General features: G+C 42.2%; 48 protein-coding genes, 2 pseudogenes and 1 riboswitch (1 of these 51 running past the window's edge). Of the genes and pseudogenes, 26 read left to right on the top strand and 24 right to left on the bottom strand.

The features are described 5' to 3' along the window. Nucleotides 1–508, bottom strand: partial view of an ABC transporter ATP-binding protein gene (locus H6G48_RS09700; RefSeq protein ID WP_190721342.1) — the 5' portion only. 221 nt of this gene lie to the left of the window's left edge; the window shows 508 of its 729 coding nt (coding positions 1–508); its start codon is at nt 506–508; the stop codon falls past the left edge of the window. Between the two features lie 75 nt (nt 509–583). Here H6G48_RS09700 and H6G48_RS09695 point away from each other — a divergent pair, with 75 nt between their 5' ends. Then, nucleotides 584–1,294, top strand: a complete 711-nt coding sequence (locus H6G48_RS09695; RefSeq protein ID WP_190721340.1) for a Uma2 family endonuclease — start codon at nt 584–586, stop codon at nt 1,292–1,294. Between the two features lie 322 nt (nt 1,295–1,616). Here H6G48_RS09695 and psaC read toward each other — a convergent pair whose 3' ends face one another. Further along, on the bottom strand, nt 1,617–1,862 hold the full coding sequence (psaC, locus tag H6G48_RS09690) for a photosystem I iron-sulfur center protein PsaC (RefSeq protein ID WP_002734319.1): 246 nt from the start codon (nt 1,860–1,862) through the stop codon (nt 1,617–1,619). A gap of 251 nt (nt 1,863–2,113) precedes the next feature. Here psaC and acs point away from each other — a divergent pair, with 251 nt between their 5' ends. The 4 genes from acs to H6G48_RS26270 all read left to right on the top strand — a co-directional run bounded on the left by acs (nt 2,114) and on the right by H6G48_RS26270 (nt 5,605). Next, on the top strand, nt 2,114–4,084 hold the full coding sequence (gene acs, locus H6G48_RS09685; protein WP_190721338.1) for an acetate--CoA ligase: 1,971 nt from the start codon (nt 2,114–2,116) through the stop codon (nt 4,082–4,084). A 361-nt stretch (nt 4,085–4,445) separates the two neighbouring features. Next, on the top strand, nt 4,446–5,042 hold the full coding sequence (locus tag H6G48_RS09680) for a hypothetical protein (RefSeq protein ID WP_190721335.1): 597 nt from the start codon (nt 4,446–4,448) through the stop codon (nt 5,040–5,042). 39 nt (nt 5,043–5,081) lie between these two features. After that, the gene (locus H6G48_RS09675; protein ID WP_072319559.1) at nt 5,082–5,447 is read left to right on the top strand and encodes a GNAT family N-acetyltransferase; all 366 of its coding nucleotides are present in this window, start codon (nt 5,082–5,084) and stop codon (nt 5,445–5,447) included. Nucleotides 5,448–5,467: 20 nt separating this feature from the next. After that, nucleotides 5,468–5,605, top strand: coding sequence for a hypothetical protein (locus H6G48_RS26270; RefSeq protein ID WP_008203558.1), 138 nt, complete (start codon nt 5,468–5,470; stop codon nt 5,603–5,605). A 127-nt stretch (nt 5,606–5,732) separates the two neighbouring features. Here the strand turns inward: H6G48_RS26270 and H6G48_RS09670 are convergent, their stop codons facing one another. The 5 genes from H6G48_RS09670 to H6G48_RS27445 all read right to left on the bottom strand — a co-directional run bounded on the left by H6G48_RS09670 (nt 5,733) and on the right by H6G48_RS27445 (nt 9,102). Then, nucleotides 5,733–6,239, bottom strand: a complete 507-nt coding sequence (locus H6G48_RS09670) for a DUF1269 domain-containing protein (RefSeq protein ID WP_061430426.1) — start codon at nt 6,237–6,239, stop codon at nt 5,733–5,735. A 97-nt stretch (nt 6,240–6,336) separates the two neighbouring features. Beyond that, a complete protein-coding gene (locus tag H6G48_RS09665) occupies nt 6,337–6,954 on the bottom strand; it encodes a CP12 domain-containing protein (RefSeq protein ID WP_190721333.1) in 618 nt (205 codons plus the stop codon). Nucleotides 6,955–7,044: 90 nt separating this feature from the next. Beyond that, nucleotides 7,045–8,235: a glycosyltransferase family 4 protein gene (locus tag H6G48_RS09660; RefSeq protein WP_190721330.1), complete on the bottom strand. Its 1,191-nt coding sequence runs from the start codon at nt 8,233–8,235 to the stop codon at nt 7,045–7,047. A 38-nt stretch (nt 8,236–8,273) separates the two neighbouring features. After that, nucleotides 8,274–8,852, bottom strand: coding sequence for a ribosomal protein S18-alanine N-acetyltransferase (gene rimI / locus H6G48_RS09655; protein ID WP_190721328.1), 579 nt, complete (start codon nt 8,850–8,852; stop codon nt 8,274–8,276). Continuing rightward, on the bottom strand, nt 8,833–9,102 hold the full coding sequence (locus H6G48_RS27445) for a hypothetical protein (protein WP_423202539.1): 270 nt from the start codon (nt 9,100–9,102) through the stop codon (nt 8,833–8,835). Before H6G48_RS27445 ends, rimI begins: the two co-directional genes overlap by 20 nt. Before the next feature lie 481 nt (nt 9,103–9,583). On the opposite strand from H6G48_RS27445, the gene H6G48_RS09650 reads away from it, so the two are divergent. Both H6G48_RS09650 and H6G48_RS09645 read left to right on the top strand, forming a co-directional pair. Next, a complete protein-coding gene (locus H6G48_RS09650; protein ID WP_002756655.1) occupies nt 9,584–10,564 on the top strand; it encodes a sodium-dependent bicarbonate transport family permease in 981 nt (326 codons plus the stop codon). 73 nt (nt 10,565–10,637) lie between these two features. Then, nucleotides 10,638–10,955: a P-II family nitrogen regulator gene (locus tag H6G48_RS09645; protein ID WP_190721326.1), complete on the top strand. Its 318-nt coding sequence runs from the start codon at nt 10,638–10,640 to the stop codon at nt 10,953–10,955. A 325-nt stretch (nt 10,956–11,280) separates the two neighbouring features. Here the strand turns inward: H6G48_RS09645 and H6G48_RS09640 are convergent, their stop codons facing one another. Further along, nucleotides 11,281–11,859, bottom strand: coding sequence for a DUF3172 domain-containing protein (locus H6G48_RS09640; protein ID WP_002733879.1), 579 nt, complete (start codon nt 11,857–11,859; stop codon nt 11,281–11,283). A gap of 188 nt (nt 11,860–12,047) precedes the next feature. Continuing rightward, nucleotides 12,048–12,178, top strand: a riboswitch (cyclic di-AMP (ydaO/yuaA leader). Nucleotides 12,179–12,408: 230 nt separating this feature from the next. On the opposite strand from H6G48_RS09640, the gene H6G48_RS09635 reads away from it, so the two are divergent. From H6G48_RS09635 to H6G48_RS09625, 3 genes are all read left to right on the top strand, one after another. Further along, a complete protein-coding gene (locus H6G48_RS09635; protein ID WP_190721324.1) occupies nt 12,409–13,746 on the top strand; it encodes an ArsB/NhaD family transporter in 1,338 nt (445 codons plus the stop codon). Nucleotides 13,747–13,852: 106 nt separating this feature from the next. After that, nucleotides 13,853–15,025: a glycosyltransferase gene (locus H6G48_RS27165; RefSeq protein WP_190721322.1), complete on the top strand. Its 1,173-nt coding sequence runs from the start codon at nt 13,853–13,855 to the stop codon at nt 15,023–15,025. Nucleotides 15,026–15,079: 54 nt separating this feature from the next. Next, nucleotides 15,080–17,095 (top strand): ABC transporter ATP-binding protein, encoded by a 2,016-nt coding sequence (locus H6G48_RS09625; RefSeq protein ID WP_190721320.1) that lies wholly within the window; start codon nt 15,080–15,082, stop codon nt 17,093–17,095. Nucleotides 17,096–17,217: 122 nt separating this feature from the next. On the opposite strand, the gene crtO is transcribed toward H6G48_RS09625, so the two are convergent. Further along, nucleotides 17,218–18,864, bottom strand: coding sequence for a beta-carotene ketolase CrtO (gene crtO / locus H6G48_RS09620; RefSeq protein ID WP_190721318.1), 1,647 nt, complete (start codon nt 18,862–18,864; stop codon nt 17,218–17,220). Between the two features lie 145 nt (nt 18,865–19,009). Between crtO and H6G48_RS09615 the strand changes: the two genes are divergently transcribed. Next, nucleotides 19,010–19,333, top strand: coding sequence for an STAS domain-containing protein (locus H6G48_RS09615; protein ID WP_004162031.1), 324 nt, complete (start codon nt 19,010–19,012; stop codon nt 19,331–19,333). Nucleotides 19,334–19,657: 324 nt separating this feature from the next. On the opposite strand, the gene H6G48_RS09610 is transcribed toward H6G48_RS09615, so the two are convergent. Next, nucleotides 19,658–20,794 (bottom strand): PP2C family protein-serine/threonine phosphatase, encoded by a 1,137-nt coding sequence (locus tag H6G48_RS09610; protein WP_190721317.1) that lies wholly within the window; start codon nt 20,792–20,794, stop codon nt 19,658–19,660. A gap of 172 nt (nt 20,795–20,966) precedes the next feature. Here H6G48_RS09610 and H6G48_RS09605 point away from each other — a divergent pair, with 172 nt between their 5' ends. The 3 genes from H6G48_RS09605 to H6G48_RS09595 all read left to right on the top strand — a co-directional run bounded on the left by H6G48_RS09605 (nt 20,967) and on the right by H6G48_RS09595 (nt 23,136). Next, complete coding sequence (locus H6G48_RS09605) at nt 20,967–21,410, top strand: ATP-binding protein (RefSeq protein ID WP_190721315.1); 444 nt, start codon at nt 20,967–20,969, stop codon at nt 21,408–21,410. Further along, nucleotides 21,379–22,203, top strand: a complete 825-nt coding sequence (locus H6G48_RS09600) for a sulfurtransferase (RefSeq protein WP_190721313.1) — start codon at nt 21,379–21,381, stop codon at nt 22,201–22,203. Before H6G48_RS09605 ends, H6G48_RS09600 begins: the two co-directional genes overlap by 32 nt. 381 nt (nt 22,204–22,584) lie before the next feature. Then, nucleotides 22,585–23,136: a LabA-like NYN domain-containing protein gene (locus tag H6G48_RS09595; RefSeq protein ID WP_002764933.1), complete on the top strand. Its 552-nt coding sequence runs from the start codon at nt 22,585–22,587 to the stop codon at nt 23,134–23,136. A gap of 111 nt (nt 23,137–23,247) precedes the next feature. Here H6G48_RS09595 and H6G48_RS09590 read toward each other — a convergent pair whose 3' ends face one another. Beyond that, nucleotides 23,248–24,423 carry an esterase-like activity of phytase family protein gene (locus H6G48_RS09590; protein ID WP_190721311.1) on the bottom strand — a complete coding sequence of 392 codons (1,176 nt, stop codon included), beginning with the start codon at nt 24,421–24,423 and terminating at the stop codon, nt 23,248–23,250. Between the two features lie 37 nt (nt 24,424–24,460). On the opposite strand from H6G48_RS09590, the gene H6G48_RS09585 reads away from it, so the two are divergent. Continuing rightward, the gene (locus tag H6G48_RS09585) at nt 24,461–25,648 is read left to right on the top strand and encodes a tetratricopeptide repeat protein (protein ID WP_190721308.1); all 1,188 of its coding nucleotides are present in this window, start codon (nt 24,461–24,463) and stop codon (nt 25,646–25,648) included. 265 nt (nt 25,649–25,913) lie between these two features. Continuing rightward, nucleotides 25,914–26,966: an LOG family protein gene (locus tag H6G48_RS09580; RefSeq protein ID WP_002796540.1), complete on the top strand. Its 1,053-nt coding sequence runs from the start codon at nt 25,914–25,916 to the stop codon at nt 26,964–26,966. A 3-nt stretch (nt 26,967–26,969) separates the two neighbouring features. Here H6G48_RS09580 and H6G48_RS09575 read toward each other — a convergent pair whose 3' ends face one another. Next, nucleotides 26,970–27,359 carry a hypothetical protein gene (locus H6G48_RS09575; RefSeq protein ID WP_002796539.1) on the bottom strand — a complete coding sequence of 130 codons (390 nt, stop codon included), beginning with the start codon at nt 27,357–27,359 and terminating at the stop codon, nt 26,970–26,972. A gap of 161 nt (nt 27,360–27,520) precedes the next feature. Between H6G48_RS09575 and queA the strand changes: the two genes are divergently transcribed. From queA to H6G48_RS09550, 5 genes are all read left to right on the top strand, one after another. Further along, nucleotides 27,521–28,618 carry a tRNA preQ1(34) S-adenosylmethionine ribosyltransferase-isomerase QueA gene (gene queA / locus H6G48_RS09570; protein ID WP_190721381.1) on the top strand — a complete coding sequence of 366 codons (1,098 nt, stop codon included), beginning with the start codon at nt 27,521–27,523 and terminating at the stop codon, nt 28,616–28,618. Between the two features lie 584 nt (nt 28,619–29,202). Continuing rightward, entirely contained in the window at nt 29,203–30,891 is a 1,689-nt protein-coding gene (locus H6G48_RS09565; RefSeq protein ID WP_190721307.1) for a serine protease, read from the top strand. A 139-nt stretch (nt 30,892–31,030) separates the two neighbouring features. Further along, nucleotides 31,031–32,137 (top strand): glycine cleavage system aminomethyltransferase GcvT, encoded by a 1,107-nt coding sequence (gcvT, locus tag H6G48_RS09560; RefSeq protein ID WP_190721306.1) that lies wholly within the window; start codon nt 31,031–31,033, stop codon nt 32,135–32,137. Nucleotides 32,138–32,394: 257 nt separating this feature from the next. After that, nucleotides 32,395–34,125, top strand: a complete 1,731-nt coding sequence (locus tag H6G48_RS09555) for an Rqc2 family fibronectin-binding protein (RefSeq protein WP_190721305.1) — start codon at nt 32,395–32,397, stop codon at nt 34,123–34,125. 407 nt (nt 34,126–34,532) lie between these two features. Further along, complete coding sequence (locus H6G48_RS09550) at nt 34,533–36,068, top strand: TIGR04222 domain-containing membrane protein (protein WP_190721304.1); 1,536 nt, start codon at nt 34,533–34,535, stop codon at nt 36,066–36,068. Nucleotides 36,069–36,330: 262 nt separating this feature from the next. Here the strand turns inward: H6G48_RS09550 and H6G48_RS09545 are convergent, their stop codons facing one another. From H6G48_RS09545 to H6G48_RS09530, 4 genes are all read right to left on the bottom strand, one after another. Next, nucleotides 36,331–37,215 (bottom strand): hypothetical protein, encoded by an 885-nt coding sequence (locus tag H6G48_RS09545; protein ID WP_190721303.1) that lies wholly within the window; start codon nt 37,213–37,215, stop codon nt 36,331–36,333. Nucleotides 37,216–37,658: 443 nt separating this feature from the next. Then, nucleotides 37,659–39,023 carry a DUF3370 domain-containing protein gene (locus H6G48_RS09540; protein WP_190721302.1) on the bottom strand — a complete coding sequence of 455 codons (1,365 nt, stop codon included), beginning with the start codon at nt 39,021–39,023 and terminating at the stop codon, nt 37,659–37,661. A 247-nt stretch (nt 39,024–39,270) separates the two neighbouring features. Beyond that, nucleotides 39,271–39,720, bottom strand: a complete 450-nt coding sequence (locus H6G48_RS09535; protein WP_002756613.1) for a YlqD family protein — start codon at nt 39,718–39,720, stop codon at nt 39,271–39,273. A 61-nt stretch (nt 39,721–39,781) separates the two neighbouring features. Beyond that, complete coding sequence (locus H6G48_RS09530) at nt 39,782–41,701, bottom strand: long-chain fatty acid--CoA ligase (protein ID WP_190721300.1); 1,920 nt, start codon at nt 41,699–41,701, stop codon at nt 39,782–39,784. A gap of 220 nt (nt 41,702–41,921) precedes the next feature. Between H6G48_RS09530 and H6G48_RS09525 the strand changes: the two genes are divergently transcribed. Further along, complete coding sequence (locus H6G48_RS09525) at nt 41,922–42,521, top strand: Uma2 family endonuclease (RefSeq protein WP_190721298.1); 600 nt, start codon at nt 41,922–41,924, stop codon at nt 42,519–42,521. After that, the gene (locus H6G48_RS09520) at nt 42,518–43,111 is read left to right on the top strand and encodes a Uma2 family endonuclease (protein WP_190721295.1); all 594 of its coding nucleotides are present in this window, start codon (nt 42,518–42,520) and stop codon (nt 43,109–43,111) included. Before H6G48_RS09525 ends, H6G48_RS09520 begins: the two co-directional genes overlap by 4 nt. A 1-nt stretch (nt 43,112) precedes the next feature. Here the strand turns inward: H6G48_RS09520 and H6G48_RS27160 are convergent, their stop codons facing one another. Further along, the gene (locus tag H6G48_RS27160) at nt 43,113–43,334 is read right to left on the bottom strand and encodes a hypothetical protein (protein WP_002793352.1); all 222 of its coding nucleotides are present in this window, start codon (nt 43,332–43,334) and stop codon (nt 43,113–43,115) included. A gap of 712 nt (nt 43,335–44,046) precedes the next feature. Further along, entirely contained in the window at nt 44,047–45,303 is a 1,257-nt protein-coding gene (locus tag H6G48_RS09510; RefSeq protein ID WP_242034608.1) for a hypothetical protein, read from the bottom strand. A 176-nt stretch (nt 45,304–45,479) separates the two neighbouring features. On the opposite strand from H6G48_RS09510, the gene H6G48_RS09505 reads away from it, so the two are divergent. From H6G48_RS09505 to H6G48_RS09495, 3 genes are read left to right on the top strand one after another with little or no spacing between them, the layout of a single operon-like run. Continuing rightward, nucleotides 45,480–45,866, top strand: coding sequence for a hypothetical protein (locus tag H6G48_RS09505; protein WP_061430453.1), 387 nt, complete (start codon nt 45,480–45,482; stop codon nt 45,864–45,866). Nucleotides 45,867–45,869: 3 nt separating this feature from the next. After that, complete coding sequence (locus H6G48_RS09500; protein ID WP_190721293.1) at nt 45,870–49,733, top strand: caspase family protein; 3,864 nt, start codon at nt 45,870–45,872, stop codon at nt 49,731–49,733. A 13-nt stretch (nt 49,734–49,746) separates the two neighbouring features. After that, nucleotides 49,747–51,828: an AAA family ATPase gene (locus H6G48_RS09495; RefSeq protein WP_190721291.1), complete on the top strand. Its 2,082-nt coding sequence runs from the start codon at nt 49,747–49,749 to the stop codon at nt 51,826–51,828. A gap of 97 nt (nt 51,829–51,925) precedes the next feature. Here H6G48_RS09495 and H6G48_RS09490 read toward each other — a convergent pair. From H6G48_RS09490 to H6G48_RS09460, 6 genes and pseudogenes are all read right to left on the bottom strand, one after another. After that, nucleotides 51,926–52,366 (bottom strand): annotated as a pseudogene (locus H6G48_RS09490) (vWA domain-containing protein); the annotation flags it as partial. A 323-nt stretch (nt 52,367–52,689) separates the two neighbouring features. Then, nucleotides 52,690–53,673, bottom strand: a complete 984-nt coding sequence (locus tag H6G48_RS09485) for a GntR family transcriptional regulator (RefSeq protein ID WP_190721290.1) — start codon at nt 53,671–53,673, stop codon at nt 52,690–52,692. Nucleotides 53,674–54,067: 394 nt separating this feature from the next. Further along, entirely contained in the window at nt 54,068–54,778 is a 711-nt protein-coding gene (locus H6G48_RS09480; RefSeq protein ID WP_190721287.1) for a lysophospholipid acyltransferase family protein, read from the bottom strand. 113 nt (nt 54,779–54,891) lie between these two features. Next, on the bottom strand, nt 54,892–56,526 hold the full coding sequence (gene prfC, locus H6G48_RS09475) for a peptide chain release factor 3 (protein WP_079206484.1): 1,635 nt from the start codon (nt 56,524–56,526) through the stop codon (nt 54,892–54,894). A gap of 59 nt (nt 56,527–56,585) precedes the next feature. Beyond that, nucleotides 56,586–57,192 (bottom strand): annotated as a pseudogene (locus tag H6G48_RS27155) (restriction endonuclease); the annotation flags it as partial. 26 nt (nt 57,193–57,218) lie between these two features. Continuing rightward, the coding region (locus tag H6G48_RS09460; protein WP_190721283.1) for an ISAzo13-like element transposase-related protein at nt 57,219–57,671 on the bottom strand (453 nt) is incomplete at its 5' end.

Here is a 57,671-nt window from a genome sequence, read left to right as displayed (position 1 = left end):
CTGTATCTAGAGCAGAGGTGGGTTCATCTAATAACAGTATGCTCGGTTCTAACAACAAAGCTCTGGTAATTGCCACTAATTGTCTTTGTCCTAAAGATAATTCTAACTCCCCGCGTTCAAACCACTGTTCGGGAATTTTTAATAGGGATGTCCAACGGTCAATTCTCTGATTAATTTCCGCAGGAGTAAGTTTTTTCAATTGCAAAGGATAAGCGAGAGCATCTCGAACGTTCATTCCTAATAACTTCGACTCTTGTAGCAATAAAACTATCTGTTGTCGCAGGGAAATAACCGGTATTTCCTTAATCGATTTACCGTGAAAATAAATATTTCCCGTGCTTGGTTCTTGCAAACGATTTAACAGTCGTAAAAGAGTCGTTTTTCCTGCCCCAGATGCTCCGACAATAGCTAACTTTTCTCCTTGCTTGATGCTAAAAGTAATATCTTCTAACAGATAAGCACTGCCTCGTCGGATAGCTAAATTTACTTGCTGTAGTTCTAAAATCAAGATCGGTCTTTTCCTTACTTAGTTCAAATTTATTATATAATAAAAATAGCCCAATGAGTTCGGCAGGTATTCCCCATGGTTAGTCAAGTTAACAAAAACGAGATTATCTATCCTGAGAGCGACGGTAAACCGATGGCAGATAATACTAAACAATTTAACTGGATAGTAACGATTAAGCAGAATATCGACTGGTTATATATCGATGATCCCCAGGTATTTGTAGCGGGGGATCTGTTGTGGTATCCCGTGCAAGGCCAGCCGAAAATTGCTGCCGCTCCTGATACGATGGTAGTATTTGGCAGACCGAAAGGCGATCGAGGTTCCTACAAACAATGGCAAGAAGATAATCTTGCTCCTCAAGTCGTCTTTGAGATTCTTTCTCCCAGTAACACCTCCATCGAAATGGCCAAAAAATTGCTATTTTATGATCGCTATGGAGTCCAAGAATACTACGTCTATGATCCCGATGATAATAGTCTAGAAGCTTGGCAGCGAATTGGTGACAGTTTAGACAGTGTTAGTGAGGTTAATAATTGGGTGAGTCCCCGTTTAGGCATTCGGTTTGACTTAACCGACGAGTTAAAAATTTATCGTCCTGATGGTACTCAATTTTTGTCCTACAGCGAAATTAATCAACTACTGGAGCAGGAAAAGCAACGGGCTGAAAATGAACGCCAACGGGCTGAAAATGAACGCCAACGGGCTGAACAGGCTAATCAGCAGTTAGTAGAAATGGAGGCAAAACTGCAAAAATATCGTCAACTTTTTGGGGAATTACCTAACTAGGGTCTGCTGAATAAATGTGAAATATAGACGAGGTAAGGGGTTTGGGGCCTGTTTGGCGAGGCAGGTGCAAGATTTTAAAGCTAGTGGCTCAAAAACCTTGCATCTTGATCGGCGATTGCGTCCTGTAGGGGCGAAGCATTCGGGCAATAACTTATCGGTGAAACCGTAGATTTTCTATCCGAATGCTTCGCCCGTACTTTTTGCCGCAAACCCTAACTAAAATCTTCACTAGCGAAGGGAGTATAACAAAAAAAGAGGACTGGTTAGTCCTCTTAACAAGATTAGTTTTCGCTAAATGTTAAACACAGAATGATTGCCAGGCCTAGTAGGCTAGACCCATACTGCGGGTGGTTTCTGCTCCGAGATAAACCCGAATGCTCAAGAAATCCGTCGGACAAGCGGTTTCGCAACGTTTGCAACCAATACAGTCTTCCGTGCGGGGGGAGGAGGCAATCTGGGCAGCTTTACAGCCATCCCAGGGAACCATTTCCAGCACGTCGAGGGGACAAGCCCGAACGCATTGGGTGCAACCGATACAGGTATCGTAAATTTTAACGCTATGAGACATCGAATTATGACTCCTTACCGAGTGTTCTCCATGTTAAATTTCGGGTTTATCGGTTAGTTTACCTTACAGCGATCTGTTCATCGCTCGATCGGTGACATAACTTTAAACTCTGTAACACTTGGGGCCAAATGGCGATCGCTAGTCAGGGATCGGGCAATTCTAAAATAGCCTTAAAGAATTGCTTGCCGGGGTTACGGGGGGAACCGAAAAAGGTAATCTGGATCGCAAGATAATTTATTTCGTTTGCCAGTATGACAGAAATAGCGATCGAATCGATCCTACAGGAAAATCGGCTGTTTCCTCCCAGTGCCGAATTTGCTCAGAATGCCACCATTAAAAGCTTTGAAGAATACCAGCAACTCTACGCCAAAGCCAAGGCCGATCCCTCGGCTTTTTGGGCCCAATTAGCCGAAAAAGAATTACATTGGTTTGAAAAATGGTCAGAGATTCTTGACTGGCAGCCCCCCTTTGCTAAATGGTTCGTCAACGGCAAGATTAATATTTGTTACAACTGTATTGACAGACATCTCACCACCTGGAGACGCAATAAAGCCGCCATCATCTGGGAAGGAGAACCGGGAGACAGCCGCACCATTACCTACGAACAGCTACACCGAGAAGTGTGCCAATTTGCCAACGCTTTAAAGGAATTAGGCGTGAAAAAAGGCGATGTGGTCGGAATTTATCTGCCGATGATTCCCGAAGCGGCCATCGCCATGTTAGCCTGTGCCAGAATTGGCGCGCCCCACAGTGTAGTTTTTGGGGGATTTAGTGCCGATGCTTTGCGCGATCGTCTTAATGATGCGGCCGCTAAGGTGGTAATCACTGCCGATGGTGGTTTCCGCAAGGATAAAGTCGTTGCCCTCAAGGAACAGGTAGATCTGGCTCTAGCCGATAATAGCGCCCCCAGTGTGGAAAAAGTTCTCGTTGTCCAGCGCAGCAAGGAACCCATCAATATGGTTGCCGATCGCGATTACTGGTGGCATGATCTACAAAAACAGGTATCTGCTAACTGTCCGGCCGAACCCATGGATAGCGAAGATATGTTATTTATCCTCTATACCAGTGGTTCCACCGGCAAACCGAAAGGAGTCGTCCACACCACCGGCGGTTATAATCTCTACACCCATGTCACCAGCAAATGGATTTTTGACCTGAAAGACACCGATGTTTACTGGTGTACTGCCGATGTGGGTTGGATTACCGGCCATAGTTATATCGTTTACGGACCGCTTTCCAATGGTGCAACCACGGTAATGTATGAAGGGGTTCCCCGTCCCTCTAATTTAGGCTGTTTTTGGGATGTCATCGAGAAATATCGGGTTAATATCTTTTATACTGCCCCCACTGCTATCCGCGCTTTTATCAAAATGGGTGAAGATATCCCCAATAGCCGGGATTTATCCTCTTTGCGCTTACTGGGAACTGTGGGAGAACCGATTAACCCAGAAGCGTGGATGTGGTATCACCGGGTTATCGGTAAGGAAAAATGTCCGATTGTCGATACTTGGTGGCAAACGGAAACCGGGGGGATTATGATTACTCCCTTACCCGGGGCAATTGCCACCAAACCGGGGTCAGCAACCCTACCTTTCCCCGGTATTATGGCCGAAGTGGTGGACTTAGACGGTAATCCCACCCAAGCGAATGAGGGGGGTTATCTGGTGGTCAAATATCCCTGGCCCGGTATGCTACGAACAGTCTATAAAAATCCCGATCGCTTCCGCAATACCTACTGGGAACAGATCGCCCCCAAAGATGGCCAATATCTCTATTTTGCTGGGGATGGTAGTCGTCAGGACGAGGACGGTTATTTCTGGGTAATGGGGCGCGTTGATGACGTGATGAGCGTTTCTGGCCACCGTTTAGGGACAATGGAGATCGAATCAGCTTTAGTATCTCATCCCGCGGTAGCAGAGGCGGCTGTGGTGGGACGACCGGATGAAATTAAAGGGGAAGAAGTCTATGCTTTTGTCACTCTGGAGGGGCATTATGAAGCGAGTCCGGAGTTAGCGCAAGCATTAAAGGATCACGTTGTCAAGGAAATTGGCATTATTGCTCGACCGGGAGAAATCCGTTTTACCGATGTACTGCCCAAAACGCGATCGGGTAAAATTATGCGTCGTCTCTTGCGAACTTTAGCATCAGGTCAAGAGATTTCTGGTGATACTTCTACTCTAGAAGATCGATCGGTTTTGGATAAATTACGGCAAGGTGCCTAATTTAATTGCTGGTTTTTCCTAGTAGTTAGGGTGAGGAATGAGAGCTAATCTTATCTCACTCTAACGGGAGTGATGCTCGGTGAACATATTTGCTCAAGCAGCAAAGCTAAGTAGTTGGACAAAAGTAAAATTAACTGTGGGGTAAGGATTCAGGAGTCAGTAAGAATTGCGGCAATTTACATTTCTTAAGATAGACAACAGAATTTATGTCCGTAGCTAATAATAAATCCTGTTTCAAGGGTATAGGAGAATGGGAAGTGGGAAAAAACAATCCATAACTTGGGAGTTAATCACACGATTAAAAACGGATTTGGTATAATGATAAAGATAAGAGCAAATTGAAATTATAGGAGTTTAATCAATGACCACCACCACTGCTATGGATAATGATTTAAAAAGACTAGAAGATTTAATCCTCAATGGACAGAAGATAATCGAACATCGATTCAACGAAATCGACAATCGACTCACTACCATGGACAATCGACTCACTACCGTGGACAATCGACTCACCACCATGGAAACTCGACTCACTACCATGGACAATCGACTCACCACCATGGAAACTCGACTCACTACCATGGAAACTCGACTCATTGAGGTGGACAATCGACTCACTACCGTGGACAATCGACTCACTACCGTGGAAACTCGACTCACTACCACGGAAACTCGACTGATTGAGGTGGACAATCGATTGAAGGTGATTGAGAATGGACAAGCGGAAATAAAAGCTGATGTCAAAAATGTTCAAAAAGATACTACCGATTTAAAGATTGAACTCACGGAAGTTAAAGGTGATATTAAAACTCTTGATAGTAAATTTGATGACATGAATAAACGCTTAGAGAAAGTCGAAGGAACCCAAAAAAATCAAATTTGGACATTGATAACTGTCTTAAGTGGTTCCTTACTAGCTGTGGGATTTAGAAGTTTTTTTATCAACAATAATCCCTAATCTCAGCAAGAGAATTGCTATAATTTGCTCAATAAAACAATGAAAAGTGATCGCCTAATTCTCCGTCCTTGGCAACTACCCGCAGACAAAGAGTCTTTTTTTCAGATCTATCAAAATTACGAAGTCACTTATTTTTTACCGAGAATTCGTCAGTTAGCCACGGATATTGAGAGTTTAAATGCCCATTTTTCCGAAAGATTAGCAACTATTCGTAATCAGGGTAATGGCAGCGATTGGTGGGCAATGATCGATCGAAAAAATAATCAGATTATCGGTTCGATAATTTTACAGAATTTACCCGATAACTACGGTTATCCTACCCCAGATAGCGAAATTGGTTGGCATTTACGACGCGATTATTGGGGACAAGGATACATAACCGAAGCGGCTAAAGTTATTCTATAATACGGCTTAATCACCTTACAATGCCGATTATCTACGCAGTGGTTAATCCCGATAATTATCGCTCAATTCGTGTCACCGAAAGATTAGGAATGCAATCAATGGGATTAACGAATAAATACTACGACACTGAAGCACTTTTATTCTCGATCGAAGCTTAAAGTTCATTAATAATTATTGATTGTTTCTTATTTTATAGCTGCTGTGGTGGTCATGCTAAACCCATTCTTGTTCAAAAAGCAAAAAGGGAAATATATTCCCTTTTTCTAGCTTTTATGGACCCAGATCCTAAACGGTTTCGGGTTTAACACCTCTTTGGTCGAGAACTTTCTGTAATTCTGCTTCGTCGGTTTTGGTCAAAGAAGTGCGTAACACTTTACCTCCGTAGGGGGCCACTTCATCGAGGACCTTATCGGGGGTAACTTTTTGGACGAGAACAAAGAGAGCAGAGGTACTGGGCTGCAGGGTTTCTCCCAATTCGCGCATAAAATTGTCATCCACACCGATATCACTTAAAGCACCTCCCAAAGCGCCACCAGCAGCACCGAGGACGGCCCCTAATAAAGGGGATAAAAAGAACATTCCGATTAATAATCCCCAGAAACTGCCACTAGCGGCTCCCGCTGCCGTTAAATTGACCGCTTGCTTGAGTTTAATCTGGCCATCTTTGTTTTTAACCACTACGGCAGCATCTTCTAGCTCGATGAGATGTTCCTGTTGCAGTTTAGCCAAAGTTAAACGAACTTCTTCTGCTTTAAATTCGTCCTCATAGGCGATGACAAATAGATCAGCCATAGTTTTTCCTCGATTATTAGTAAATAAAACCTTTATACACTACTTTTGCCGGATTAAAAAGTTTGAGGTATCGGAGAATACCTCAAAGCCATGGGGATTAGGTGTCATAAATACGAGCTTCAAAAGCATCGGGATTTTCTTGACAGTATTCCTCAAAATAGGTTTTTTCTGGTTTTTTAGCGCGTTGGTGTGCCAATTCTGCCTGTAATTCCTCAACAACATCCCAAGCTGCGGCACAACCGGGAGAATTTGCCCCTTTTTCAGCACAGACTGCCCGGGCAATATCTCTCGCTTTGATAATCTCCGCTTCTAAATCAAGACTGCGGGGCTTTTCGACGGCGTTACCTTTATGGAGAATGTCACTAACAGAGATAACACCGAGCAAACCGCCTTTAATTACTGGTGCGAAACGAATACCGGTATTAGCAAATAAGCGGGCCACATATTCAACCCCGAGGTCGGGATTAATCACGATGCAGGGTTTGCTCATCACTTCATAGACGCGCACCTTTTGCGGATCTTGACCGAAAGCGACGACTTTATAGACAATATCGGTTTCAGTGATAATTCCGTAAGCATCCTCATCGTGACGGCGATCAACAATGAGAGTTCTAATGTTCTTTTCTCTCATCAATTGTACCGCTTTGGCAACGGTTTCAGAACCTTTAATCTTGGCCACCTCCGTGGTCATAATTTCAGCTGCTTTCATAGTCATATTTGGAGAAGTTAAGTTGTGCCTTTGTTATTTTAAGACATAAACTGACCCCCAATACTGACGGCTGACGGCTAAAAAACCGCTCCCTGATTAACGCCATTCTACCAGTTGTCGTTCTTGGACGACCAAACCATATACTGTCTCGGTTTGACGGGCTAAATTCGCCCAATGAAAGCGTTTTTCTAGGTCTTCGTAGGCGTTATTAACTAATTCGTGGGCGTATTCGGGATGATTTAAAACCTCCAAAATGCCCCAAGCGAGGGAATCAGGATTATTGACCCGGGTGACAATTCCCGTTTGGCCATGACGGACAACTTCGGGAAAACCGCAGGTATCGGAAACTACCACGGGAACCCTAGCGGCGAAACTTTCCAGGGCGACAATACCAAAAGGTTCGTAAAGACTAGGAAAAACGGCACAATCGGCCACGGTTTGGAAGCGATCGAGGTTTTCATCGGACATAAAGCCCGTAAAATAACAATGATGCCAGATACCGAGATGCCAGGCCTGTTGTTTGAGTTTGTCGGTATTGCCGCCACCAATAATGACAAATTTAGTTTTAGCCTCGGTCTGAGCGAGGACTTTTGGGGCAGCGTTGAGTAACACCGAAACCCCCTTTTCAAAGGTCATACGCCCGACGTAATAGACGATTTTTTCGTAATCTTGGGCATATTGACAACGAAAAGCTCGGTAATCAAAGTTAGGGTCTCTTTGCTTTTTCTCGGCCCGAATACCGTTATAAACCACATCGATTTTATCCCAGGGTGCGCCCAAAGCCCGATGGACTTCATGACGCATATAGCCGGTACAGACGATAATGCGCCAAGCATTATAGACGAGGGTTCCCTCTTTGCCGGCGATATAGCGTTGGGTGTCGGTGTGCAGTCCGTTATAACGTCCGTATTCCGTGGCGTGAATAGTGGCAATCAGGGGGATTTTAAAGAGATGTTTCATGGCAATGGCCGCATCCCCTACTAACCAATCGTGGGCATGAACAAGGTCAAATTTTCCGTATTCGGCGATTAGTTTGCCGCCCTGTTGCCCCATGCTGTTATTCATGTTGACCACCCAATGGAAAAAGTCATTGCCGGGGGGGACGGGGACGCGGTGGATGTGAATGCCTTCGACCAGTTCGTAACTGGGGGCCTGACCGAATTCGATCGTGATTAAATGGACTTCATGACCGAGTTTGACGATTTCGGGATAGAGTTCAGCGACATGACGGGCGATACCGCCCACTAATCGCGGTGGAAATTCCCACGCCAAGACTAAAATCCTCATTTTTCCCTAACCTCGACCTGATTTAAGCTGGTAAGTAATCATGACATCCCCATGGTATCTATTTTGGCTCTGGTTTCTTCCTCTAATTGCCACTCTCCCTGCGCCAGTCTTGAGAGGATTTCTTGTCGCCACTTGCTTAATTGTTCCTGAAAAGCGGCCGTTTGTAGATCGTTGCGCCAGAAAATTAGGGCCGATTCGCCAGTTTGCGGATAATAATTTTTACGCTCTCCAGCGATGCGGAAGCCAAAATGCTCGTAGAGCGCGATCGCTGACTGGTTCGATACCCTCACCTCTAGCGTAGCCCTTTCCAGTTGTCTTTGTACAGCCTTCTCCAGAAGTTTGTAGAGAAGTAGTTGTCCTAATCCTTGTCTTTGATAGTCGGGGTAAATTGCTAGGAGGGTAATATGCGCTTCTTCGAGAATTGCCCAAAAACAAGCCAATCCGATTAGGGTTTCGCTATCCCGGTCCAGGGTAAGAATTAATAATTCACTGTTGGGGCTGTCTAATTCCCGTTGATATCCCGATAACGTCCAGATACCGCCGAGACTGGTGCGATCGAGTGCCACCATGGCGGCAAGATGCTCTGATTTTGGGGTTTTAAGCTGGATTTTTGCCATTGATCGGGGAAGGGAGCAGGGTGTGGGGTGTAGGCTGTGGGGTGTGGGGTGGTGGGGGAGTGGGGTGTGGGGTGTGGGGTGTGGGGAGAAGGGAGAATAAATAAAAATAATCTCCTGTCTCCTGAATCCTGTCTCCTGAATCCAATGGTAGATGTGGGATTTTTGCAGGAGTTCTATTTTCTGACAAAGATAAGCAAAAGTTATTTATTGACTGCAAAAACTTGAGAATATTTAAATTAACATTCCGCAATATTTATAAATTCTTAAGAATTAATTGAGAAAGATTTTTATTTAACAACGATGTTATCATAGTTACAGCGATTTTACTGAATTTCATAATGGGTTATTCTGTGCTTTTTTGGGCAGCAATGGTTGAAACCCTTGCCACACCTAGAAGGTAATCCCAATTAAGAGGGTTAAATCAGTCAATTTCACCCACAACGATGATCTTTTTTTTGTGTAGTTTTATTGCAAAAAAAAAGTTTTTTTGACAAAAAGCACAAAGTATGATACTAACCCAAGTGATTCCTGGCTGCGAGTAATTATTGTAGAGGGGGAGAGGGGAGAAAAGCTGACGGTTTCAAGATAACTGATCACCGATCACTGAAACATCACCCATCTTAATTTTTTTGGGCGGCCATCGTTAAGCGTTTTAATCCGGTTCTTAACATTTTCCCAGTATTCTCAAAATCGAATAGTATAGATTGAAATAACTCAATGTACGCAAACCTATGGATGGCAGCTTAATCCTGTTCAATATTCTCAATCCGCCGGTTTTGTTCTTTTTCTTGGGAATGCTGGCAGTATTTTTTAAATCCGACCTAGAGATTCCCCAACCACTGCCTAAACTCTTTTCTCTCTATCTGTTGATGGCGATTGGTTTCAAGGGAGGTTATGAACTAGCGGAAAGTGGCATCAATAACCAAATCGCTTTAACTTTGATTGCCTCTGTGGTTATGGCTTGCATCGTTCCCATTTACACTTTCTTTATCCTGAAAATTAAACTCGATAGTGCCAATGCAGCAGCGATCGCCGCAGCCTATGGTTCCATTAGTGCCGTTACTTTCATCACCGCCAGTTCTTTTTTAGAAAAACTTCATATTTCCTATGGCGGTCATATGGTAGCGGCCTTAGCTTTAATGGAATCGCCGGCGATTGTAGTGGGTTTAATCCTGGTGCGAGTCTTTAAAGAGAAAAATGGCGAAGAAGAAGCGTTTTCTTGGTCAAAGGTTCTACATGAAGCCTTTTTAAATGGTTCGGTATTTCTCTTAGTCGGTAGTGTTGTGGTTGGTATGCTCACAGGGGAAAAAGGCTGGGAAAAATTACAACCTTTCACTCAAGGGATTTTTTATGGTGCGTTAACTTTCTTTCTCCTTGATATGGGATTAGTGGCGGCGAAAAGAATCCGGGAATTAGGCAAAACTGGTTCTTTTCTCATCGGTTTCTCGGTGTTCATTCCCGTCATCAATGCTATGGTGGGGATTCTCATTGCTAAGGTTCTCGGATTTGAACAGGGCAATGCTTTATTATTCGCTGTTTTGTGTGCCAGTGCCTCTTATATTGCTGTTCCTGCGGCCATGAGAATGACTGTTCCCGAAGCGAATCCTAGTTTATACATTTCTATGGCCTTGGCTTTAACTTTTCCTTTCAATATCATCATCGGTATTCCTCTGTACCTAGAGATGATCAAAATCATTGGCTGTGGAGTCTAAAAGGCCCGGCGGTTTTTAAATAATTCCTGTCAAAATTGTTCTCTTTCACTTGTCCCTTTTTTACTTAACTACCATGCTTGAATCCCCGCATCCTTCCCTACAAACTGTCAAAAAAGTAGACATAATTGTTAGTCATGCTTTTCTGGAAGAAACCTTAAGCGTTCTTGATGTTGTCGGAGTTTCCGGTTATACCGTCTTTGGCAGTACTTCGGGAAAAGGTGATCGAGGTTTATCCTGTGATGACTTGGATTGTGATTACAGTGGTAACTACATTATGACGGTTTGTAATAGTGACGAACAACTTGGTCGTCTGATCGATAAAATTCAGCCTTTTTTAAAAAAAGCCGGCGGAATTTTTGTGGTGACTACGGGCCAATGGCTAAGTCATTAGACCTCTCGTAAAAATCAAAAATTGTCGTAGTTAATTAGGAGTCAGTGGCCAGTATTCAGCCGTCAGGAGAACGATCTTTCCCGGTAATTAGTCACCGCAATAAGGACAGCCTTATTGAGAATGACTAAACATAGAAGTATTACCGGGTAAGGGTTTCTCAATCAACATAGGAAATACTTATATCTCCTTAAAATCTTCCTCAAAGCCGAAACCCTTATTATTTCGTCGTCAGCCAGAAAAATTACAAGGGCAATAAATCCCTGAAAGCATTGATAGGCAACGGTTGTGGGTTTTCAAAAGTCAGTGACTAATTACCTTTCCGGGTTTAGAATTTATCTGTATCTGGTCTGGGGCCAACAGCACCGGCGGGATTAACAAAAAGATTACCCCCAGCTTCATTTTGGAAGATACAATCGATTTTCGGTTTGCCTTCCAAGGGGCCGGTATAACCAAAGGTATTCATCCGGTTTTTACAACTTTGCACCTGCTGTCCATCGACTAATTTTTGTTGTTCTAAAATTGACCAGTTATTGCGTCGCAAAACGCAACCGGGTTGCATGACTGGTTGGGTAACAAAAACATTAAAGGGGTTAAGAGTGACATAAACCCGCAAATCGGTGACAATGGCACTAGCCCCAAATTGCACGCATAATTCCGCATTGGGGGCGCTGCGATCGATTACTTCTCGGGAAGCGACGTTTTCGGGGCTAAAATTAGCGGTAGAACTGAATACCAGACCGAGACCCACTCCTAGTACAAAAATACCGCCAATCAGGGCGATCATGGCATAGTTTAATTTTGCCAATAGGCCTCCGGGGGACGAAGCGCGAGAGTCATCGCCATAGGATCGATCATAATCACGATCGCGCGATCGGGGAGGAGTATAACGAGGTCTTCTATTCATAGAAATTTCTGATGTGGCCGCTATGGCGGTCAGTCGTTAGCTATTAGCTTATCACTGTTCTATCCTAGCAACCCGGGGGATAACCGACAGGATAGGTCTAGTATAGAGCTATATCGTTTTTTTTGGGTTAGTATGCTATGGTGGATCACTAAACAGAGTAAGTCAGCCTAATCCAAGTTTCTATGCTAGATATTAGCTAGACAAATTCGGAGCGGAGGAACCACATTTGGGGGCGTATTTCTAGATTTTTTAGCCTAGAAAAGGATATCTCTCTATCCTAGCCCGTCAGCTAACTTCGTCGGCGTGGGGGGGAAGACTGAAACATCACTACATTCCTAGCAATGTCTTGATCGGTTCAGTTATGTCGCTGATACTACTTGATAGTCATAACTTACAGGAGACATTGTATATGGGGATTCTCATGCAGGTTCACCGATCACAACAATTTTAAGATTTTCCGTCGATAACCATATTTTTTGTGAGTTTGCTATATAGTTCGGGCAAACTTTTAGTCGTATCGAGAAACCGAAAGTAAAAACAGGATCAAAAATGCTGGAATCTTTACCAATGTGGATTGCTGCAATGACTTTTATTGCAGTCATTGTGGTGATTATGTTCGAGTGGCTTCATATTACCGTAGCGGCTTTACTGGGGGCTTTAATCTTAGTTTTTACCCATATCATGACTCTCCAGGAGGCGGTGGGTTATATCAGTCGCAGTTATGCCACTCTCGCCCTATTTTTTGGGGTGATGGTGTTAGTGAGAGCCTTTGAACCAACGAAAATTTTTGATTATTTAGCAGCACAAATGGTGCTTTTAGCCAAGGGACAGGGCAAATTATTACTAATAGGAATTGTCGCCATTACTACCCCGATCTGTGCGGTATTACCCAACGCTACCACGGTGATGTTATTAGCACCTCTAATTCCCCCATTGGCACAGGATATCGGTGTGGATTTTGTGCCGCTCTTAATCCTGATGGTTTTCGTAGCCAACAGTTCCGGATTATTAACGATTGTTGGTGATCCCGCTACTTATATCGTCGGTGATTCTATTAATATCACCTTCATGGAATACCTACAGCGCTTGAGTTTAGGTGGTGCCTTGGCAGTGATTACCATTCTGGTTATGTTACCTTGGTTATTCCCGAAAATCTGGCGGACAAAATTCGAGCATTTAGAAGAATTACCCCATCCGAAAATTAATCATCCTCGCGTCTTAGCTCTGGGGGGAATTATCGTCTTTTTAGTCTTATTTTTATTCGTCGTCGGTGAATCTTTTCCCGTACCCATTTCTCCCGCGGCCGTTGCTTTGATGGGTGCCACTTTAGCCCTACTTTTAGCCCAGCAATCGAAGATAGATACGGTTCATAATATTCTCCGGGATGTGGACTGGAGTACCCTATTATTTTTTATGTCAATTTTTGTCCTAATTGGCGGCTTAGAAAAAACTGGCGTAGTTAATAGTGTATCGGGATTTCTGTCGATAATTTTAGGCAAAAATATCTTTTTAGGTTCTCTAGTCTTGCTGTTTTTTGTCGGTTTTATTTCCAGTGTAGTTCCGAATATTCCCCTAGTGGTGGCCATGGTTCCACTACTGAAACAGTACCTGGTTAATGTTAATTTAGTCGGGACAGAGGTTCTTTCTCCCGATTATGCCGGTTCTTTTCCCCCGGAAGTTTTACCGCTTTTCTACGCGATGATGTATGGGGCCACCCTAGGGGGTAATGGTACTTTAGTGGGGGCTTCTTCTAATATTGTCGCCGCCGGCATCGCTGAACAACACGGGGGCAAAATTACTTTTCATACCTTTCTGCGCTACGGTTTACCAGTGATGTTTACTCAGTTAGTCGTCTCGGCAATGTATATGTTAATTTTCTTTGTCTAGTCTATCTCCGGTGGCATTAATGTTAAGTTCGCCTAAGATTGACAAAAACGTTAACATTGATTAACATTCTCCTATCGTGCTAGATAATCTGGATTGATCGGCGATCGTGAACAAAAAAATCTCTGTTTTAGCACCAGATTTATCCGGTGGTGGTGGCACAAGAGTCTATTTGATTGCTCAAGTCTTGCAACAGCTAAACTGTCAGGTGACGGTCTATGGCCCGATTTTTGGCCGGGAAATCTATCCAACCCCACCGGGGAATTTACCGGTGGTATCGGTCAAAGGCAATAATTATCCCCAGTTTTTTGGCCAGATCAAAACTTTACTCGATCGCCTCTCCGGAGAGATTATCTACGCGGTTAAACCCCGTCCCACCAGTTTTGGCATCGGTTTACTGAAACGTTTTTTTTCCCCACGTCCCCTAATTCTCGATATTGACGATTGGGAAATGAGTTGGTTTGGTGGCGATCAATGGTCCTATCGTCCTCATCCCCGACAATTAGCTAGGGATATCCTCAAAAAAAATGGTGCGCTTAGGGACCCGAATCACCCTCTCTATCTGCGTTGGATGGAAAATTTAATTAACCGCGCTGATGCGGTGACGGTTAATAATCAATTTTTGCAAAAGCGCTATGGGGGGATTTATTTACCGAATGGCAAGGATACGCAACTTTTCGATCCCAATCTCTACGATCCTGTCGCTTGTCGTCAAAAATACGGTTTATCTGCCTATAAAGTCTTAATGTTCCCGGGTACTGCTAGACCCCACAAAGGTTTAGAAGATGTCTTAATCGCTTTAGATCAAATTGGCGATCCTGATTTTAAATTGGTGGTGGTCGGTGGTCGCCAAATCGGGGATGGTTATCTGGATAGTTTGCTAGAAAAAGGTCAACCTTGGTTAATTCATTTACCTGCTCAACCGCTCGAGCGAATGCCGGAAGTTGTGGCCGCTGCTCATGCTATTATCGTTCCCCAGAGGGATGAAGCCACGGCTAACGCCCAATTTCCGATTAAACTCACCGATGGTATGGCGATGGCTAAACCGATTATTTCCACTAAAGTGGCAGATATTCCCGAAATTTTAGCTGATATTGGCTATTTAGTCGAACCTCGATCGCCAGAGCAACTAGCTGTCATAATTAGAGAAGTTTTTAATCATCTCGACTCGGCTAATGCACGAGGACTAAAAGCGAGAGAGCGCTGTATCGCCTCCTATAGTACCACCGCCATGGCGACAACTCTCTCTGGCATAATTACTTCTCTGGAAGGGAAATATTAGATTGTAGCGAGTAGGATAATTGACCGTTGACTATTTACTTTATTACTTATAGCGATGAATCCTAATCAAATTCTCCTTAAATATACGCTGAAACACTGGTTATTAGTGGTTTCCAGCATTGTTATCGGCTTTGTCAGTACCGTATTTAATGGGGTAGGAACTGTTTTAGTTATCCCCTTACTAATTTCTTTTATTAATCCCGAAAATGATCTCTTAAAAAATGCCCCCCAAATTATCAAAAAGCTGCTCTCAGTTTTCGAGGTTTTCTCGGTCGATACTCGTTTTTTCTGGATGTTTGCGGCGATATTAGGGATTTTAATTCTCAAGCATAGTACCAATTTTGTTAGTAATTTGTTAGGAACTTACTTGTCTTTAATTATGGCCAAAGATATGCGAATTGATTCAGTTATTCTGTTGCTAGAAGTGGATATAGATTATTATGTAAAAAGTAAAATAGGAGATATTTTTAATCGTTTCATGTCGGAGATTAATCGAGCCGTGGGATCAATTAGAAATTACATAAACCTGATTAAGATTATCGGCACAGCTTTCATGTACTTGGCTATTTTATTATCAATTTCTTGGCAATTAACTATTCTTTCTAGTCTTTTGGGTGGCTTTTTAGGTCTGCTTAATCAATACTTTGTCAAGAGATCGAAAAAGTTTGGAGAGATTATCACCGTAAAGGCTAAACAGCAAACTAATAAACTGTTGGAACTGTTAACGGGAATTCGCCTAATTAAAGCGGTAGGCAATGAAAGATACGAATTAGAATCTATTGTGGAAGATATCGAAGCCCGGGAGAAAGCGGGTTTAGATGCCCAGACTAATAATGCTGTAATCGCTCCGCTCAATGAGATCGGTGGGGTAATTATTATTGCTTTAATTATCATTGCTGGTCGTTATCTTTTTAATGAACAACTTCAAGCTTTAGCGACAATTTTATTGACCTATCTCTATGTACTTTTCCGGGCCCTGCCGATAGTTGGTCAAATTAACAGTGCTAGGAGTAGTCTATTGGGTGATGTTTCCGCAGTAGAGGTGGTAGCGGATTTTCTCATTCGAGAGAATAAACCATTTATGAGCAATGGCTCTATTCCCTATCAAAGATTAGAGACAGGTATTCATTTTGATAACGTCCAATTTTCCTATCCCGGTCATCAAGAATTAGTTCTCAAGGGCATCGATCTTTGGATTCCAAAAGGAAAAATGATCGCTCTTGTTGGTGCTTCGGGGGCTGGAAAATCGACAATTGCTGATTTATTACCACGCTTTTATGATCCTACAGCCGGGAGGATTCTTTTTGACGGTCAAGATTTAAGGGATTATGAGATCAAAACTGTGAGAAAAGCCATGGGAATAGTCAGTCAAGATACTTTTCTCTTTAATAATTCTCTCCGTTTTAATATTGCCTACGGATTAAGCGATGTTAGTGATGCAGAAATTTTAGCAGCGACAAAAAGGGCGAATGCCTACGAGTTTATCTCCAAACTGCCGGAAGGACTGGATACGGAAATTGGCGATCGTGGAGTGAGACTTTCGGGGGGACAAAAACAAAGATTAGCGATCGCTCGTGCCTTACTGCGAGATCCAGATCTTCTCATTCTCGATGAAGCCACCAGTGCTTTGGATACAATTTCTGAGCGTTTAGTACAGGAAGCGATCGATGAACTCTGTCGCGAGCGGACTACTCTTGTGATCGCTCACCGTCTTTCCACTGTTCGAAAAGCCTATCAAATTGTGGTGCTGGACAAGGGAAAAGTGGCAGAAATCGGCAATCATGAGGAATTATTAGCTCAAGGTGGTCATTATGCCCGTTTACACGCTCTGCAATTTAGTGATAGCAAAGAGGCCGACTCTAAGAATAGGGAAGATGAGCAAAAAAGAAAAGCTTATTTATCCTACGAAGCGAGAAGCAGTCTTAATAGTCTTTTAGGTTCTCTGCGTCTAGTATCTGAAGATTTAATCGAAGATTCTCAGGAGAAACAGGAAATTTTAGAAGAATCCTGTAGTTCAGCCATGCGACTTCTCCATATTATCGAAGACTACGAGTATTCCTCGACTCGATAGCTCTCCTGCAAAAATCAAAAATTGTTGTCATAGTAAATCCGGTTATTAAAAACTGATTATTTATTCTCCCTTTTGTATGAGTGCCTGTCCTAATATGTAGCCTATACTCAACGGATTTAGTATTAGTTGAATAATCTTTGCAGAAAAGTGCTTCGATCCCGCAGGAAAACCTGGGCGCAATTGCGCCCCGGCATTCCCGAAATTGAGCCGCCGGGGTGAGTTCCTGCCCCAGTTAAATAAAGGTTTTTAATTGGGGTTTTGTAGTTAGCTATTTCCGGCAAAGGACGCAGGAAAATCATCTGATCTAAGGTCATATCAAGATGATAGTAATTACCTTTATAGGAACCCAAACGATTAGCTAATTCGGCCGGACTTTCCACCCGACGGGCAATAATGGCGGATTTGAGATTTGGGGCATAATCGGCCAGTTTATCAAGAACTCGATCGGCCACGCGATTTTTTAATTCTTCCGTCCATCCCGTGCCGTTTAATCCTGTTCCCTCGGCCCCGGCAATCTGATAGGGGGCAAAAAATTCGATCCAGAGGGTATGCTTACCTTGGGGAGCCATGGAGGGATCGAGAATAGTGGGTACATCTAGGTACATCGAGGGATTTTCGTCGGGAATCTGCCCCAAAATCGTTAAAGCGTGGGCCTGTTCAACGTGACGCACGGAATCGGCGATGAGAATCGTTCCCTGTAAATACTCCTCTTTGTGATCGTAAGCCTCGAACCTTGGTGCTTCGGCGAGGGCGCAATCAATTTTAAGAATTGTTTCATTGTTATTGACAATTCGCCGTTCTACCCTTTCTCGCAATTCCGGATCGGCGGCATCCACATCGGCGGGGGCGACTAACTGTAAAAAGACTCGTCTAGCGTCAATATTAGAGATAACACCCGCTTTTGCCAGATATTCTTGTCCAGAGTCCACTCTAACCCCGATCGCTTGTCCTTCCTCCATCAGAATCTGTTTAACTTTCTGCTCGGTTAAAATTACCCCACCGAGACTGACAACACATTTCACCAGAGCCTCGGTTAGTGCGCCCGTACCACCACGAGGGCGAGCCACCCCGGGAGAATGACGCATCGCCATCATCATCATCCCAGAGGTAATGCCTTTTTGGGAGGGAGGAGCGCCAATTTCCGCCGCTAGACGAGCCAGGGGTGCTTTGACAAATTCGCTCTCAAACCACTCATTGAGGACATCTTCGGGGGAAGTAATCATCGTGCGGATGAAGTCGAGCAGTTTCTTTTTCGAGCCGATCGCTTTCCAGACACTAGCTAAGGCACTAGAGTTATAATTGCGGGCGATTCTGAGCAAATCTTGGGGCGGAGCGTTAAACCAAGGACCGATCGCATTCATCAACTGTGCCCAATAGTCGATAAACTGAAGGTAGCGATCGGCATCTCGCGGACAAAACTGGGCAATTGCGGCGTGAGTTTTTTCCAGAGAGCGATAGGAAAGAAAATATTGGCCAGAGGGATGGGGACAGAAAACGGTAGGATCGAAGAATAAATACTCTAATCCGTGGCGTTTTAGCTCCAATTCCTCAATTACCGGTCCTAAAAAGATAAATTCGTGATCGATCGCACAGAGATTAAACTTAAAATCGGGGGCCAGATCTGGGATAACCGCTTCTGTGGTAGCCGCTCCTCCGGGTACGCTACGCTGTTCCAGAAGGAGGACGCGATAACCGGCTTTGAGGAGATAGGCGGCACAAACTAAACCATTATGCCCCGCACCGATGAGGATGACATCGTAACTTTCCATGCAGTTTCAAAAATTCCTATTTTTAATTTTGCGCTTTTCTTGGCCTTAATATGTTAAAAATAGTTAAAGATTAGCTGCTGTCAGCAGATTTCAGCGAGTCGTTATGAGTGAGCAGGTAGAAAACATTTAATTTTTCCTTTTTTTTATGAGTTCTTCAATCAAAGTTATTCAACCATCGGGTATTTTAGATGGCAACCAAGCCAGCCAATTTCGCCAAGAAATTGCTGAAGCTGTGCAGGGAGGTTCAGAGGTGATTATCGTTGATTTCAAGGATGTCACCTTTATGGATAGTTCTGGTTTAGGTGCTCTAGTTTTATCCTTGAAAACCGTGCGTTCTGCGGGGGGGAAACTATTGATCTGCTCGATTAATGAGCAGATAAAAATGTTGTTTGAATTGACCGATATGGATCGAGTTTTTGAAATTTTTAATAACCGAGAAGAATTAGAACAAAAAATCCTCGGAAGTTAATTAAGTAGGGCTGGCTGAATAAATGTGAAATGTAGGCAGGGTAAGGGTTTTGTGCCTTTTCTTGCTCCCACAGGTGCAAGATTTTGAGAGAATCGTGCTTCAAAACCTTGCGTCTTCATCGGCCCGCGTCCTGTAGGGGCGAAGCATTCGGATAGAAAATCTACGGTTTCACCGATAGGTTATTGCCCGAATGCTTCGCCCCTACTTTTTGCCGCAGACCCTAAGTAGTCGTGCAAAATTAATTTATTGGTTGGGATAGGCAAAAGGCAAGAGGCACTCATGCAAAAGCTTTATCGAAATGTGTAATTAATTTTGCTTAGGTACTTAACGAAAATCCACCTGCATGATCGAAAGATCATCCCTAAAATTACCATCAAATTGTAAAGCTTGAATTTTTTCAATAAAATTATCGATATTTTTAGCAGAATTACAGTGATAATTTCGTAAAGATTGAATAAAGTTTTCTAGTCCCCACATCCTACCATCAGCACAATCGATCTCGTAAATTCCATCGCTAAAAAGATAAAGGCTACTGGAGAAATTCAGGGATTGAACCTGATTGATATATTCTGCTTCCGGAAACATTCCGATGGGAAAACCGGGGGCTTTCAGTCTGGTTTCAATCATCTGTCCAAAAGGTTTTTGAGTCAGGAGAACTGCCGGGGGATGACCGGCACTGGCATAGGTTAACTGTTGTTGTTTCTGATCATAAATCCCGTACCAGATAGTAAAATATTTATCATTCTTAGGACTGATTTGATAAACTTGATTTAACCCATGTAAAACCTGATTAGGTTGATAGTAATTCACCTGAGTTAAACCATGAGAACGGAGTAAATTAATCACCGAAAGGGAAGGTAAAGCCGCTCGCAAACCATGGCCAGCCACATCTAAAAGATATAACATCAAATGGTCATTATCTAACCAATAATAATCAAATCCATCCCCCCCCAATCGACGAGAAGGAAGGAAGCGAAAATCGATAGCAAGTTTTGGAGAAATAAAAGGTTCTGGTAACAGTGATCGCACATATGCCGCCGCTTCCGCTAACTCCATTTCTAGTAATTGTTTTTGCGCTTGCAGATCATGACTTAATTGATGCAAACGAATTCCCGCCCGCACGCGCGCTCTTAACTCATTAATCTCGATCGGTTTGCATAAAAAATCATCCGCCCCCGCATCCAATCCCTTGACCCGATCCTCCACCGATCCCAAAGAAGTTAAGAGGATAAAAAAAGTTGTTGACAGTTGGGGATTGAGCTTAATTTGCCGGCAAACTTCCAAGCCATCGATCCCCGGCATCATCCAATCACAAATAATCATCGCTGGTTTTAGTTGCCCCGCTTGCTTTAATCCTTCTTCCCCATCACTGGCAATAAAAACCTCGTATTCCTTCCGCAAAGCGCGGCTCAAAAACGTTTGAATTACTCCATCATCATCAATTACTAGAATTCGTACCATCTTTTTTGTGACTTGACTATCTCAATCTTACTGCCTACCCCCGACTCCCTGACAGATGACTTTGCTTGTCCCTCAACCAGGGATTAAATCCAGAATCGAGCTAACACATCAGTCATAGTTTGGGAAAAATGGTATAACTTCTAGCGTAAGGCATTGGAGAGGTAAGCCGGGGGTGAAGATTTCTTTTCAGGTAGATAGCGATCTCAAGTCCTTAGATACCGTTTTAAAATATTTTGAGCAACTTGAACCAGCGGGCATTCCCCAAAAAGACTGGCTCCAGTGTCAGCTTGCTCTTGCCGAAGGTTTTACCAATGCAGTCCGTCACGCTCACCGACACCTACCTCCCGAAATCCCGATCAAGATCGAGATCGAGATTACCCGATCCCAGATGGAAATTCGCATCTGGGATCGGGGTTCCGCCTTCGATTTAGAGGACTTTATCGAGAAAAACGCCTATCATGACTATAGTTTCTCTGGTCATGGGCAAGGACTGCCGATCCTCCAAAAAATCGCCGATCAACTCAGTTATACTCGCAGCGAAGATCAGCGCAACTGTCTGTTAATTATTAAACAATTTTCCCGCCATGAATCCGATCGCGCCCCTCGTTTCTCCTAGTTGGTTAGTGACTAATCTCGATCGCCCCGATCTGATGGTTATTGACTGTCGTTTTCAATTAAACAATCCCGATCTCGGTTATCAAGAGTATTTAGCCAATCATATTCAAAATTCCTTCTATTTACACCTCGATCACGATTTATCGGCTCCCATTGCCCGTCATGGCGGCCGTCATCCTTTACCGAATCCGCAGACAATAGCCGCTAAATTAAGCTCTTTAGGGGTGATTTCCGGCCAAACTCATGTCATCGCCTACGATGCCTCCCGTTTTGCCTTTGCCAGTCGTCTCTGGTGGTTATTACGTTATCTGGGCCATGAACGAGTCAGCATTCTCGATGGTGGTTGGCAAAATTGGTTAAATGCCGGTTATCCCGTCTCCAATCAGATACCTGTGCCGAAAACCGGCGCTTTTCTCCCCCAAGTTCAAGAGGATTGGGTAGTCACGATCGAGGAGGTAAAAAGGCAAAAAGAGCAAGGGGGAGTGGTGTTAATTGATGCCAGGGAAAGCGATCGCTATCGGGGCGAAAGGGAACCGATCGATCCGATCGCCGGCCACATCGAGGGGGCGCTTAATTATCCCTGGTTAGAAGTCACCGATAGTCAGGGTTTTTCTCAACCCCCGGCCCAGCAAACACAACGTTGGCAAGAGCGGCAAGGCGATCGAGAAATTATCCTCTACTGTGGTTCGGGAGTGACAGCCTGTGTCAATATCCTTTCCCTTACCCTAGCCGGATACGACAATGTTAAGCTATATTCTGGAGGTTGGAGTGATTGGTGTTCCTACCTGATCTAACCAGCCTTGTTGATACCCATCTATCAAGAAAGATGATCAAAATGACCTAATTACTGTACAATCTCTCTATTATCACTTTTAATTATTCCGAAACTATTATCTAGTTTGTCTCCTAAGTGGGTGGGTGGAATTAAATATAAGATGAACGTAGGTTGGGTTGAAGCATGAAACCCAACGCCCGCATGGGTTACGCTACCGCTAACCCATCCTACAAATAATTGTGCCTCCCTACTTAGATAAAAAAGCTAATTTTTATTTTAGTTGCTATCTTTTTGCTCTCAAATCACCGCTATTCCTCAAAGAATAGTCGTTTTCCCCCGTAAAATTACTCAAAGGTAATTTTATAGTTAAACTCTATAAAAAATTAGGTATGTATTTTGTATGACAGAAGCCGGTCTTTGTCATTGTAATGGTGGCGGCCGTCCGAAAGATCGCCTTTCGATTTTTGTGGATGGCAATAATATGTTTTATGCTCAACAAAAAAATGGTTGGTTTTTTGACCCGCGTAAGGTGTTAAATTACTTCACCAACGACCCGAATATTATGTTAATTAATGCCTTTTGGTACACGGGTTTAAAAGATTCCCAAGATCAAAGAGGTTTTCGCGATGCTTTAATTAGTTTGGGTTATACGGTGAGAACAAAAATTTTGAAAGAATATTATGATGATAGTTCCGGTCGTTTTTCCCAGAAAGCTAATTTAGATATCGAAATTGTCGTCGATATGTTTAATACCGTCGATCAATACGATCGAGTGATTTTATTTAGCGGTGATGGCGATTTTGAACGAGCGATCGAACTATTGCGCTCTAAAAATACTCATATTACTGTAGTTTCTACGGAAGGGATGATCGCTAGGGAATTGCGAAATGCCACCGATCGCTATATTGACCTGAATGATATTCGCAAAGATATCGAAAAAAGTGATTATTAACCGGCCGTTTTGTCTTTAAACCGGCTATTTATCCCATTTTTCTTTATTGGTAGTCCTCACCCCAATCCTTCTCCCAGAAGGGGATAGGTGAGGCAATTAACCATCTCTTGTTTATTTTTCCTTGAGTCGAAATAGTAAAAACTGATTGACCTGATTCGGATTAAAATTATCATCACTGACTAAAATCAAAGAGCGACTGCCATCAGCTAATCTTGGACCGAGGGTCATTCCTTCCAAATTATCTAAATCAATCCCTAAAGTCCCTAAATCTAGTAATAATTTTTTCCGCAAGGGTTGCACCTGTAAAGCTTCTAATTCTCCCGGTATCCGAGCAATTTTCGACGTATCGGTGGCACTCCCATTAACTACCTGAAATAGTTTCGCTCCAAAACCTTCTAAACCAAAAGTTCGCTCTAAACTGAGAAAATAACCCTCTTTTTCTAAAGCTAATAATTCCGTTAAACCGTAGTATCTCGCACCACTGGGTGGCTCATCTAACACATACAATTGTTCTGATACTAACACAGGCGCACCAATCGGATCAATAACATAATGAAGAAGTCGCACTCTGAGATTTTCTGCTCTTTTTCCCGTGGGACTATCTTGAATTAAAGCGTTTTCTGTGGCAGTAAACAAACGAAAAGGATCGTCTTTGAGAGTGCTGGTAATCCCTAAAGTTAAGGATTCAAACCCTAAATTATCCTGTATTCCTTTTTGATTGCTATCATCCGGTAAAAAGCGATTAGGAATTAACAAAGACTCCTTTAATTGTCCCTGCAAATCAAATTCAGCAATAAAAGGAGCAATTCCCTGTTTAACCGCACCTTCACTGGAAATAAACAAAGTTTGTCGGGGCGAAAAAGCGATACCTTCCGGGTCGATCGATCCCTTTTTAAACGTTTCTCCCTTGCCATCTTTTAGGAACGTGACTGCCTCTAAATTCACTTTTTCGATTTTTTCACCATTTATCTGCAAACTAGCTCGATAAAAGCGGGCCGGAGCTTTCTGAGAACGATCATCACTGAGGAGATAAAAGCGGTTATTGGCACGATCATAGGTAATTGCCGATAATCCCCCCACCCTTGTCCCTTGATAATCCGCTTGTGGCAATTGATATTCTCCCAAAAACTCGACCGAGAGGGGTAGAAACATTCGTTGTTCTGCTAAAACTTGCGGGGAGACACCACAGGCCCCCAGACTAAAGGTTACAATCAAACTAGCAATTAAACCCAAAATTGGGAAACGCAAATTTTCGGCAGTCAGTGTCTTATAGAATCGATCGATCACAAAATATCATCCTCTACTACGCTCTTATCAATCTATTATGCTACGTTTTTCTCTCGGTTTATGGCTCTGTTTGATCGGTACTTCCCTTCCTCTCCTAGCACAAACAGAAACCCCTGCACCCAATCCCCTCGAAACTCCCCTAAAAAGTCCTTTATTACCCGCAATCGATCGCCCTTTAACTCCCTTGGAGCGTCGTCAGCTGTTATTATACATCGATCAACGCGATGCTGAAGCTCAGGCTAAATACGATGCGGGATTAAATGAGGAAGCTTTTCCTATCTGGTATGAAGTGATTAAATTAAATCGTTATTTAGGAGCAAAAGAAGAAGTAAAATCTTTGGGAAAAGTGGGGTTAGCAGCTTGGAATCGAGATCGAACCGAGGATGTTAAATTAATTACTGCTCGTTTAAAAGCTCTGCAACAAACCGCAGAAACTAACCAGACAATGGACGGGGAGTTATTAGCATTATTAGGTACATCCTATCAACAGGTACGAGCTTTTAATGAGGCGATAATTATCTATGATAAAATTCTAGCTAATGCCAGACAATCTGGTGATAATGTGGCAGTAGAAGCAACTTTAAATCAACTTGGTCAAATTCATTTATCCCGTTTTGATTATCAAAAAGCAGCTCCAGTCTATGAGGAATTATTAACTATTTCTAAGGTGCAGAATAATTCTTTGAATCAAGGAATTTATTTGCAAAGACTAGCAGAAATTTATCGAGAATCTCTGCAACCAGCTAACGCCGTGAAAATTAAAGAAGAAATAGCTGAAACCCAAATCAGAAATCAGCAAATACAGTTAATTCCCGATCTAAAAATTCAAATTGGTTTAGATTATCAAGCTTTAAAAGATGCAAATAAAGCCAGCCAAAACTTTCAAGAAGCCTATTCTCTCGCTTTTGCTTTACAACAGTACGGCACCGCAGGAGAGGCTTTAAATAAGTTGGCCGAACTCTATAAAAGTTATCAACAGGTAGATTATGCTTTACAAATCTATCAAGAATTAATTAAAGTCCATGAATTGGGTTATAATTACTACGGTTTAATGAACACCTACGATCAAATCGGTCAAATTTATCTAGAGAGAAAAAATTATCCCCAAGCTTTACTCGCTTTCCAAAAAGGTGCGGAATTAGCCCAAGCTATCCGTTATCGTGAACAATATTTTCAAACCCAAATCACCCAAGTTAATCAGGCAATAAATAATCCTGAACAGTGATCTTTAAGTTTTTGAATAGTTAACTAATGGACATATAAGTAGGTGGGTGGAATTAAATATAAGATGAACGTAGGTTGGGTTGAAGCATGAAACCCAACGCCCGCATGGGTTACGCTACCGCTAACCCATCCTACAAATAATTGTGCCTCCCTACTTAAATGGGGAAATGGGGACTAAGAAATATCTTCCCCAACACCCTAAAACCCCCCGCAACGCGCACGCAGTGACCACCCCAACACCCTAACACCCAAAACCCAACCCACCAATGGAAAATTCCTATTCTGAATTAACCGAAGACTTGCTGAAATTGGTGCAACATTTGCCCCACTTAAAAGATGGTAAATGGATTCAAAGAGCTCTGGAAGCAATAGTCAGAATTGCCGAGGAGGAAATCGATCGCCTGGATTGGAAAATTTTAACCTATGCGATCGAAGATCTAGAAAAGGGATTTCAGGTATTTTACCCCTACCGTCACATTCGTAAACTGACCATTTTTGGCTCGGCACGCATCAAACCCGACAGCAGTGAATACCGTCTGGCAGTGGACTTCGCTCGCTGTATTAGTCAATACGGTTTTATGGTGTTAACCGGCGCTGGGGGTGGCATCATGCAAGCAGGGAATGAAGGCGCCGGACGGGAAAATTCCTTCGGATTAAATATTCAGCTACCTTTTGAACAGGGGGCTAATCCCTATATCATAAATGATGCCAAATTAATCGATTTTAAATATTTCTTTACCAGAAAACTATTTTTTCTGCGGGAAAGTGACGCAGTAGCTTTATTCCCCGGTGGTTTTGGCACCCAAGATGAGGCCTTTGAGACGCTTACCCTCTGTCAAACCGGTAAATACGGACCTGCACCCCTAGTATTAATTGATGAGCCTGATGGGGATTACTGGCAAACTTGGCAAGAACAAATTAGTGAAAATCTGCAAAAAAGAGGACTGATATCCGCCGAAGATCGGAATTTTTATACAATTACCAACGATCTAGACTACGCTTGTCAAACAATTCGCCACTTCTATCGGGTGTATCACTCCAGCCGTTTTGTGGGAGAATCCTTTGTTATTCGTCTTAATCACGAACTAAGCGGGGAACAGATCGAACAAATTAACCAAAACTTCGGCGATATCCTAGTTAAGGGTAAAATCGCACCTAGTCAAATTCTAGAACGAGAGAATCGGGATTCCAGCCACCATTTACCCCGTCTAGTTTTTTACTTTAACGGCAAGAGTTACGGACGCTTGTATCAGTTAATTGATCACATCAACGATTTAAGTCCTGTAGTTGCCCTAGAAGAGCATCCCGAAAGAAAATAAACCCTAGGCCAGAGTTTCCGGACAGTATCCTAAACCCTTAGTAAATTGTTGCCGAAAAGCCTCTATATCTTGCTGATCCGGGGTACCATGGGACACGATCGCCACTTGATAACGACGCATGACATCAATAGGAGATTGTCCCGTTTCCAAACTCCAAAAAACCATCTGGAGACGCATTTCCGGTTGATAGGTAATCCCTAACTCATTCATGTAGGCGCGAAAATCACCGTGTTGGCAAGGAGTCAGCATTTGATTAAACTTTACCTTGACCACCCAACCGTTAATCTGATGGATAACCGTCATCACGGAGGAAGGCAGATGAGTCATCGATCGCAGGTATTCGGTGACTCGTAGCGTTAAACTAGCATTAGCAAGAAAATAGAGATAGTCCATAGTGGCCGCCGGGCTATTGGCTAATAGTCACGATTAGTGTTATATATCTAAGTCTGACGATAAACCGTTCTCGATACCAAGGGGAGAAATCCCCGATTTAGTGAAGTTCGCCTGGGTAGGATTACCCAACTTTTGCGAAGATCTTTATGATGATAATGATGATGATCCCTGACCAATTACTCTCCAGCTACGATTATCACCTTCCTCCGGAGTTAATTGCCCAAAATCCCGCAGAAACCCGGGATAGTTCCCGTCTTTTGGTGGTAGATTCTCCCAATAGTCATAATTTAGCTATTTTTCGGGATTTACCCACTTGGTTAGAGTCGGGGGATTTGCTGGTTTTCAACGATACCCGCGTGATTCCGGCCCGTTTATTTGGACGTAAAACCACGGGCGCACCCGTAGAAATATTACTATTAGAAGAACAAGATGACCATCGTTGGTTATCTCTGGTGAAACCGGGAAAACGCTTTAAAGTCGGTTCAGAAGTCCTTTTTTATCCGAAAACAGGGCCGACGGAAGACCAAGAAAAATTATGGTTAGCGAAAGTAATCGATCGAGATCTGAACACCGGTGGTCGTCTGCTGCAATTTCAACGTCATCCCGGGCGCAGTTTTTGGGATATGTTGGAGGAGTACGGTCATATTCCTTTCCCCCCCTACGTCACCGAATCAGAGGCGGAAGAAGACCGTTATCAAACAGTTTACGCCGATAAACAGGGTTCTGTGGCCGCTCCCACGGCAGGATTACATTTTACTCCCGAATTATTCCATAAGCTCGCCCAGAAGGGTATAGATACCGCCTATATCACCCTTCATGTGGGAGTGGGAACCTTTCGTCCCGTGGAAGTGGAAAATATTACAGAACACCTAATGCACCAAGAATTTTTGCAGATTTCCGCCGAAACTGCCGAAAAAATCGCCCAAACAAAGGCTAGAGGTGGCCGGATTATCGCCGTGGGGACCACGGTAGCTCGCGCCTTGGAAGGGGCAATTAAAGAAAGTAAGAGCGAGAAATTAACCGCTTTTCAGGGAAAAACGAATTTATTTGTCTATCCGGGTTATCAATGGCGAGTTATCGACGGCATGATCACTAATTTTCACCTACCCAAGTCCAGTTTGATGATGTTAGTCAGTGCCTTAATCGGACGGGAAAGACTACTGGCATTGTATCAAGAAGCTATCCAAGAGCGTTTCCGTTTCTATTCCTTCGGTGATGCTATGTTAATCCTACCCAGCGCTCGCAGCAGTAATCGGTAAGTAGTTGCACAAAATTACCGAAAATTTGGGTTTAAAGCCTCCCCCTTCTAGGGGGACTTGGTGATACAATATTAGAGTCTTCAGGTTGCAATGCCGTCGCACATCGTGAAAATTCGGCTGAAACAGTGCAGCACTGTTGAGGGAAAAATAGATAGACAAGAGCCACCGAAAACTCTTTAAACAGGGACGTAAGTCTTCAAAAAGACTGAATGAATCGAAGAAAAACTTTTGTCGTAAGACAGATAGGGTAGGGCGTATCCGAATTTTCCTTGAAATAGGAAAACGCTTGGAGAGTGAAACACAAAAAGGGAAACTAGATAGCAACTGATATTCTAGTAATCTCGGTTCAGAAATAATCGTGTAAGACGTGAGTAAGGGAAACCAGAAAGTGCAGTGATGAGCTTCGAGAATCCTCACGCCTTTAGGCCCAGGAGTGTCAAATTCATACCCCAGAAAGAAGGAGGAGCAGAACTTCGGAAAGGGCAAGAGGAAAAGCAAAAATATGTGTAAGCGGCCCGCGCATCTAAATTGGTCTAGGGCGATTATCGAACCACCTCTGGCCTGTTGTCTATCCTAACCAAGAAATGAAAAGAAAAGAGCTTAAAATCGGTCGCCGCTATTCTGGCAAATCCTGGCAAATATTTGTAATTATTGCCTTCATCGCCGCCGCTCCCTTTGCTATTTTTTATCTGATTGCCTTGGCTTATCTTTGGCAAGGCGATCAACTTTTGGCCGCGGGGGAGAAGGAATCGGCTCTGTCTGCTTACCGAACAGTTTTATCTTTTCACGAAAATTCGGCCCAAGCCCATATAAAAATCGCTCAGGTCTTACAAAGTCAAAAACGCTATTCTGAAGCCTTACAAGCCTATAATCATGGCTTTATCGTTAACGATAAACCACCGATGGAACCCTCCCAAAGTAATTCTTTAGTGGCTTTGGGAGACACCTTCGCGCAAGAGGAAAAATGGTCAGAGGCACTCGATGCTTACCAAAAAGCAATGATCATTAAACCAACTTTTAAAGCGCAATTTCAGCTAGGAAAAGCTCTCTATAGTTTACAACGTTGGGATGAGGCGGCGAAAGCTCTGCAAGCAGCGGTTTTTCTCGATCCTACTCAGGGAAAAGCCTATTTTTATCTGGGAAAGGCCTACAGTGAACAGCAACTCTGGCCAGAGGCCAGTTATGCCTATCAGCAAGCTCTAGAATTGATACCTAGTCAGGGTGAAACCTACAAAAAATTAGGAGAAACCCTAGCAAAACAGGGAAAATGGGAGGAAGCAGAGCAAATATATCAACAGGCTTTAATTTACACCCCTAAAGATGGGGATATTTATAATTATCTGGGCGAAGCTTTAGCGGAACAGGGAAAACTAGGGGAAGCGATGGCAGTTTTTCAACAGGCGCGCCAAATTAGTCCCAAAAATGCCAATATTTACGAAAATCTCTGTTATATCTATATCAACAACGGTCAGATCGATGAGGGTCTAAATTGGTGTCGGCAGGCCGTAGAAATTGATCCCAATTTATCAGAAGTTAGATTTATTTTACAGGAAATCCAACGGGGACGATTAATTCACGACAATCCCGAATTATTAAAAATGCCAGAGATAATTCCCAGTGTTAAGAGTGATCCTCTGGTGAATTTAAAACGCTCAATTGTTAAAATTGTCATTCGTGGCAAAAATAACAATGGTATCGGCACTGGTTGGTTATTACAACGAGATCAAGATACAGCTTGGATCGTGACTAACCGCCATGTGGTTACGAATTACCGTCAAGAAATCGATGCAGGGGCACGCATTTTTGTCGAGTATTATAGCCAACCACCCAAGGGAAAAATTCCCAAGCGTTCAAAAGCTAAAATTCTCCACATTACCCCAGCTAATGACTGGCTCGATTTAGCAGTATTAGAGGTAAAAAATCCCCCCCCAGATTTAAAACCTTTAGCTTTAGCACCCCTACCAATTGCCCCTAATCAACCGGTAATCTCGATCGGTAATCCTTTTAATCAAAAAGATTGGACTGTCAGCAAAGGCACTGTTAATGATCATAACGAAAAATCCTTAAGTTTATCCATGTTTGTCGTTTCTGGACAGTCGGGAAGTCCAGTTTTAAACGATAAAAATCAAGTGGTGGGAGTGATTTCCCAAGCGAGTTTATTTTGTGCCAATTCTTCTACTCCTAAACCCCTGGAAAATGCCGTTAAATTGGGCTGCGGTTTCGCAATTCCCATTGACAGGGTGCGAGAAAGGTTAAGGGAGTGGGAATTATGAATTGGGAAGTGGGGAAGTGGGGAAGTGGGGTGTGGGGTGTGGGGAAGTGGGGAGAATAAATAAAAATAATCTCCTGTCTCGGAGTCTCCTGATAACTGCTATGCTACTCTAGGCAGAAAACCATTCGATCGAGATCACCGTGGCTAACCAAGAAGCAACTTCCCCCGCTATTCGTACCCCCTTATACGACCTAATTGCCCAACAAACCAGCAAATTTACCCCTTTTGCGGGTTGGGAGATGCCGATACAGTTTAGCGGCCTAAAAATCGAACATAATGCTGTCCGCAATGGTGTCGGGATGTTTGACATTTCCCACATGGGCAAATTTATCTTAACTGGAGATAATCTGGTTCAATCTCTCCAAACCCTAGTTCCGTCTAATTTAGCCCGTTTAAGCGCAGGAAAGGCACAGTATAGCGTTTTACTTAACCCAGACGGTGGCATAATCGATGATATTATCTTTTACTACCAAAGCGAAAGCCAAGGCGTATTAATTGTTAATGCCGCAACCACCGATAAAGATCGAGAGTGGATTTTAGGCAATTTAGAGGGTTCGGGGGTTAAATTAAAGGATTTATCCCGAGAAAGAGTCTTAATCGCCCTGCAAGGACCCAAGGCAGCCACAATTTTACAGCCCTTGATTGGGGAAAAATTAAGCGATTTTGGCCTATTTAATCACTGGGAAAGCCAGCTTTTCGGGGAAAAAGTTTTTATCGCTAGGACTGGTTACACGGGAGAAGATGGTTTTGAAATTATGGCCGCTCCTGAAATCGGGCAGCAACTTTGGAGAGAATTCTTAAATTTAGGGGTGACTCCCTGCGGTTTAGGGGCCCGGGATACCCTGCGTTTAGAGGCAGCTTTAGCCCTTTATGGACAGGATATCGACGATAGCACGAGTCCCCTAGAGGCAGGCTTAAATTGGTTGGTTCATCTGCCAGAAAAAGGCGATTTTATCGGTCGCAATGTCCTTGAAGACCAAAAACTTAATGGTGTGAATCGGCGCTTGGTGGGATTGCAGATGTCCGGCAAACATATCGCCCGTCACGATTATCCGGTAGTATTCGCTGGGGAAGTGGTGGGTAAAGTCACCAGTGGCACTTTATCACCAACTTTAAACACAGCGATCGCTTTAGCCTATCTTCCCACACCTTTCGCCTCGATCGGACAGGCGATCGAAGTAGAAATCCGCGGCACTACCTACCCCGCTACCGTAGTCAAAAAACCCTTTTATAAAAGTAAAAAGTAGTGGTTTGTTTCAGCTAATTTGGTGTATTAGAAAAATGCTATAAATTCTATAATCTAAGACTTTAAGCCGAAATCTATTGCCCTATTTTAGCTGAAACAGTCCAGTAGGGTGCGTTAGCGCAGCGTAACGCACCAACCTAAAGCACCGAGAAAAAAGGAGCAATAATTTGGTGGGTTACGGCGAACACAAAATCAATACTAAACTGTAGCAGTTACCGTCGCCTAACCCACCCTACAGCTGATAACTGATAACTGAAAATGCAATCCGTAGACTTTACCACCCTCAGCGCCACTTGTGCCGAAATTGCTGCCGTTTGGCTGCCGGCGAGACTAGAACAAGTGTATCAAATTGATCGCCAAACGATCGCCCTCCATTTACGAACCTTCGATCGCAAGGGATGGTTAATTATTTCTTGGCATCCCCAAGGGGCGCGGCTGCATATTGGTGATCCACCGCCAAAAGTCCCAGATACCTTCACTTTCAGCGATCAATTGCGTCATCAACTCAATGGTTTTGCCCTGACAAAATTAGCATTTGTTGCCCCGTGGGAAAGAGTCATCGATCTACAATTTGCCCAACGTCCCGATGATCCGGCCCTGGGGCATTTGTATATAGAAATTATGGGCAAATATAGCAATGTTATTTTAACTGCGGCTGATAATCAAATTGTCACCGTTGCCCATCAAGTTAATGCTACCCAGTCTAGTGTTCGCACCGTACAAACGGGACAAATCTATCAACTACCCCCCGTTTTATTGGCAACAAATCCCAGTTTAGAAGAATCCTTGAGCAGTTGGCAAGCCCGAGTTAGTTTAATCCCTAAAACTATCGAAAAACAGCTAGTTAGTACCTATCGTGGGGTTAGTCCAGTCATCGCTCGATCGCTGTTACAAAAAGCAAAAATTCACCCGAAATTAAACACGGATCAGTTAGATAATACCGATTGGGAAAAGCTCTTTTCAGCTTGGCAAGAATGGTTAAAAATCTTGGAAAATAAAACCTTTAAACCCGGATGGACAAGAGAAGGTTATACGGTGATCGGTGGGGAGATACTGGCAGCGGCTAAAAATGTCCAAGAATTATTAAACCGTTATTATAGCGACCAAATTAATCAAGAAAGCTTTCGACAACTACAGCAAAAATTAAGCCAAAAAATCACCTCTTTACTGACTAAACTGCAAACCAAAGCCGCAGGATTTCAAACAAGACTAGCAGAATCTGCTCATGCCGATCGCTATAAAGAGCAAGGGGATTTATTAATGGCAAATCTGCAGCAAATACAGCAGGGAATGACTAGCATTAGTTTGGCGGATTTCCAGACAGGAAAACCTGTAATTATTCCTCTCGATCCCGAAAGAAATCCCGTGCAGAATGCCCAATATTTGTATAAACAACATCAGAAATTAAAAAGGGCGCGGTTAGCGGTGGAACCTTTATTAGAGGAAGTGGTCAGTGAAATTAATTATCTCGAACAAGTGCGATCGAGTTTAAGTCAACTAGAAAATTATAGCAGCAGCGAAGATTTACAGGCATTAGACGAGATACAAGAAGAATTAATCCAACAAAAGTATCTAGAAAGCAATTACCAGCGTAATCGGACGAATAATAAAGAATCTGAACCCATGCGCTTTATTACTCCCTCTGGAGTAGAATTATGGATTGGCAGAAATAACCGTCAAAATGATCGGCTAACTTTTCGTAGCGCCAGCGATTACGATATCTGGTTTCATAGTCAAGAAATTGCTGGTAGTCACGTTTTACTCCGTTTAACCCCCGGTACAGTTCCAGAAGCCGCCGATCTGCAATTTGCCGCCGATTACGCCGCTTATTATAGCCGCGCTCGCCATAGTGAACAGGTTCCCGTCGTCTATACCCGTCCCAAATACGTCTATAAACCCAAGGGCGCAAAGCCCGGTATGGTGGTTTACAAACAGGAAACGGTAATCTGGGGCTGTCCTCAGAGGGTTGAGGATTACCGCAAAAAATAATTTTTTACCAAATTGTTTACTTTTTTTTACACAAAATGGGTATTGTCTGTTACAATTGTTACTAGAGAGACAAATGCAGTTCAGGCGCTTGGGAACGCAAGAACTATATTTCCTCGGATTACAACAACAAACAACAGCAAACCAGTGGTAGCAGCCGATAGTCTCGGGAAAGACACAAAAAACCGACTATTCAGGTGATATTAAAGCGACCACTGGTATTTTATCCTCACCTAACCGCTTCTGTCACTTTCCTCAACTTTCTTTTGGGTTTCCGAGACTTATTGCCCAGTTGAAAGAGGGATAGTTGGCATCCAGCTTTTTGTAAAGAAATTTAAACTTAACGCATAGTTAAGCCTCTTCGGCCTAAATAAACGACTAGAAACAGTTTTTTTCGGGAGGCCGGGTTTATGGATAGCCCATTAGGGACGATGAACTTTCAACAGATAGAGCTATACAAAAGAATTCAGGCATTTGCCTTGGATCGGCCAGATAGTCAATTATCTTTCAGCCAACGATTAGCAAAAGATAACGGCTGGTCCTTAGGCTATACTCAGAGAGCGATCGAGGAATACAAAAAGTTTATATTTCTAGCCGTTGCAGCAGGACATCCGGTCACGCCATCCGACCAAATCGATCAAGTTTGGCATTTACATCTGACCTATACGCGATTGTACTGGCAAGAGTTCTGTCCCAAAATTTTGCAAACCACATTACATCACGAGCCGACTCGTGGGGGTTCATCCGAGCAATTAAAATTTGGCAGTTGGTATAGCAAGACGCTAGAAAGTTACGAACAGTTTTTTGGACATATTCCCCCAATAGATATTTGGCCTAAACCCAAAGACCGATTCGGGCGAGATTTGCATTTTATCCGGATCAACACTCAACAAAGCTGGGTTTTGTCAAAACCTAATTTGACAATCTTCTTGAAACCACAACTGCGAAAAATAGGCATCTTTACCTTTTTAGCCTTCCTTTCACTGATGATAACTGGCTGTCAGATAATCTCCCAAATTCCTAACCCAATGAATTTTACAGGTCCGGAATTTTTAACCTTCTATATTTCCCTAGGAGTGATGGGAATCGCTTTGGCAGCCTGGCTACGTTTTTCCCTGTGCCTAGTTAGCACTAATACAAAGCAGCAACCTGATTTAAATACTTACGAGATAGCTTTCTTGGCGGGTGGCAATCATCGCCTGATTATGGCCGCAATCACCAGTTTGGTAAAACAAGGCTATGTGGAGGTATTAAAAGAAAAATCACCATTTGGAAGAACACAAAGCAAACTGGTGGTGACAGGAAAGATCGATGCTATTGCCGATCCTGTAGAAAAGGCGGTTGCACAAGATATTTTGGCCACTGATGGGGCAATTGAACAGGTTTTCCGGAAGTCTACAGGAATGAAAGATAGCATTCGTGCCCGCCTAGAACAACTTGGTTTGTTTCTGAGCGATGCCCAAGCATTCAAAGCCCAAATTTATCCATCATTGATTGTGGTTATTCTTCTAGGAATAGGCTTGTGCAAAATGGCTGTGGGAATTTCTCGCGATAAGCCAGTTGGTTTACTTCTCATCTGTATATTTGGGCTTCTAGTTTTGGGAGCAAGGTTTTTTGTCAAACCACAGCGCAGCCGTTATGGAGAGATCATTTTTAAGGATTTAAGAAATCGCTTACAACCTTTAAAAACAGCCAATAGCAGCGATTCTGAACTTGTACTTGCGGTCGCGTTTTTTGGAGCAACAGTTCTGATGGCCGATACTGCTTTAGCAGACCTGTATCAAATGCTGACTCCCACAGCCGTTGCTAGTAGCGGCAGTGATGGCGGCAGTGGCGGCAGTAGCGGCAGTGATGGCGGCAGTGGCGGCGGCAGTGATGGCGGCAGTGGCGGCAGTGATGGCGGCAGTGATGGCGGTTGTGGTGGTTGTGGTGGTTGTGGCGGTTGATTGAGTTCAAGGCTATTAACAGCCGCTCGATCGAAGCGTGATGCCGAACCGCGAACTCCGTTAAATTTGTCTGTTTTTAGCGGAAGTTCCCCCATACAGATTCTGCCACAGCAGAGGTTGTCGCTTTTTGTCAAAGGGAAACTTCCGTTGAACATTCCCGCCACCGTAGCTCTGTTAATTTTTGCCTTAATCTCCTCTCTGGTTTGATTGCTTACTGCCATCAGCCGAAAAAACTCTCCTGGAACAGGGAATTTTATCGCCTCTACTTAACCCGAACTGGGGTTAAATAGCCATTTTTCAGGAGAAAAGCGCTCAGGGCAGCGGGAAAGTCTGGATATTTGCCGATCGCTGTACTTTCGCCATAGATATCGAGACCCCAATCGGAGTTTTTATCGTAATTAGCGAGGAGAAATTGCCAAGCTTCTTGGTATTCTCCTAGGAGAATTTTTTGGGCGACATAACCGGCCAAAATGCCATTAACTTCGGCTTTTTCTTTTTTAGCTAACTGAAAGGCTTTCAACATTGCTGCTAAAGTTTTCCTTAATTCTTGGGGATATTTTCTAGTGACATCCGCTAATTTACCCTGTTGAAAAGTATAAATTTTGGAGGGAGGAAAAGAGGCGGCGTAGGAACTAAAAGCATATAAAAAAGCATTATCAACGGTGACAAATTCATAATTATTATCTCCATCTAAATCTTCAAAGGAACCACCACTACCATCTAAAAAACCCGTTTCTTCTCTAATAAATTTATCTTTTTGCCAAGTATAAATTACCAAAGATGTGCAGCAATGTGCGCCGCCGCTATAGGTGGAGACGATAATCTCATCGATGCCATTATTATCTAAATCTCTTAATTCGACATAGCCGGATCCAAAGGCACTATACCCGCTATTTTCCTGATAAATTTGCTCGTTATAAAAGATTTGATAAGAAACATTATTAATATCATAATTATCATCAACTCTCTCGTTTAGGTCGATGGGTTGATAGCTAACTTGTACCTTAATTTTCCCCGATCTAACCACTTGATTTGTTAGGGGTTGACCGGTATCAAAATCGAGTTTAGTCACGGCTAAACTCGCAGCTGCATTGCCCAAAAATTGAGATAATAAGCAGAAAATAAAGCAAGTTTTGCTAATATTCATCGGCCGATTCACAGAGAGATTAATTTCAGTGTATCTTACTAGACCTCTTGCAAAAGTCTTAAGTCGATCCTTGTACAGCAACATTTTTGAAGATTATCAACTACTAATAAATAATTAACTGAAAGTCCCTCCCATTATTGTTTCTATCGTTTGTTTTCGGATTTATGCAAGAGGTCTACTTATTACCCCCGACAATCAGCCGTTAACTTTTCGAGAAAAACTATCTAGGGCTGGCTGAATAAATGTGAAATGTAGGCAAGGTAAGGGCTTTGTGGCTTTACGAGCGAAACAGGTGCAAGATTTTGAGAGAATCGTCGTTCAAAACCTGGCGTCTTCATCGGCCCGCGTCCTGTAGGGGCGAAGCATTCGGGCAATAACCTATCGGTGAAACCGTAGATTTTCTAACCGAATGCTTCGCCCGTACTTTTTGCCGCAAACCCTATTTATTCCAAAGTTTTAACGCTCAAAACTTGGGGGGGTGTGGCATCGGGGGGATAGAGAAAATCGAGATTAATGTCGCGTCTGGCTCCGGGGGGAAGTTCCACCTGTACTAAAGCTTCTCCCTGTTGTCCTTCCCGTTGAACGAGATGGAAAAAACGTTCCTCGGTGCGTCCCAGTGCGTTACGATAGGTAACGCGCACTGCACCCCGGAAAAATACCGGTCCCTGGACGGGTTCAACAAATAGCAAGCGATCGAGATAATTGTCTTCTTTAATTGGGGTTTGAATACTCAAAGCCACCACCTGGGTTTTGCTGGTATTGTTATATAGAGGTAAAGTCAGATAGTAGTGAACACCGTAGTTACCGTGAGCTTTGAAAGCCGTATCGGGATAACGCACTAACATGGGGGCGCTTTGAATTTGTCTGGTTCCGAAAGTAGCTGCTGTCACCGTACTTAAAGGATAGGCAAAAGCTTGACCGGGTTGAGGAATGGTGAGATTAATTCCCCCTTTGGGATCGACAATGCGGGTTGCCCATTCCGAACCGACAGAAATTCCGGCCACGCGACCATAAAAATTTCTTCTTCCAGGGAACCATTGATCGGGGGGAGTGGGGGGAAAATCGCGAGGAGCCGCTAAATCACCTCTAACTAATAGGGTACGCCATTCCTCTAGGGTAGGGGGACGAAAGGTTGCTATTTCCCGATCTTCGATTTTGACTTTTTGGGGAACTTCGTAGAGGGCTAAATTGGCCATATAGACCGGTCCATCGCTGTAGAGACGCAGGAGGGTCGAGCGGGCGCTACTTCTGGGGATAACCAGATCGAATAGCATCCGACTTTGGCCTGGGGGAATGACGATCTGGGCGGGAAATTGGGTATCATGGCGACGACGCATGATATCGCTGGCTAAACGGGAACCGGGACCGGAAAAAACCCGGCCGTTGGGATCTTCCACCAGAGAGGGTAAATCGACAAAAGGGGCATCGGCGGAGGTAACGTAACTGACTCCTTGCAGGATGCGGATAACGAGGTTTCTGGAGGTAGGATTAGTAACGATCAGACCCTGGTGTAAGTCGCGATCGGGATCGGTTTGACGGGCGATGTGGTGGGTGAAAACGTCAAAACGTCCTTGTAGGGGATGATTGAGATGGGCTATGGGAAAACGTTTTCCTTTGCCGGGGAAAGTAGAGAGGAGAATTCCCTCTTTTTCTACGATTTCGGGACTATTGCTATTAAAAACCAGCACATCATTCAGTTGACCGGGCAACTGACGCACTTCCTGATATTGGGTGATTAATTTCCTCTCTATCTGGGGCAGAACCGAGGCGGACTGAGCTAAAAGAATAGTGGGTAAGAAAGAAAGCATAGAGATTCTATATTTATAGGATCTAATTAAGGGTGAGTCGATGGAGAGGTGAAGTTATAGGACAATATAAGCGAGTTTGTCTTGGCGATCGATAAAGAATCTTAATATATTTTTAAGGTCTGATCAAGTCTTGTCAGGGGTGATGTGAGCTAGGGGCGGTTTTCTGGGTGAGCAAGGGAGAATACCCCTTGCTATTGCCGATTTTAAGGGTTAAGTTGAGAATGACCCGTAACTGCTCACCCTAGCTTTAAATTTCGCCGCGAATTTCTTCGACGATGCCATCTCTAAGGACGAGTTCCACATTCATTTTGGCCACTAAGTTATCGCCTTTTTCGACCCGGAAAAAGCTTTCTAGTTGTGCTTGGGCGACTTCTTGATTGAGTTCCAAGAGTTGTACCTGTTGCAATTGTTGCAAATACTGGTTTTTTTGTTCGAGAAACTCACTTTTTTGTTGATTGACTTGGATTTGAATATTGTCAATCTGTTGGGCAGCCGCGGGGGGTAAGGGGATAAGGCTCTGACGCTGAATTTCGGCGATCGCTCTTTGGCCTTGGGTTTCTAATTGTTGAATTTGTGCGTCAATTTGAGCCATTTGTGCTTGTAATTGCTGTTGTGCTTCTTCTTTCCAGCGCGGAGTCACGATGACTTTAATTGTCACCGGGCGCTTCAGTAATAAACTGGTTTGTGCGTCATCCATGATTTGCTTATCCTAAAAAGGTCTTTTTGTCAAGGGGTTAGGGAATATTTGCCAGAAATATTTACTTGGCAAACATCTCGTTAATCATATCGCGATAGCGTTGCGTTACTACCGGTCGTTTAATCTTTAAAGTTTGGGTCATCATGCCGTTTTCTTGGGAAAAAGGCTCTAAAATTAACTCAAAGGTTTTAATCTGGTCATCGGCACGATAACTGGGCCGATTTCTTACCTCGCGCTTTAATTCTTGTTGGTAGAGAGCTAAGACTTTTTTGCTGTAGAGATCGCTAGAAAGAATCGTTGAGCGATCGCTGTGAAGATCGGGTAAATTTAAGGATATTTTCTGTTCTTGCGCCCAATTGGCCAGTATATCAAGATTAGGCACGATCAAAGCCCCCAAAGCTTTTTGATCCTGTCCCACTAGCATAATTTGGGAGATAAAGGGACTGCGTAAACAAGCATCTTCAATCGGTTGCGGTTCGATATTTTCACCATTGCTCAAAACAATTGTATCTTTGGCCCGTCCGGTTAAGACTAAATCCCCGGCAGCGGTTAACCAACCAATATCACCGCTATCAAACCAACCATCGGGAGAAATCGCTTTTTCGGTTGCTTCGGGTTTTTTATAGTATCCCTGCATCACCTGCGGACCGCGAATCAAGACTAAACCGTGTTTTTCTGTCGGTAAGACTTCTTTGCTGTGTAAATCGACAATACAGATTTCTGTCTGAAAGACGGGACGACCGGCAGACCCGCGCAGGTTATGATCGATACGACGGACGGTAGCGACGGGAGAAGTTTCTGTCAGTCCATAACCAACTAAAATCGGGATTCCCGCAATCTCATAGAAAGTATCTAGATGTCTGGCTAAGGAACCACCGCCACTAACCAAGATTTTAACTTTATTTCCCACTGCTTGGCGAATTTTGCCATAAACTAGCTTATCACCGATGGCATGGAGGGGATAGAGTAAGAGGGATTGAATTCTTGCTTTTAGTCTTTCGATCCCGGAAGCGTGAAGGTGATCTAGACTGAGATTATCGGCGATACGTTTAGCAATAACGTACTTTTCCGACTTTTCTAGCAAAAATCGCACTAATTTCTGTTTTGTGGCCGGTTGTTCGCTAAATTGTTTTTGGATACCTTCGTAAAGGGATTCCCAAAGACGGGGAACTCCCACCATTAATTGCGGACTAAATTGCTTTAAATCCTGCTTAAAAGTGCGAATACTGGTATAAATCTGGGTGCAACCCTGAGCTAGACTGAAATACTCACAACTGCGCTCGTAGGAATGCCATGAAGGTAGTATACTTAAAACTCGATCGCCGGGATCCGGTTGAAAGATAGCATTTAAGTTGCGTACCTGATGCAGCAGATTACCGTGACTTAACATCACCCCTTTTGGTTGTCCCGTCGTTCCCGATGTGTAGATGAGGGTAGCCAGATCATTTTCGCCCTTGGTGATGGGTTTAAGGGTGTTCTCAGCCCCGATCGCCATTAGTTGCTTGAAATTTAAGGTCTGCACGGAAATCGCCCCAGTAGCGGGGTCTTCGTCGGTGAGCAGCACGATTAATTTTAGGGGCAATTCAGGGATTTTCGCCAGCAATTTCCCTAAAGTTTTGTTATTTTCGACAATCAGCGTCTGACTGTCACTATCGGCCAAAATATAGGCTAATTCCTCTGCATCTGCTTGAGCAGATCGTACCGCGTTGGCGGCCCCGGCTGCCATGGAACCTTGGTCGGCAATAAACCACCGGGGACTATTATCGGCAAATAAAGCGACATTTTCGGTTTCTGTGACTCCTAATGCTTGTAAAGCGGCGGCAAATTGCTGAATTTGTTGATAAAGTTCCCGATAGGTGAGAATTACTTCCGGTTTACTGTGGGGATCGTGCAGAGCGATAATATTGGGGAAACGTTGGGCAACTATTGACCAAACTTCGGGTAAAGATTGAATATTTGAATAGTCAATTAGGGTTGTCATAGCAGTAGTTATAGGGAGTTACAAGGGTAATAGCATATAGATTAACCATTCCAGGCTCTTTTTGCCGGTTCTCCTAGACAGTATTTCAACAGGTATCTGTCCTGCAAAGTTAATTTGCTTTTTTCAGATAGGTACTCTTACAAGGGTGCAACAAGGTTAGCGAGATGTATAATTAATTTTGCTTAGGTAGTTAATATAGTTGTAACTATCATAAAAAACGATGATTGCTTTATCTAAATATAATAATCTCACTCCAGAAGAATATCTTCAGTTTGAAGAAAAAAGTCCCATTAAACATGAATATATCGATGGACAAGTTTACGCCATGGCAGGGACGACTGATACTCATAATATTGTTTCGGGGAATATATACACAATTATTCGTAATCATTTGCGGGGTTCCGATTGTCGGGTTTATTTTGCCGATGTGAAAGTCAGATTAGAGAAACGCAATCACTTTTATTATCCCGATATTATTGTCACCTGCGATGACAGAGATAGAGAAACCGCTACCTACAAAAGTTTTCCTAAATTGATTATCGAAGTTCTCTCCGATTCTACAGAAGCTTTTGACAGGGGGGATAAATTTAATGATTATCAAACTCTAGAAAGTTTAGAGGAATATGTCTTAGTGAATAGTAAACACCAACGAGTAGAAACTTTTCGACGGGGTGAACAGGGTTTATGGATTCTGCAAACCTATCAGCAAGAAAGTTTTAGTTTGCATAGTATTAATCTGACGGCATCTTTTCGGGATTTATACGAGGATGTCACCCTAGAAACGGTTAATGATACTCCCGAAATTCCTGAAAAACCATGATTGCTTTATCTAACTATAATAATCTCACTCCAGAAGAATATCTTCAGTTTGAAGAAAAAAGTCCCATTAAACACGAGTATATCGATGGACAAGTTTACGCCATGGCAGGGACGACGGATACTCATAATATTATCGGACTCAATTTCACTTTTATCATTCGCAATCATTTGCGGGGTTCCGATTGTCGGGTTTATTTTGCCGATGTGAAAGTCAGATTAGAGAAACGTAATCACTTTTATTATCCCGATATTATTGTCACCTGCGATGACAGAGATAGAGAAACTGCTACCTACAAAAGTTTTCCTAAATTGATTATCGAAGTTCTCTCCGATTCTACAGAAGCTTTTGACAGGGGGGATAAATTTAATGATTATCAAACTCTAGAAAGTTTAGAGGAATATGTCTTAGTCAATAGTAAACACCAACGAGTGGAAACTTTTCGCAGGGGTGAACAGGGTTTATGGATTCTGCAAACCTATCAGCAAGAAAGTTTTAGTTTGCATAGTATTAATCTGACGGCATCTTTTCGGGATTTATACGAGGATGTCACCCTAGAAACGGTTAATTATTCCGTGGAAGAAATAGAATAAATTATTGTTTTTTACCGGGGGGAATAAAACGGATTTCAATTCTGCGTCTGCTTGCATCTGCGTCACGATTAACCGCAGCTAATTTACCTGATGGGAGGTATAACTGTCCTGCGGAAAAAGCTCGAAATTTGACATTTTTGAGTTTACCTGTGTTTTCGATTTCTTGGACGACTGCTAAAGCTCGCATTAATCCTAAATCAGTGTTAGAACCGGGTACTAGCATTTTAACAGATTGTTTTCTGCTGGCAACCGATTCGATATTTTTATCGAGATTACTTGTCTTCTGTATTCCTTGTCCGTCGGTGTGTCCAATTACTTGAATAAAGTCGATTTCTCTGTCTTTGGTAATGGTTTCGATAGCGGGAATAATGCGCTGACGAATATAGGTTTTTAAAGCAGGGTTTAATTGGGCACTTCCCGACTGAAATTTGAATTTTCCTGATTTTTCATCGATAACTATCGGGGTTGCTGTTTGCAGTTTTTGAAGTTTTCGATTTGCTTATTCGAGATACCTAATCAGTAGATATCTCCCAGAGTGATAAACCAATCACAGCTTGCTTTTATGCTGTGTACTAACAAAATAGTGCGACAGCTGAAATGTATGTCTTTCATTGCTAATTTAATTTTATAGAAAAACTATGGGGCAAATAAAATAATTTTTATTTAGCCCAACTCCTTTGCTGGAAACATTTTCAGTCTTAAAATAATATTATGGAGGTGTCTAATGGTCAACTGGCTATTTAATCGCTTACAGTGGAATAAATTGTCTAAATCTCTTCCTTAATTCCTTCTTAGAGGCGATAATGAAGATAAATTCTTTATGTCTGCTTGTCCTATTGAATAAATTTAATCACTTATTTTTGGTGTTCTCTCTTATATTTTTGCATAAATGGGATGCTCTCGATGCTCCCGTGTTTTGATTGATTGACAAACCCCTACTTTTTGTGGATAATAAAGCAAAGACGGCCAAGAGCAACATTTGGCTTATTTTCAATAATTCTAAAAGTCGTATCTCCTAGATTATATAAAAAGGGTTGTAAATTGTAAGTTCTATCTCCTGCAAAAATTTCGTTTTCGCCAAAACTCCAATCTTTCCACCAAGACGGGGCTTGATATGGTCTTGATGAGCCAGAAATTTTTTCGGGAAACACATCAAAAATTAAGCGATAAACGCCAATTCCTTGAGGATTATTGTCAAGATTTATTAAAGCATTAAATTCTAATTGATTATTCGTAGATTGCCAATTCGTTAGTTGAAGGGGAATCAGTGAACTTTGGGGATCTAACTTTTTAAATTCTTTTGTGTTGTTATTAAAGTCACTATCACCATTGAGTTGATAACTAGCAGAATTCCCTAGGGGCAAAGTATAGGGCAGAGGATTATAGTTGAGTCTATATTTTAAAGAAGTCTCTTTTGGACTATCATTGCTCGTTTGACTAGGAATAATAAGTCGTTCTACATTTTGAGGATTCTCCACTTTTTTGATCACTATTCTACCATCATTAATCACTTCTACTCGTCTAATTCCTGATTTCTGAGGATTATCTGATGTCGGAGAAGAAGATGAAGGGGTAGGTTGTTCATTGTCATTAATTTGCAGTAAAGCAGGTTTTTCAAAAATTTGAGTGGAGAAAATAACAAAATTTTCAGCAGGAAAATCAAGTCCTGTATTTTGACTTTCCGATTTGATTTTATCGAAATATTGTTTAACCTGAGAATAGCGACCTAACACTAAGATATAAAAGGGATGATTTGTTTTAACACTGGGATAACGAATATTATCTAATCCGACATCATAAATATCCCCCAAAAATTCACTTTTGACTGCGATAATACCGACGGCGTAGCCATCTTTGAGAAGATAATTATCTTTGAGTTGTGCTACTAAGTCTTCCCATTGAGCTTTTTCTTGATATAAATCTGTGACAATTACATAGAGAGAATTGGGCGGATCAGTCTTTTGGGGTGCGATAATTTTATGAGTGGCCGCATCTCTTAATTCAGGTCTTCCTCCACTATAAAACCCAGCATTTTCAGCTGATTGATGATTGATCGGCTCCTTGAGTCGCTGAGTCCCAAAAACATAAAAGGTTGGAGATGGAGTAGTAGGAAAAGCTGTTGTAGTGGCACTTCTTAATAATCTTAGGGTTCTAATATAACGACTATTGCGATCGCTGACAAACCCTTTCATAGACGGCGTACCATCAATTTGAATGATGATTTTTTCTGGTTTGTCAGGATTTTATAACATAAATTTAGAACAGAAAAACTTGATTTATGTTTTAGTGGTTTTATATGGTAATCGATACTGTTCCTGTCTGCCATTAGTTGGATTATAATAAGTCTAGTAATAATGAACAAACAATTATGAACATTAACATAAATTTACAACACGAGGTTACATCCGAAGACTCTTATGAATTAGAATACCTTGCTATGCTAATTGAAAAAGAGTGTAACTTAACCGTAAAACAAGAAAAACTTGAATCTTTATCTAAGGTGAAGGATGGCGGATTAACGATAGGAATAGCCATTGCTAGTTTAGCCTTATCTGCTGTCGGAACTTTTATTTCAGTTTTAGCATACTGGCAATCTCAAAAACCCAGATACTCTGTTTCAATGACAATTGGAACTCAAACTTATACCATTGAAAATATTTCTCCGCAACAAATTGAAAATATTCAAACTACAATTGCTCAACTTCAGTCTAGCTCAACAGAATCAAATATTTTGGTCAACATTTATAAACAATAAATCATGAACGAAACAACAGGGAAAAGAATAGCATTTGTTGTTAATGCACGGACAGGGGATGAATTGCAGGCTGGCAACCGTGATTCATCTCGTTTGTGGACTTTGTTAACCGATCCTAATCTTGGAAGATGCGAGCCTATTTATCCGCCTCTTCACAATTGTGAGAACGAATTTTCCTTTTTAAAAGAACTAAAAGAAATTCTCAAAAAATTGAATTCTAGCGATCAATTATTGTTCTATTTCTCCGGGCATGGAATTGTCAAAAATCAGCAATATTGTATTAAACTGGGCTTAGATGAAGATAGTTATTACCCTTTTAAAAATCTTATAAATCAGCTAAGAGCATCAGGAATTGAGCGTGCTATCATTATTATTGATGCTTGTCATAGTGGCAAAATCTTAAGTGAAATAGGGACTAAAAAAAACGAATTTAATCCCTTGGAAAATCTAGAACTAGAATTACCTAAAGGTATTGCTATTATTGCCTCTTGTCAAGAAAGTCAGAAGAGCTATGAATTGGCAGACAGTTCATCTAGCGTCTTCACCCATTTGTTATGTCAAGCGATAGAAGGGGGGTTAGATGGTCAAGCTACTCCCAATAGTTTAATTAGTATTTCTGATGTTATTGGATATATACAAAAACAGCTAGAAACAAATAAAATTTATAAAAGTTATCCTCAGAAACCTATTTTTACGATCAACGGAGCTAATCAACATATTTGGATTGCTAAAAATAAAAGTGGTTTACAAGAAATTGATAATAATATAGTACATAATTCCAAGATTCAGATTATCTCTTCTCAAGAAGACCTAAGATTATTATATGAAAAAACTGTTCCTAGTCGTCATCCCTGTATAGAAGCCAGAATAGAGGAGTTAGATTGGGATTCAATTATAGAATATGCTCAAAGAGTTTATCCTAATGAGTTGTGGAAAGGAAAGAACAGGGAAGACATTTTAGATTTTCTAAGTTTATATTCACCTATTGATTATTTAGGACAACGGAAACTACACAAATCAGCCGTATTGTGCTTCCATAAATATCCAGATAAAATTTTTTCCACAGCTAGATCAATTTTCGTGTTTGGACAACTTGATAGCCCACAATTCCAAAGAGAAGAAATTTGTGGCTCTCTACCTTATCAATTTAAACAATTAATGGAACGAGTGACTCAAAAAATAGAGAAAATATCTTACATAGATCAAAAAGGACTTAGACAAGAAACCGATGAAATTGACCTTGTAGTTGTCAGAGAATTAATATCAAATGCCATTACTCATAGAGATTATAATAAATCAGGAAATATTACAGTGAAGCTAACACCACAAGCTTTAGAAGTCCATAGTCCGGGTAATTTTCCTGATTCGATTTCATGGGAACAACTGATATATGAAGATCATACATTGTCTGTGCCAGTTGATGAAGCACTTTCTATGTATTTGTCAAGATTACTGGTACTGGAAGGAATAGGACGCGGATTTTCTATTATTCGTAAATATATTAAAGATAACGGCGAAGCGAGCATTACCCATACATTTAAAGGAGATATGACTTGTATTCGTCTTTTACGAATATTAAAAGAGAAAATAGGTATTTTAATACCAAGTGAAGTAGGGATTGTGGGGACTGACGCAAAATCCAAGACAAATTTGCATCACATTAGTGAAGAAGATATTTTCGCAAAAACTTTCTACTATTTAGAAGGAGAAGGACAATTACCGGGGGCGTTACTTCCTGAAGGAATAATAGTTGACGAGCAGAAACGTATTTTAACGCCTTTATTACCCCTAAAGCCTAAAATACTTGATTATTTTAGCCCAGAAGAACTCATTAAACGCCTTGCTTTTAATCCGACGACCATTGGCAACCAATCAGCCGTCAGAGTATCTTTAACTTTACCCTTATCTGGGGGAGACTTTACCATTCACAGAGAGTATCCTATTGAAGTTAACAATGCAATTACAGCGAAACCATTCTTAGAAATTTGGCCGAATTTTAAAGCCCCGAACTGGAAAGCGTATTATGCGCTATATTTTGACGATCGCACCGAAGCGACTAAACAAAATAAAATCTTTCGAGCCGTTTTCCCCGAAGCGGCAGAAATTCATCCCCTTGATCTTAAAGACTTCCAAATTACTCGTTTAGATAGTTTTCCCGATTATATTCTTTGTCAGGATGAAACAGGGATTTCTCAAGGGTTAATTTTGTTGAAAACACCTCCTAAAGTGGGGGATCAAAATCCCAATAAAACATGGACAGTAGGCGTTGATTATGGTACATCATCTACTACTGCTTATTATCAAACTGAAAATATTAGAAGACCTGTAACCTTAACTCCCCTACATCTCCAAGTTACCCAATTCTCTCAAATTAATCGTTTTTTCATTTTATATGACTACTTTATGTCTGGCGAAGCTGAAACATTTCCTGTATCATCAACTCTGACGATTAGAGGCGCTGCTGGACAAGAAAGACCTATTTTAGATGGACGAGTCTATATTCTGGGAGATGTCAGAGCGTTTGACCCCACTCAAGATGATATTAAAACCGATCTTAAATGGCACCCTCAGAATATTGCCTATACTCGCACCTTTCTAAAGCATTTAGCCCTTTTAATTACGGCTGAAGCGGCGGAAAATCATGTCAAAAAGATCAACTGGTCTATTTCCTATCCCTCGGCCTTTTCTCGCAGTGACAAAAATCTCTATAAAGTGACGTGGCAACGAATTATCGAGGATTTAGGCAAAACGACGGGAATTGACCATAAATGGTTAGACAGAGGCAACCCCTATCGTGCAGAAAGTTTAGCATTAGCCCATTATTTTGCCGATGAAGAAGGAAAAGACCTCCTTTATACCACCTGCATTGATATGGGAGGGGGAACGTCCGATATTTCTATCTGGGTTGGTAATCGTTTGATTCATCAATGTTCGGTACAGATAGCAGGAAGACTCCTCTTTTCCCAATTTTGGAAAAACCGACCTGATTTTCTTAATCAGCAATTTAATACAGATTTAAGTGATTTAAGCAGTAGTTTGCGGGATGAACCCTTTTTCGTGAAACTTGATGGCTTATTGGCGGCCGAAGGAAGCAAGTGGTTAGAACGCAATCGAACGCTGATGGACGACGATACTGATCTGCAAACGATTGTACAACTTTCTACACTAGGGATTTCAGGTTTGTATTACTATATCGGTCTTGTATTGCGTGCTTTAGACATTGAGGAAAAATACACTCGTAAGCTGAATACGCCAGTCTATATTGGGGGAAATGGCTCTCGGATTCTTAATTGGTTGGATTTAAGTGGAAGATTTAGTCCAGATTGTGAAACTTCTCTTCTTTTTAGCCGATTGCTCAGTAAAGCATCAGGATTTGAGAACAAAAAAGAACCCACTGTCCTCAGTTCTAAACCGAAAGCAGAAGTCGCTTGTGGCTTAGTTTTAGATCAAAATGTGACTCGTCTAACGGGATTACAAGATGATGATGAAGTGATTTTCGCAGGAGAAGATTGTGAGGTGAATGGGAAGGCTTTTGGCTGGCAAGATCGCCTTGATTTAACTCAATTTCAGGAAATTGAAAGCTTTAAGCTGGTTGGATCAGATGATGAGGAGGTAGGATTAGCCAATCTTCAGAAATTTCTAGAGGATTTTCAACAAGCTTTTAAGGAGTTAAAAATCACCAGTATTAAACCGCTCAGACAGTATGACGATGAACAATGGCGCAATAGTCTCTGGACAAATGTTAAGCGTTCGGTAGAATACAATTTAACGAATTTAGAAGGTCGTAACTCAGAGGATGTCAGGGTTGAACCTCCCTTTATCTTAGGGTTAAAAGCCTTATTAAAAGAATTAAATAGCAGACTATAGGAGGAAAGGAACGATGAGGGTTAGAAAAACATTTCTGATACTTTATTTAGCAACGGGATTATCTGCGGGGTTGTTAAGTGGTTGTAATCTTTCTGGGCATCAAGCACAACACTCTTCTCCTTCAACAGCGACAGGAAGTTCAATGGGGCAATCAACAACAGTTGCAGACGATCAACAGACTGCCGCTATTAAAAATTTAAAGGCACTGCGAGAAAAACGCGAGGCTCTGAATACTTTTGTTGCAAATATTCAAGTTACAGAAAATAAAGCAAAAGTAGAAAATCCTGTAGATTATGCTAAAGCAAAAAAAATTGTTGATGAACTTGCTACTGCTTACAAGACATTTAAAGATAGTTTATCTGATGATATTAAAACGAAAATCAGTTTTAATAATATTGATTCAAAGATTGAACCTATCCTAGAAGGAACTTCTCAACAGCGAAAAATTCTAGAAGATTTAGCAAGTAAACAACATAGACAAGCACAAATAAAATTACAGAATTTAGGATTCTATACGCAAACAGTTGATAGCACTGATCCAGGTCAAGATGGCGACAACCAACGAATTGCGACTAAAAAGCTATTAAAGCAAATTCTAAATGTAACCCAACCTCTCGCAACTTTAAAAATTGATAATTCATCAGAGCAACCTACTTTAACTACAGATGATTTAAAAACTCAATTAGAACAACTTAAGAAGGATATTAATCGTAATAATTGGGTATGGCCATTATTCAATACTCTTGCGTTACTTTCTGTTCCCATTAGTTTTATTTTTTTATGGAGCAGAATGACTGGCGTTCTTATCACTTATAAAACTAAGAAACCGACAGATTCATCTGATGAACAGCAAAAAATTTTAGTAGAATTGCCAAAAATTAAAAGCGTAATTGAAGGTTTGCAAGAAAAAGTTTCTTGGCTACAAATTCTACCATTTAATAAAAAACAACTTAGTAGTTCAGAAGTAAAAGAAATAGAAAAAAGCCTAGAAAACGTTAGGAAACAATTCAATGGACTATATGAGAAAATAATTATATCACAATCGATTCTTGTTGAAAGTGATAACGATAAGCAGGAGGAAGATACAAAAGCAGTTTATTTTCAAAATTGGCTAGAGGAACTACTTCAATCTATTAAAAAAGAGATAATCACTGATGTAAAATCAACTTCCCTAGATGAAACTACGCAAAATACACTGAAAGATTTAAGCAATAAATTTAGTAATATTCAAGAAATAGTTGGTAGTTTAAGTATAGGTAAAGAGGGTGGGAGTATATCTCAACATAAAGAAAAAGTTGATCAATTAGAGATTAAAATTCAAGAATATGAGGATCAAAAAGAACGTCATTTGACAAGAATTAGAGAGCTAACTGAGGAACGTAATCGACTATCGCAGAACTTAGCAAAACAACGTCAGCAAATCGAGCAGTTTAGTTCAGGAGAAGTGGAACAGTTGCGTAAGGAAAATGATAGACTTTCTAGTTCTTATCAAAACCTAGAAACACGATTGTGCAAGGTAAACATTGAAAAAGCACAACTAGAACAACAAGCTACAACTCTAAATAGCCAGGTAAACCAGTTACAGCAAGATAAAAAAGATTTAGAGTTAAAAGTTCAGACAAATGCCCAAGATATCGAAGCACTTAAAAGAGAGATTGAGCAACTAAGAAAGCTGCTTAACAAAGAGGCAATTGAGACAGTAGATATTCCCCGGCAATGGCAAAACATAATCAATTCCTATAATCAGTCTCCAGATGCTATCCTTAATATTCATGGGGTACACAAACAGGGAGAAGTGGTCGAGGATGAAGATAAAGGAGCAGAAAGACGGAATAATTGTAGTAAGCCTGTGGTTTTGACATCTAATGTGTCCCCTGATGGATTTTATATCGTATCAGTAGGAAACGATTACTTACTCTTTCCGAAACAGCACGCTATTGCCGCTTCTCAAAAGTTTACAGTATCTGCTTTATTTGATGGCTATAAAAGCGGCAACACCAGTAAATTTACCTTAATTTCACCTGCACAAGTTACCCCGGTTGGTAGCAGTGGGATGTGGCAACTGAAACACAAAGGAAGATTAGAATACAATTAATGTAAGCTAACAAGCTCAAATATTTTAGATAACTTCCCGTATTTATCAATAATAAAGCGACGAATTCTCATTAACACATCTCGACCAGTACGACCTAATCTGAAATCCAAACTACCGACTGGGGTTTAATAGCTTGATTGGCAGTTAAACGACACTGATTTAAGCGTGCCAGTCGAGTATAAACGTGCCATTCTGCTCGCTGAATATCGGTATTTTTAGCACTTTGGCTAGATTGCCAGGGAATCGCCTTTAAAACCGCGTCTATATCTTCCTTTCCGCGAATTAAAATCGGTTCTGCAATCGGTTGGATATTATCAGCAAAGGGAAGTAAATAAACGGAATCGTTATTTTTTAAACTATCGCGAATAATTTGACCGAGGCGCGTGCGTCCTTCATCATTAAAGTTAACACTACCGGTAAGATCGATCGCTAGGATAACATCTCGTCCCTGCCAACGAGCCACCAAATCTAATCCGAGTTTTTGCCAATCGGTAAGCGGTTCCCCGGGGGATACCGTTAAACATTCAGCACTTTTCATCTAACCTCGTCCGAGAGTGAAAAATTGAGCTTATCCCTATCCTTGCCCCATTGTACTAAAAAATTAATACTTCTTAAAAGTTTTTTTTGCTTTTATTCTCGATTTGCCCTAGGTTATTGTCAATAGTAACCATAGAGTAAACTAAATTTTAAAGAACGTAGGTTGGGTTGAAGCATGAAACCCAACGCCAGCATGGGTTACGCTACCGCTAACCCATCCTACAAATAATTGTGCCTCCCTACTTAAATTGCTTGTTGAGATAAGGCAAGAGGTAACAGTAAAGGGGGGAGATTCAGAGGTTAAAATGTGTCCTAGCTTATCCTCTAACCACCCAATCCTAATTCTCGTCTGAGCAATTGAATTGATTTATCCCCAATATAATTATCACTACAGATAATTTCTGGCAGACGAATTAAATCCGATCGCACTTCATTAATCAGATTTTTAATTAAAGTATAACTCGCTTGATCACTGATAATTGTCTGGGAAGTTCGAGCTAAAACTTTTAACTTATCCGTTTCATGAATTTGGGCAGACATAACTAATAAATCATCGCCCCGTAAACTATGAATTAAAATTTCGGCCACCTTAATAATACCGGTGCTAATACTGACAATCCCCAAACGGCTATCGGTGGGTAATTTTTTGATTAATGCCAATTCCTTGCTGTAATCGTAGATATCGATGGGAATGACTCGTAGGTGAAAAGGAGCGGCAATTTCCTCCGCCACACTGATAAAATAGCGACTGGTGACAACAGTGGCAGATTTAGTATTGGCTAAAACTTGGGCTAAATCCTCCATTGCCACTAATTGGACGGGAATTTTGAGGGATTGCTCTAATTCTCTCAACATTAGTTTTCCGGCACCCAAATCGTGACGGGGAATGGTGACAAGAACTTGAGAACGACACTGCGATCGCCAATCGATTTCCGCCAGTAATAACTCGCGAATTTGCTCTAAAGTTAAACCTTGAGCGAGAAAACCAGCCAAACTCTGGCGAATTAGTCGGCCTATTTCTGGATTTTGTTCCAATAGGGGCGAACCCGATAAATTATCGTTTTCATGCCCGCGAGCCTTGACATAAATCCCCGAACCTGCTATGGATTCTACTAACCCATCGTCTTCCAGTTGTTGATAAATTTTACTTATCGTATTACGGTGTAATCCCGTGATCATAGCTAGTTGACGGGTGCTAGGTAAACGATGGCCCGGGGGATACTGACGAGAGGCGATAGCGAAGCGAATTTGGTCAAATAATTGCTTAGAGGCGGGTATTTCACTGTCGGGCTGGATTTGGAACTGCATCGGATCACTTCACTCACAAACTACTTTCGCTGATGCCCATTCTATCATTAGACCCTCTGCTGTAATCGGACATCTTCCCTGATCTGATGGGTTTCCGAGGCAGTATTCAGGAGCTAGAAGCAGAAAAAAACAAGATATTATTTATTTAAACTAGAAAAGCTACTTTTTTACTTAAAAATAGTTAAAACAATCATTTTAATCCGTCCCTGAAATCCCACTCATGGGGTAGATAGTCATACCAAATCCGTTTTTAATAGTGTGATTAACTCTCAAGTTATGAATTGTTTCTCCCCACACCCCACCTCCCTATCACCCCATTTCCCCCCGCAACGCGCACGCAGTGACCCCCCCACTATACTATACTTTTTGAACAGGATTTAGTATCAACAGCTGATTAAGGTGATCGATCCTCGTGGAGAAGTTTTAAGCGATCGCTCAAGGTTTTGGTTAAGCGGACAGTTTCCCGTTTTAGCGAATTTTGTTGATAATCAAGCACATTAATCCCTTGACCGATGTTTACTGTCGCTTCGCTTCCCCATCCGGGGTAAGGCTGATTATAACTAATGCTTACCGGCAAAATCTTGATATCTGCATCGGGTTTCATGATCTTAACTTCCAACGCGATCCGCGCTACCCCCGGTTTAAGAGGATGAACCACTCGATCGCGACAGATACCCCCTTCCGGAAAAATCGCCACCATTTCCCCCGCGGCCAAAAGTTCGACGCTATGGACCAGACTACCCATACCGGGGTGATCGGTGTTGACGGGAAAACCCCCCAAACGTCGGATCAACCAACCTTGCACCCCTTTCATCTCGTTAGCGGAAACCATAAAGCGCAAATCGCGTCTACTAACTAAGCGTCCCACCGCGTAGGGTAAAATCAGCGCATCCCAACGGGAACGATGGGTAGGTGCAAGGATGACCCCCCCCGTTAGGGGGATATTTTCCTGTCCCTTAACCGTTATTTTGCTGAAAAAAGCTGGTAAAACCAGATAATTTCCCAGAAAATAACAAAAGCGAATTAAACAGGGATTAATTCGGGAATTGACAGCAGGACTTTTTCTAATGGTGAGGGACTCGTCAACGATAGTGCTTTGAGACATCCGAAGTGTTAGGAAAGATCGAGACTTTCTGACCTCTTCTACTTTAGTCTAGTTGTCTGGGGGGTCGCCATCTTGTCCTGACCAGTTCGGCAATTGTCTTGGGGGATTAAGGGTTAGGATTGGGGTTGTACTCCCGATCCTACTGGTGCGATCGAGTTTAATTGCAAAGAGGGATGATCTTCTTTGACTTGCTGTAAATTCCACTCATTTTTGAATAATAAGACGGGACGACCCCAGTAATCTTTGACAGTTAGAGTATTAAAGAGTTTACCTGCTTTTTCTAAAGCGGCCCAACCCCCGGCTACCCAACGGGCTAAACTATAGGCTAGGGGTTCGAGGGTAGTTTCGACTCCGTACTCGCTTAAAAGACGGAATTGCACCACTTCAAACTGTAATTGACCGACGGCGGCTAAAATTGGGTCGCGTTTAAATTCATCGATCGAGGATAATATCTGTACGGCCCCTTCTTCCTGTAATTCCGAGACTCCTTTTTGAAACTGTTTGAACTTGGAAGGGTTAGGATTTCTGAGATAGGCGAATAATTCCGGAGAAAAACAGGGAATACCTTCGTATTCGAGCTTTTTACCCATATAAATGGTATCACCGATCGCAAAGACCCCGGGGTTATTCAATCCGATCACATCTCCGGGATAAGCTTCTTCAATAACTGCCCGATCTTGGGCAAAAAGTTTCTGAGGACGGGATAAACGGATAGTTTTACCGGTTCTAGCGTGGTTTACTACCATATCCTTCTCGAATTTCCCCGTACATACCCGCACAAAGGCCACCCGGTCCCGATGTTTGGGATCCATGTTTGCTTGCAGTTTGAAGACAAAACCGGTGAAATCGGGATAGGTGGGATCAAGGACACCGAGGGAGGAATTGCGTCCTCTGGGTGGCAATCCATAGTCGAGGAAGGATTCTAGGAATAATTTCACCCCAAAATTGGTCATGGCGCTACCAAAAAAGATCGGGGTCATTTCTCCTGCGTGGACTGCTGGTAAATCTAATTCCGCACCCAATTCCGAGAGCAGTTCTATATCCTCTTTTAACTGGTAATACAGGTCTTTTTCGAGATGATCTTCAATTTTGGGGTCGCCAAGCTCGATCACGGTTTCCTGCGCCTCCTGAGAGCCGTGGGAGCGACGTTCAAACAGGTGTATGGTTCGGGTGGCCCGATCAAAAACTCCCCGAAAGCGATCGCCAATTCCGATCGGCCAATTGACGGGATAGGTCTGTAATCCTAATTCTCGCTCGATTTCGTCCAATAAATCCAGAGGTTCGCGGCCGGGGCGATCCATTTTGTTAACAAAGGTAAAGATAGGCAACTGTCGCAGTTTGCACACTTCAAAGAGTTTTCTCGTTTGCGGTTCCAAACCTTTGGCCGCGTCGATTAACATCACTGCATTATCGGCAGCGGCTAGGGTACGATAGGTATCTTCGCTAAAATCTTGGTGGCCGGGAGTATCGAGGAGATTAATCTGAAAATCACGATAATCGAACTGTAAAACCGTGGAAGTAATCGAAATTCCCCGTTGTTTTTCCATTTCCATCCAGTCGGAGGTGGCTTTGCGTTGGTCGCGTCTTGCTTTGACTGCACCCGCTTGATGGATTGCACCCCCGTATAGTAACAGTTTTTCGGTCAGGGTGGTCTTTCCTGCGTCAGGATGGGAGATAATGGCAAAATTTCGCCGTTTTTCCAAGACAGCTTCGCTGGTTTCTAGTTCTTTTTCAATTTCGGTCGTCATTCTAATTTCGATCGCTTTCCTATCTTTCTATTCTAGTTTAGCTGGGGAGTTAGATATCTTTATGGCTCTGATTCTAGGTTAAACTCAATCCGGCTCTGTAAAACCATTTCTGCAATTACCGCTCCTCCTTTACCTTGAGCTAAAACCCGCTCAAAACGGTTGATTAATTCGGGAATATTGATCACTTCCTCTACCGATTCTAGATATCTTTCGACAATTGCCCTGATCTTGTATCTTATCTTAGCTTGCTCCGCAACTTTTTCTAAAATTTCCTCGCAAGTCTGCTCGGTTTTAACCACAAAAGTAATGGGATATTTTTGCACTTTATCAATATCTAAAAAATATTTATCAGCAGCTATCGTTTCCGTAACTTGAAAAAATCGACCTAGGGGTTTCATGACAAAATCTATCCCCCCGTCATTGGCATTTGTTCGACCAGTTTTATATAAAAGTTAAGTATTCAGAGTTTAACTGATCAGGCGACCATCCCCAATATATTTTCTGTTCCCCATAATACTCTTTAAGAATTGCATAACTGACAATCTCAAAAACTCTAGCATCAATGTTTGGTCTGAGTAAACTCCGAATAAATTCAATGGCTTTCTGGGGATCTTGCTGTTGAATATCAATCATCTGTTGACAATAGCTGATAAATTGATTAAGAGAACTCCATAAAAAAGATGATCCAATAGTCAAGTGGTTTGATAAGGGATTTCCACAAACCACTTTGGCAAATGGGGAAGTCGATTAATCTGTTTTTCCAACTCTGCCATTGCCTTCTGAATCAACTTTACCCCAGTGTGGTAAACCTTCTCAATGAGCTTGACGACCGGATTTTTTCCTTTGAAGGTAAGGGTTTCGGCAAAGTGAAGCACCGTTTCCACACTATCGAGTAAACTCCCCTTCCAATGCTGCTCCAGCCAGCCAAAGGTACGTTCTACTGGATTGTACTTGCTGTGATAGGGGGGATAGTAGGCTAACTCAATGTTCAATTGCGACTGCTGGGCAAAGGCTACCATCCGGTTCATAAACTGAGTACGACGAGAATGGTTCTCCGGCCCATTGTCTTGGTTAATCACCAATTTGTGAATGTGGCCAAAGCGGTCTTTTACCATCGCCCACCAATGCTCCAATAAATCCACAAT

Origin of the sequence: Microcystis flos-aquae FACHB-1344, from assembly GCF_014698375.1 — a bacterium.
GTDB lineage: Bacteria > Cyanobacteriota > Cyanobacteriia > Cyanobacteriales > Microcystaceae > Microcystis > Microcystis aeruginosa.
Note: the sequence above shows the minus strand (reverse complement) of the source record. Positions and strands in the feature narration are given on the sequence as shown.

What these genes read in the sequence shown, in the direction of transcription:
- H6G48_RS27160 (WP_002793352.1), bottom strand. Translation starts at nt 43,334, where the DNA reads ATGCTAGTACCCGGTTCTAACACTGATTTAGGATTAATGCGAGCTTTA.
- H6G48_RS09645 (WP_190721326.1), top strand. Translation starts at nt 10,638, where the DNA reads ATGCTTGAATCCCCGCATCCTTCCCTACAAACTGTCAAAAAAGTAGAC.
- H6G48_RS09530 (WP_190721300.1), bottom strand. Translation starts at nt 41,701, where the DNA reads ATGACAACCCTAATTGACTATTCAAATATTCAATCTTTACCCGAAGTT.
- H6G48_RS09615 (WP_004162031.1), top strand. Translation starts at nt 19,010, where the DNA reads ATGAGTTCTTCAATCAAAGTTATTCAACCATCGGGTATTTTAGATGGC.
- rimI (WP_190721328.1), bottom strand. Translation starts at nt 8,852, where the DNA reads ATGGCAAAAATCCAGCTTAAAACCCCAAAATCAGAGCATCTTGCCGCC.
- H6G48_RS09525 (WP_190721298.1), top strand. Translation starts at nt 41,922, where the DNA reads ATGATTGCTTTATCTAAATATAATAATCTCACTCCAGAAGAATATCTT.
- H6G48_RS09535 (WP_002756613.1), bottom strand. Translation starts at nt 39,720, where the DNA reads ATGGATGACGCACAAACCAGTTTATTACTGAAGCGCCCGGTGACAATT.
- crtO (WP_190721318.1), bottom strand. Translation starts at nt 18,864, where the DNA reads ATGGAAAGTTACGATGTCATCCTCATCGGTGCGGGGCATAATGGTTTA.
- psaC (WP_002734319.1), bottom strand. Translation starts at nt 1,862, where the DNA reads ATGTCTCATAGCGTTAAAATTTACGATACCTGTATCGGTTGCACCCAA.
- H6G48_RS09480 (WP_190721287.1), bottom strand. Translation starts at nt 54,778, where the DNA reads ATGTCTCAAAGCACTATCGTTGACGAGTCCCTCACCATTAGAAAAAGT.
- acs (WP_190721338.1), top strand. Translation starts at nt 2,114, where the DNA reads ATGACAGAAATAGCGATCGAATCGATCCTACAGGAAAATCGGCTGTTT.
- H6G48_RS09540 (WP_190721302.1), bottom strand. Translation starts at nt 39,023, where the DNA reads ATGCTTTCTTTCTTACCCACTATTCTTTTAGCTCAGTCCGCCTCGGTT.
- H6G48_RS09675 (WP_072319559.1), top strand. Translation starts at nt 5,082, where the DNA reads ATGAAAAGTGATCGCCTAATTCTCCGTCCTTGGCAACTACCCGCAGAC.
- H6G48_RS09520 (WP_190721295.1), top strand. Translation starts at nt 42,518, where the DNA reads ATGATTGCTTTATCTAACTATAATAATCTCACTCCAGAAGAATATCTT.
- H6G48_RS09500 (WP_190721293.1), top strand. Translation starts at nt 45,870, where the DNA reads ATGAACGAAACAACAGGGAAAAGAATAGCATTTGTTGTTAATGCACGG.
- prfC (WP_079206484.1), bottom strand. Translation starts at nt 56,526, where the DNA reads ATGACGACCGAAATTGAAAAAGAACTAGAAACCAGCGAAGCTGTCTTG.
- H6G48_RS09595 (WP_002764933.1), top strand. Translation starts at nt 22,585, where the DNA reads ATGACAGAAGCCGGTCTTTGTCATTGTAATGGTGGCGGCCGTCCGAAA.
- H6G48_RS09505 (WP_061430453.1), top strand. Translation starts at nt 45,480, where the DNA reads ATGAACATTAACATAAATTTACAACACGAGGTTACATCCGAAGACTCT.
- H6G48_RS09695 (WP_190721340.1), top strand. Translation starts at nt 584, where the DNA reads ATGGTTAGTCAAGTTAACAAAAACGAGATTATCTATCCTGAGAGCGAC.
- H6G48_RS09670 (WP_061430426.1), bottom strand. Translation starts at nt 6,239, where the DNA reads ATGGCTGATCTATTTGTCATCGCCTATGAGGACGAATTTAAAGCAGAA.
- H6G48_RS26270 (WP_008203558.1), top strand. Translation starts at nt 5,468, where the DNA reads ATGCCGATTATCTACGCAGTGGTTAATCCCGATAATTATCGCTCAATT.
- H6G48_RS09550 (WP_190721304.1), top strand. Translation starts at nt 34,533, where the DNA reads ATGGATAGCCCATTAGGGACGATGAACTTTCAACAGATAGAGCTATAC.
- H6G48_RS09680 (WP_190721335.1), top strand. Translation starts at nt 4,446, where the DNA reads ATGACCACCACCACTGCTATGGATAATGATTTAAAAAGACTAGAAGAT.
- H6G48_RS09580 (WP_002796540.1), top strand. Translation starts at nt 25,914, where the DNA reads ATGGAAAATTCCTATTCTGAATTAACCGAAGACTTGCTGAAATTGGTG.
- H6G48_RS09485 (WP_190721290.1), bottom strand. Translation starts at nt 53,673, where the DNA reads ATGCAGTTCCAAATCCAGCCCGACAGTGAAATACCCGCCTCTAAGCAA.
- H6G48_RS09625 (WP_190721320.1), top strand. Translation starts at nt 15,080, where the DNA reads ATGAATCCTAATCAAATTCTCCTTAAATATACGCTGAAACACTGGTTA.
- H6G48_RS09555 (WP_190721305.1), top strand. Translation starts at nt 32,395, where the DNA reads ATGCAATCCGTAGACTTTACCACCCTCAGCGCCACTTGTGCCGAAATT.
- H6G48_RS09640 (WP_002733879.1), bottom strand. Translation starts at nt 11,859, where the DNA reads ATGAATAGAAGACCTCGTTATACTCCTCCCCGATCGCGCGATCGTGAT.
- H6G48_RS09510 (WP_242034608.1), bottom strand. Translation starts at nt 45,303, where the DNA reads ATGAAAGGGTTTGTCAGCGATCGCAATAGTCGTTATATTAGAACCCTA.
- H6G48_RS09650 (WP_002756655.1), top strand. Translation starts at nt 9,584, where the DNA reads ATGGATGGCAGCTTAATCCTGTTCAATATTCTCAATCCGCCGGTTTTG.
- H6G48_RS09635 (WP_190721324.1), top strand. Translation starts at nt 12,409, where the DNA reads ATGCTGGAATCTTTACCAATGTGGATTGCTGCAATGACTTTTATTGCA.
- H6G48_RS09565 (WP_190721307.1), top strand. Translation starts at nt 29,203, where the DNA reads ATGAAAAGAAAAGAGCTTAAAATCGGTCGCCGCTATTCTGGCAAATCC.
- H6G48_RS09610 (WP_190721317.1), bottom strand. Translation starts at nt 20,794, where the DNA reads ATGGTACGAATTCTAGTAATTGATGATGATGGAGTAATTCAAACGTTT.
- H6G48_RS09575 (WP_002796539.1), bottom strand. Translation starts at nt 27,359, where the DNA reads ATGGACTATCTCTATTTTCTTGCTAATGCTAGTTTAACGCTACGAGTC.
- H6G48_RS09665 (WP_190721333.1), bottom strand. Translation starts at nt 6,954, where the DNA reads ATGACTATGAAAGCAGCTGAAATTATGACCACGGAGGTGGCCAAGATT.
- H6G48_RS09495 (WP_190721291.1), top strand. Translation starts at nt 49,747, where the DNA reads ATGAGGGTTAGAAAAACATTTCTGATACTTTATTTAGCAACGGGATTA.
- H6G48_RS09585 (WP_190721308.1), top strand. Translation starts at nt 24,461, where the DNA reads ATGCTACGTTTTTCTCTCGGTTTATGGCTCTGTTTGATCGGTACTTCC.
- H6G48_RS09545 (WP_190721303.1), bottom strand. Translation starts at nt 37,215, where the DNA reads ATGAATATTAGCAAAACTTGCTTTATTTTCTGCTTATTATCTCAATTT.
- queA (WP_190721381.1), top strand. Translation starts at nt 27,521, where the DNA reads ATGATCCCTGACCAATTACTCTCCAGCTACGATTATCACCTTCCTCCG.
- H6G48_RS09660 (WP_190721330.1), bottom strand. Translation starts at nt 8,235, where the DNA reads ATGAGGATTTTAGTCTTGGCGTGGGAATTTCCACCGCGATTAGTGGGC.
- H6G48_RS09600 (WP_190721313.1), top strand. Translation starts at nt 21,379, where the DNA reads ATGAATCCGATCGCGCCCCTCGTTTCTCCTAGTTGGTTAGTGACTAAT.